The organism is Thomasclavelia cocleata (assembly GCF_900102365.1).
Taxonomy (GTDB): domain Bacteria; phylum Bacillota_I; class Bacilli_A; order Erysipelotrichales; family Coprobacillaceae; genus Thomasclavelia; species Thomasclavelia cocleata.
Genome location: NZ_FOIN01000012.1, coordinates 1 through 57671 on the forward strand (window position 1 = coordinate 1; position 57671 = coordinate 57671).

The window sequence follows — 57671 nt, forward strand, 5'->3', positions numbered from 1 at the left end:
AAACAAAACCAGGGATATAACAGATTACGCCGAAGAGGAGAATCCGGTGTGAAACTGGAAATATATATGATAGCAACAGGACAAAATATCAGGAAATATCACCGCAGGAAAATAGAAAACAGGAAAAAGGCAGAAAAGTTATTGTCAGTATTAAATTAAAGAGCCAATTTTTTTGAAAAAGAGCAGGTTCTTTTTAAGTGCGTCAAAAATCCATAAAAGTTATTCACAATGAAACAACACTTATGGATTTTTTTATATGAAAGGGATTAACAAAAGAAAAAGAGCTGAACGCTCTAAATAATTAATAAAAATTACTTAGTCGTTACAGCCCCTTTTTGTTGTATATTATATTATCCTTTCAATCCCTTTGATTGACGCTCCATATCTTCTACTACAATATCATAAATTTCACCAAGTGATGCACAATATTCCAGCACTTTCCATGGTTCATTAGTATGAAAATGAATTTTAATTAATTCATCATCTCCAACAGCTAATAAACAGTCTCCATTAAAATGTTCAGTGATATAATCATTAATAACATCTTCATCAAGATTTTGACCTTCAATTAATAGTTGAGTATCATATCTAAAATCTAACATCTTATCCTCCTAATTATAACCAGGCTGAGTTAAAAATTTATAAACTCGCTCAATAATTTTTGATTCTAACTTATTATATGATAAAGTTGGATCTTTTAATAAAGGTACCTCAAAAACATCTTTTCGTCCTTGATAATTAATTGTTATTTTAATAATTGATCCTAAAGGATGTTCACGACAATCAATTAGTAAATTCATTGTATCTTCAGTATGATTATGACCAAGATTAAAACCATCTCTAAGAGTAAAATTATCGCATTCATAAATCGTCCAATAAGATGGCATTATATTAGCTAAAGCCTCTTTTAAATTCTTCTCTTTAATAATATAATCTTTTAAAACAGTTTCTATTTCAGCTTTAATTGGAGCAACCTTTTTATCAGCAGTTTCTTTATCACTTGCTTTACAACCTAATCGAACTCTAACTGTTTCTTCAGAAGCATAAAGAGCAATACTAACTTCATCTTGTTGTTCTATTAAATCTGCTAAGACTTCATCAACACGACTTTCTCCAATTCCCATTGTTAGAAAATCATAAGTATAAATAATATCCTGCTTAAATTGACTTAAATAATCTTTTAAAACATGATCAACAACATAAACCATTTCTTTAGGTGGTCCAGGCAAATTTACTATCATCTTTTCATCTTTTGACATTACACATCCATTTGCTGTCCCTACTTCATTTTCTAAGATATAACAATCTTTAGGAAAAAAAGCTTGTTTAAAATTATTTTCTGGAATATCAACCCAGCCAGTTACAAACCGACATTTTTCTTCTACTTTTTTAGCTTCCTCTTCGTTATATAATAATTCTAAACCCAAATATTCTGCCGATAACTCCTTTGTTAAATCATCTTGTGTTGGTCCTAATCCACCAGTTGTAATAACACAATTAGCACCTCGCTTAAAAGCCACATCCAAACACTCTTTAAAGCGATCATGGTTATCCCCGACTGTTGTTTGATAATAAACATTAAATCCTAAATCTTTACACATCTTCTGAATATAAGTTGCATTCGTATTAACTATTTCCCCTAATAACAATTCTGTTCCCACATTAATTATTTCAACATTCATGAAATTATCCTCCTTAATGATTACCTATATTATAGTTAATTTTAAGCATTTTACTAGTCTTTTAATCATTAAAATTAGTTCTTGTAAGCTATTCTTCTAATCCTTTGGACTAATAATTTAATTAAATATCAAAACAAACTATTATCAACTACTTAAAAAACAGTTTTCATACAAGTATCACTCAATTAACAACAAATATAAACTATATGAATTTAAAAAATAAAAAACCTAATCACAAATATTTGAACTAAAAGAAAAATCCACAATAATAAATAATCTTTTAATAACTTTATTTTTACTAAACAATCAATAAAATTATATACTACATCAATGTCAAATAATCAATTAAATTAAAAATCGTTCTTAAAACTTAAAAAATTCCCATACAAATAATAATCTTTATATACCATTAACAGTTACCCCAATAGTATTATCAACATCATTTACATAATCGTATCAAAATTATTAACTAAGATCAAAAGTATAAAAATAAATAACTCCATGTCTTATTAAAAATTAGTTTTTAATAATTATATTACAAAATATCTCATCATATTGATAAACTCAAAAAAGCATTAACAATGAAAATCAGCAATTAAATAAAAAAATTCAGGTAAGATTTTTGTGACTTAATGAACAACCTCAAATTTAGAAAATATAATCCTCTATTTAAAATTGATGTTATCATATTATGATAATAATCATAGAATTTAGGATTTATTACATAATATAACTGAACCAAAAAATAACAATAGTTATCCTTACTGAAAGATATTCACTTTAGTCACAAGTTATTCACAATTTTTTAATACATTATATTGTTATAAAACAAAATAAAGACATTTAAAATTATTACTAAAAATTTATTTAAATATAGTACATGCTGCTATTAAACCAACCCTGATACAGGAAAAGGTGTTGAATGGAAAAAGTTTCAATACATCTTATGTTGTTATTAAACACACTGTCCGCACGGAATATCTATATATGCATTATGTTTCAATACATCTTATGTTGTTATTAAACCAGAGTACAGATATGTTCCTAATCGTGTTAGCGGGTTTCAATACATCTTATGTTGTTATTAAACTTCAATATTGTTCCTGAATTTGTTCGCATGTCTCGGTTTCAATACATCTTATGTTGTTATTAAACTTTTTTGAAAAATACTGGTACTGGTAATGCAATCTAGTTTCAATACATCTTATGTTGTTATTAAACTAATTTCCTATTGTATCTTTGATAGGTACATCGTGTTTCAATACATCTTATGTTGTTATTAAACTTTCTAAGTAACATAGCTAAATCACAAGACTCACGGGTTTCAATACATCTTATGTTGTTATTAAACCCTAGTAAATAAGCCACTTTTCATATTCTATTATACCCCTAAACCTTTATATATCAACACTTTTCTATTTTTTTACCAGGCAATTTTATTTTTTTATATTTTTTAGTAAAATCCCTTTAACTTCTTACTCTCCCAACAGTTTTAAAAATTTCACTGCAAAATACGGCTGGTAAAAATCACTGATTTCTACTCTTTCAAATATAAAAATTATAAATACTAAAAATATTAAATCAATGCTAAAATATTCAAAACTTAATAACCTATTTACCACTAATCAAATCTAAAAATCACTAATATTAAAAAACTATACTTTTTATGAAAAAATTGATTCGCTAATACTTCACATAAAAAAAATCAATAATACTAAAAGCATTATTGATCTTAATACTACTGAATTTTTGATAATCCTAAGACAATAATTCCACCAAATATAACTGCAGCTAATGACGTAACAATCAAGCTTAAATCATAACTAACATTAAATGGAATCAATACAAGTGATGATGCAACAATCAGCCCAAGGATCAAACTTAAAAATCCAGCCTTATGTGTTTTGGTAAAATAAGAACACAGTTTAGCACTAATAATAATTCCAATTGCAATACCAATTGCCATAAACCCAAGTGGGATAATTACATCTAAACTAAAACTAGTAACATTTGCTAAATATGATTTAAATAAATAATACTCCCCTAAAATCAATAACACCATACTGCCACTTACACCTGGCATAATCATTGTTGCTCCTGAAACAGCTCCAATAATAACCATTTTAATAAATAATCCTACACTTAAAACTGGAAATTCAGGATTAACTACCTCTTTACCTTTCCCAGGATTAAAATATTCTAAAGCAAAAATTATTGCTAAACCACAAACAAAAGGTATAACTTCTAATCTTTGTCCTTTCATTTCCCCTTTTAAAAATAAAGGGATACTAAATGCAATTAATCCAATAAACCAATAAATCGTTTGAGTTGGATAATAATTAAATAATACTTCTAATATTTTTGCAAACCCAACAATTCCTACTGCTGCTCCAATTAACACTTGAAAAATAAAAATAATATCATCTTTGCGATTAGAATTTTCACGTTTAAAAATCCCACTAATAGCATCCATCATACGATTGAAGATACCTAGAATAACCATCATAGTACCTCCGCTTACACCTGGAATTACATTTGCAATTCCTACAGCAATACCACCTATTATATTTTTTATCATACTTTATCTCCTTTAAATACCATCATATTATAATAAAATCTCTTGAATATAACAAGAAATTTTATTATCTAAATAACTAAGTTTATATTAACTTCCATAATACTTATTTTTACTACAAATTCATCTACAACAATCATTAAAATATAATATACTATGATATTTTAATGATATTAATAAAATACCTCCCCTCTAACTCTGTTTAAATCATCCCATATCACTATTAATTATTTTTAAATACAGTTTTTAATAACAAAACATCTCATCTACATTAATAATTTTTCTCAAAAAATTATTTAATCATTAACTATATCAATTATAAATACATTTAATTTTCATAAATTTCTAAAAATAGTGATTTAATGTTATATTTTATATACACTTTCTTCATTTCAAAAATCAATAATCATCAAATTAGTACCTCTTTTATTTTTCTGATTTTTGATATTTCTTTCGTAAATAAGCTATCTGTTCCATTCTTTTAATAACTTTAGCCTCTGTACCCTGATTTGTAGGAAAATAATAGCGATGATCTTTAATATTATTAGGTAAACACTGCATATTAGTTATTTTTTCCTCAAAATCATGGGCATATTGATATCCCTTACCATAATTTAATTCTTTCATTAACCTAGTTGGTGCATTGCGTATTTGCAAGGGTACAGGATCAGCAATAGTATTTAAGGCATCATGCTTAGCTTTTTCATAAGCTTTATATAAAGCATTAGATTTAGGAGCTAATGCTAAATAAGTAACACAATGTGCTAGATTAACATTACATTCAGGCATACCATTAAAATGACAAGCCTGATAAGTAGCAACTGCAATTTCTAAAGCACGGCTGTCTGCCATCCCAATATCCTCAGAAGCAAAGCGGATTAAACGACGAGCCACATATAATGGATCTTCACCTGCCTCAATCATTCGTGCCATCCAATATATAGAAGCATCAACATCACTATTGCGCATTGATTTATGTAATGCACTAATAATATTATAATGTTCTTCACCTTTTTTATCATATAATAAAGATTTTTGATTAATACATTGCTCAATTACTTCTTTGTTAATAATGATTTGCTGATCCTTTACTATACCATTCAATATAGCCATCTCTAATGTATTTAAGGCTACTCTTGCATCACCATTAGAAAACCCCGCAATCATGTAAAGTAAATCATCATCAATAACTATGTTTTGTTCTTTAAATCCTTTAGGGCTGATTATAGCACTGTTTAATAAAGCAGCTATATCCTCAGTTGTCAGTGATTTTAGTACAAATACTTTACATCTTGATAATAAAGCTGAATTGATTTCAAATGAAGGATTCTCTGTTGTAGCTCCAATTAAAATTATACTGCCTTGTTCTACATAAGGCAAAAAAGCATCCTGTTGAGCTTTATTAAAACGATGAATTTCATCTACAAAAACAATCGTTTTTTCACCCATATCTTGAACTTCTTGAGCCTTTTTCATTACTGTACGAATATCTTTAATTCCACTAGTAACAGCACTAAAATTGATAAAATTAGCTTTAGTCTGATTAGCAATGATTCTAGCTAATGTTGTTTTACCCACTCCAGGCGGTCCCCAAAAAATCATCGATGGAACAATATCACTATTAATTAATTGATATAAAATCTTACCTGGTCCAATCAAATGTTTTTGACCAACATATTCATCTAGAGTTGTGGGTCTTAAACGATTAGCTAAAGGCTCATTTGACATATTATTAAATAAAGATTGCTGTTTCATTTATCTCACATCCATTTCTAAATAATTATAACTAATAAAAGTAAAAAAGTCAGCTTAAGATTATCTTAAACTGACTTTATTTCTATTCAGATATCCCTTCAAACTGAGAACGATATAAAGAAGCATAGAAACCATCTTTTGCAAGTAATGAATCATGATTACCAAGTTCAACAATATCTCCATCTTTCATTACAATAATCGTATCAGCATCACGAATTGTTGATAAACGATGTGCAATAACAAAACTTGTTCTACCTTCCATCAATTTTTCCATCCCTCGTTGAATTAAAACCTCTGTTCTTGTATCTACTGATGATGTCGCTTCATCAAGAATCAAGATTTTAGGATCTTTCAAAAATGCTCTAGCAATCGTTAATAACTGTTTTTGCCCTTGAGAGATATTCGATGACTCCTCATTAATAATTGTATCATAACCATCTTCTAATGTTTGTATAAAATGATCAGCATAAGCCACCTTACATGCCTCTTTGACCTCTTGATCACTTGCATTCAATTTACCATACATTAGATTCTCTTTAATAGTTCCATTAAATAACCATGTATCTTGTAAAACTATCCCAAATAACGAACGCAAATCTTTACGTCCAAAATCACGTATATCTATACCATCAATATAAATAGAACCACTATTTAATTCATAAAACCTCATTAATAACTTAATAATCGTTGTCTTACCTGCCCCAGTTGGACCTACTATAGCTACTGTTTGTCCTGCATGAACATGTAAATTAAAATCATTAATTATCGTTTGATTCTTTAAATATCCAAATTTAACATCTGCAAATGTTACTGAACCATTTATTTTAGCTACATCCTGACTTCCAACTTTTGGTGTTTCTAATTCTAACTCTTCTTCACCTAAAAATTCAAAAACACGTTCTGCAGCTGCAGCAGTACTTTGTAACATATTCATAGTTTGTGCTAATTGAGTAATTGGTTGATTGAACTGCCGAACATATTGGATAAAAGCTTGAATATCACCAATTGTAATATTACCCCCACCAGCTAAAACACCACCTAACAAACATACTGCTACATATCCTACATTTCCAATAAATATTGTAATTGGTTGCATTAATCCTGAAAAGAACTGTGACTTCCAAGCACTTTCATATAAACTATCATTAAATTCATTAAATTGTTTAACTGATGCTTCTTCACCATTAAATGCTTTAACAACATTATGCCCGCCATACATTTCCTCAATATGACCATTAACATCCCCTAAAGCCTGTTGTTGTCTTGCAAAATACTTTTGTGAACGTTTCATCACTAATCCAATCAATATTATTGAAACAGGTAAAACACAAATAGCAATTAAAGTCATTTGTGGTGAAATAGTTAGCATCATGATAAAGATTCCAACCACCATTACACTTGAAGTAATTACTTGTGACATACTTTGATTCAACGATTGAGCAATAGTATCAATATCATTTGTAACCCGACTTAAAATATCTCCACTAGTATGCCTATCAAAATAACTTAATGGCATTCTATCCATCTTTGTTGAAATGGACGTTCTTAAATCATACGCTACTTTTTGTGAAATAGTAGATGTAATAAACCCTTGAATATAACTAAACACTGCACTCAGTAAATATAAACCAACTAAAATCCAAATAATATATGCAATATATTCAAAATCTATACCTCCACTGCCATTAACCTTTGCCATGATCCCTTCGCCTAATTTATCTGTTGCTTTAGCTAATATCTTTGGTCCCACAATAGCAAAAACAGTCGAAGCTGAAGCAAAAATCAAGACAATTACCAATTTAACATAATAAGGTTTTAAATATTTAAACAACTTTCCTAAAGTACCTTTAAAATCTTTGGCTTTTTCACCACTGCCACGCATTCCATGCATACCACCAGGTCCGAATTTAGGACCATTTCTTTTCTGATTATTACTCATGTCCTAATTCCTCCTTTGATAACTGTGAATAAGCAATCTCTTGATATACCTTACAGTCTTTCATCAACTCATCATGTTTACCCTTACCAACAATTCTACCTTCATCCAAAACAATAATCTGGTCTGCAGACATTATTGAGGCAATTCGTTGTCCCACAATCAAGACAGTATTTTTAGTCTTTTTAATCATTTTATTCAGTTCTTGTCGCAACATAGCATCTGTTTTAAAATCAAGTGCTGAAAAACTATCATCAAAAATAAAAATTTCAGGATTTTTAGCTATTGCTCTAGCAATTGCTAAACGTTGCTTTTGACCACCAGAAACATTCGTACCACCTTGCGATATCTTAGAATCAAGATGTTCTTCTTTATGATCAATAAATTCTTTAGCCTGAGCAACTTTTATAACTTCTTCTAATTGTTCATCAGTAGCATCAGGGGAACCATAAGTTAAATTAGATCTAATAGTACCAGAAAATAATAATCCCTTTTGAGGAACTAATCCAATCTTATCTCTTAAATCATGTTGTTTAACATCACGAATATCGACCCCATCAACCATAATACTTCCTTCACTAACTTCATAAAATCTTGGAATCAAGTTAATTAAGGTACTCTTACCTGAACCAGTAGAACCTATAAATGCTGTTGTTTGTCCTGGTTTAGCAGTAAAACTAATATTTTCTAATACTGCTTCATGAGCACCAGGATATTTAAAAGTAACATCTTTAAATTCAACTAAACCACGTTTATCATTATTAAAAGATTTTGCTACTTTTGGATCAACGATTTTTGGTTCCATAGACAATACTTCATAAATACGTTCTGCTGCTACACTAGCTCTTGGTAACATAATTGCAATCATCGCAATCATTAAAAATGACATAATTATCTGCATCGCATACTGCATAAATGCCATCATTTGACCAATCGCAATATTTCCTAAATCTATCTGTTTTGCTCCATAATATACAATCAATAAACTAACCACATTAAAGATAAACATCATTATTGGCATCATTGATACCATCGTACGATTAACAAACAAATTTACCTTTGTTAAATCAAAATTTGCTTTTTCAAATCTTTTTTCACTATGTTCTTCATTTCCAAATGCACGAATAACTAACATTCCAGATAAATTTTCACGCATTGTTAAATTAAGTCTATCAATCAATGATTGAACTACCTTAAACTTAGGCATAACAATTGCAAATGTAACTCCAATTAATACAAAAATAATAACTAATACCAAGCCAATAATCCAAGTCATTGATGGAGTATTTTGAAATGCCTTAATCAATGCACCAATTCCCATCATTGGTGCAAAACAAACAATTCTAATGAACATAATTACAACCATTTGAACTTGTGTAATATCATTTGTTGTTCTGGTAATTAATGATGCAGTTGAAAACTTATTAAATTCTTCATTTGAAAAACTCTCAACCTTTTTAAAAACATCTCCACGTAATAACCTAGAAATACCTGAACCAATCTTACTAGCTAAAAATCCACAAGCTATTGCACAAACTGTTCCAGCAAGAGCAATTACAAGCATTTTAATTCCAGTTGCTAAGATATAATCATTTTGAACCTGATCTACATCTCTTCCAAGTCTAGTATATTCAGCTTTAACTCCATTTCCTGCAGCAATTTTTAAAGTTGATTCTCCCATTGCTTCCATCTGATTATCAATTTCAGTAAACATTTCAGCTCTCTGTTCTTTTGGCAACATTGCTAAAACATCATAAGGACTCATTCCCGCAGGTAAATTTCCAAATCGTTCTTGATATTCTTTAGAATTTGGATCCATTGTATCAATTGAAGTTATTAATAACATTGGTTTAACCAAAATCTTTTCTAATTTATCCATATCCTTATCATTAACATCCTTTAACAAATAAAGATTTTGACCATCAGCTTTAGAAAATTTATCTAAAATATCTTCATCTACATCATTAGCTTTCACTAATTTATAAGACTTTTCAAATGTTTCCTGATCTTTATTATCCATTAATACTAATAAATGATTATAAGTATCTTCACTTAAAACATCACTTACTGCACTATCAAATCCTCCTGCTTGAATTCCTACAGAAACGATATCTGACATGTAATCAGGCAATGCTAATTCTGTTTGTGACTGTAAAAAAAGCAATCCAATACAAAACAGAATTGGTATCCAAAACTTTTTAAAATAATGTTTTAACTTAAGCATTATTCTTCTCCTTTACATTTTTTAATATTATTCTTCATGATGTCTATTACATCATTAATAATTGCTATCTGTTCTTTAGAAACCCCTTCAAACATAATCAATGTTTTTTCTTTCATTATTCTAATTGCCGTCTCAATAAATACCTCTCCCGTTTCAGTAATATTTAAAATATAATTACGTTTATCATTTTTATCCTGAGTTTTTGTTAAATAACCTAATTTTTCAAGACGTTGCAATCTCACTGATAAAGTTGCTTTAGTTATATTTAATTTTTTAGCTAAAGCATTTTGATTTATGTTTTGATGATTCTGTAATATAAATAATAACCTTGTTTGATCTGGAGAAATATTAAATTTCTCAGTTTTTTCCATCATCATATAATGCATTGTTTTATGCAAAGACTGAAAATTATTAATCATTTTTTCAACATCATCAAAACTTATCTTTTCCATGTTGTACCTCCTTTCATTAGTTAGACAACTAACCATTTATTTAGTACACTAACCATTATAGTTAGTCTACTAACTAGTGTCAACTGTTTTATATAAAAAAAGATGTCCAATGACATCTAATCAATTAAATACTTTTCCAATAATTTTACTACTTCAGCAATTAAATCATCACATGTAGCACGATTAATTTCCTTATCAGTTTTTCTAAGTCCTAATAATTCACCACAAACAACTGATCCATGAGACTCCTCGAACTCTTTACATAATGCAGCAACTTTTTCGTTAACAAACTTCTTTTGCTTTACATCTGCATCACCTTTACCATATTTTAAACCAATAGCCATTGCGCCACCAGTCAATGTTCCACATATCTCACGAGTCATTCCAACTCCGCCTCCAAAACCATATGCTATAGTCATTGCTTTATCCATGTCTAAATCAAATAAATCAACATATGCTCCTAATACTGCTTGAGCACAGTTATATCCAGCATGATGCAGGTCATAAGCTTTTTTCACTCTTTCTTCAATATTCACAATCTTAATCCTACCTCTCTATATTATCTATTATAGTGTAGTAATATTTCTAATTATTGTCAAGAGCAGCTTTAATCAACAATTTACCAATCTTAAAATGCTAACTCAGTATATAAAAGATTATGATCAGAAAATGATGATACTATTGCTCCTTTTTCCTTTACAACAAATTTATCTGAATAAAAAATATCATCTGGAGCAGCAAAATCACGAAATGTCATATATTCTTTTTCACTGTTAATACTATTAATTCCATCTATTTCAAAATCACCATTCATTCCAAAGGAATTAAAGTCACCAGCTAAGATAGCATAATTATTGAAATCTATTTGTTCTTTAACAAAATCCATCTGAGAGATTCGAAAATCATTATTTTCATATGTTAAATGGGTATTATAAATATCAACTTCTTTATTCCCAAAAGCTATCTTAGTTTTTGTTAGTATACGCGGTTCTTTAAATAAACTATTCGGTAAAAGTTTAGAAGAAACTTCAATAACAGGGTATTTACTTAATATTCCTAAACCATAATGTCCATCCAAAATCCACATTGTTGAATAGAAATGATAATACGAATATCCATTAGCTTCTGCCATTTCTTTTAACATATCATAATTATCAGAACGATATGCATTTTTATCTACTTCCTGCAAACAAATTATATCAAGATCAAGTCCATTTATATCATTGTTAAAATCTTCTAATGATTCTTTTCCATAATTTAATGATTTTATATTATAACTGCCAATTCGTAAATTACTAAAACTATCTAATTTAAGATTATTGTTATTTATTAATTTACACTGATATTCACTAGCATAAACACTATAATAAAAGCGTCCTGCAACTGCAAATAATAAGATAACTATACATATTATTAATTTCAACATTTTTTTCATTTTCATCTCACCTTATTTATTGTATTAATGCAAATTATTAACTATATTAAGTTTACATACTAAAGCTAACTTTAAGTCAATACTTTCTTAATAATTCGATAATTTAAGATAGATTTACCATTTTATCACATAAAAATAAAGAAAAGCAACCGCTTTTCTTTATAACTTTATCTAATCTGTCCTTTACCATAAATAATATACTTAGTTGATGTCATTTCCTGCAATCCTATTGGTCCACGAGCATGTAGTTTTTGCGTACTAATACCAACTTCAGCACCAAAACCAAATTCTCCACCATCAGTAAATCTTGTAGACGCATTATGATAAACACAAGCAGAATCTAAAGATTCCATGAAATATTTAGCTGTGTTATTGTTTTCTGTGATAATACTTTCAGAATGTTTAGTAGAATAATTATATATATGCTCGATTGCTTCATCAATATTTTTAACAACCTTAATATTACATATATAATCATCATATTCAGTAGCATAGTTTTGATTATCTGCTTTTTGACCATCAACATATCGCAATGCCTCTTCATCACCATATATCTTAATTTTAGCAAACTCTGATCTTAACTTTGTTAAAAAGGGATTAGCAATATCTTGATGAACTAAAATCGTTTCAATCGCATTGCATACTGATGGACGTGATATTTTAGCATTAACAGCTATTTTTAAAGCCATTTGTAAGTCAGCTTCTTTATCAACATATAAATGACAAATTCCTGCACCAGTTTCAATTACTGGCACAGTTGCATTGTTGACAACATGCTGAATTAATCCTGCACCACCTCGTGGCACCACTACATCAACATATTGATTAGCTGTAATCACTTCAAAAACAACACTACGATCAGTATTTTCAATTAAAGTAACAACATTAGTTGGTAAAATATCTCTAATAGCCATATTAATTACATTAACCAATGCAATATTTGAATGGATTGCTTCTCGTCCTCCTTTTAATACACAAACATTATTAGTTTTAATGCAAATTGATGCAATATCAACAGTTACATTTGGTCGTGATTCATAAATTGTTGCAACTACTCCAATAGGAATTCGCACTTGTTTAATAATTAAACCATTAGGACGTTCAATCTTACGAACAGTTTCTCCGATACAATCTTTTAAATCTGCCACTTTTTCAACATCTTTGGCAATAGCTTCAATTCTTTGTCTAGTTAGCAATAGACGATCTATCATCGCTTCACTAATTCCATTATCTCTAGCATTAGCAATATCTTTTGCATTTTCACCTAAAATATAATCTGTATTTTCTAATAAAGCTTTACTTATCGCATCCAAAGCATCCATTTTAGTATACTTATCAATATTTTGCATCTTCCGACAAGCTAATTTAGCTTGTTTTAATTGTTCTTCAATCATCATTTCTTCACTCCTTCTACTAAGACTAGATTATTTGCATGAACTACTTCATCATAATCTTTATAGTGTAAGACATTTTTAATTTCTCTAGTATTTAAACCTTTGATCAATTTAATCTCATCACTAGAATAATTAACCATTCCCCGAGCTAATAATATATTATTAATATCAATAATATCAACAATCTGTGAAATCAAAAAATTACCCCTTACATCAACAATTCCTTTTGGTAATAAACTAGTATGATTATTTATTAAAGCTAACTTAGCGCCATCATCTACAATAATGCTTCCTTTAGGCATGCTACGATACATAATCCAGTGTTGTCTAGAATTTAACGTTCTTCCTGCCACACCACTAAAATAAGTCCCTACATCTTTACCATCCATCAAATCAACTAACACATTTTGCTGATTACCATTAACAATTGCCATATCACACCCAAAATCATTACAAACTTTAGCAGCTTTGATTTTAGTAATCATTCCACCTGTTCCAACTTTACTTGAAGCATCTTTAGCCATATCTTCAATTTCTTTAGTTATTCCATTTACATTCTTAATCAATTTAGCATTTTCATTTGTATGTGGGTTATCATCGTATAAACCATTAATATCACTAACCAATACCACCATATCAGCATTAACAGCTGGCACTACTAATGAAGCCAATGTATCATTATCACCAACTTTAATTTCTTCAACTGCTAAAGTATCATTCTCATTAATAATTGGTACAACATCATAATCAATAAGCGCCTGCATTGCATTATTAAAATTCATTAAACGTTTACGATCATCAAAATCATCATGATTTAGTAGTATCTGTGCACATCTTAAATTAAATAAACTAAATAATTCCTCATATATCTGCATCAATGAAGCTTGTCCTATTGCTGCCAACGCTTGTTTTTGAGGAATTGTTTGAGGTCGCTTTGCAAGATTCATTATATGAACTCCTGCATTAATTGCTCCACTACTAACTAAAGTAATATTAATTCCTTTGCGTTTAATATATGCAATTTGTTGAATTAAATTCAATATCTTTTCTTTATTAATATTCCCCTCATCATCACATAGTGAAGAAGATCCAATCTTAATAACCAAATTCTTGATATTTTTTAAATCTCGCATCGTATTTTCCCCCTATAATTTCTTTAATTATACAAGTTTTATGCATCTATCTCAATAAAAAAGTACTTAAGTCATAATAACTTAAATACTAAAATATACTAATCATCAACAATCAGTCATTATTTTTATTATTTCTTTATCAGTTTCCTTCATTCCAATTTTACCAAGACGTGCTACATTTTTAATAGTATTTTCAACTCCTTTAACAACAATTCCATCACCATCTTTAAATTCCTGTCCCTCTAAATACATCTGATAACCTAAAATACCAGCATCTACACTTGCAGCAATTTTTGCAGCACAAGAAGATTTAGCCCCATCACAAATAATACCAGATGTAATTGCTAATGAATTTACAATTGTATGAGCAATACACTTATAATCACCACCATATAAATAAGCAATACCGCATCCAGCTGCACACCCTGCGCTTACAGCTCCACAATAAGCTGAAAGTCTACCAATTCCTGTTTTTTGATGGATAGCAATCAAATTAGCTAAAACTAATGCTCGATATAATCCATCATCGCTAACATCTAATTCTCTTGCATACTCAATTATTGGTAAAGAAACTGTCATCCCCTGATTACCACTGCCAGAATTAATTACAACTGGTAGTTCACAACCACTCATTCTAGCATCACTACCAGCCGCTGCTAATGCTTTAGCCCTAGTTACTACATCATTTCCCGTTTTTAATAATACACTGCCAATATTGGCACCATAATTTTTATCTAATCCTTCTCTAGCAATAGCGCTATTATAATCAATTTGTCTCTTAATTATTTCTTTGATATCTGTTATTTCAACTTTTTTAGAAAATTCGTATATATCAGCTATATTTAATTCATGACGATTAGTAACAATATTATCATTATATTTTTTGTCTTCTTTAGAAAATAAAATCTTATTATTTTTTTCAATCAAAACAATATTTGTATGTTGATCAACAATTCTTACAAGAACATATTCATCATCACCATATAATGTAATCTTAATATCTAAGATATGTTCACTCTCTAATGGTTTTACTTCAATAAAATGATTAGATAAATATTCTTTTATCTTAAAAATTTCTTCATCTTTTATATTGGCAATTACCTCTAATGCTTTATTAGCATCACCTGCTACAATTCCTGCTGCAACCGCAGCCTCAATTCCTTTTAAACCATTTGTATTAGGAACAACTACACTTTTAACATTCTTAATTATATTTCCACTTACTTCCACTAAACATCGTTTAGGTTTGACCTGCAATATATCACGAGCTTTACTTGCACAATATGATAATGCAATAGGCTCAGTACATCCTGTTGCTGGCACTAATTCTTCTTTTAAAATCTGAACATAAGTTTGATATTTCTTAAAATCTAACACCATTACCTAATTCCCTTCCATATTTTTTACTATATATTACATTTTACCATAAATGATTTCAAAATTACTCTATTTTTTTATTGTAACCATACATTTATACGTGTTACAATGTATAAAAATAATTAAAGGAGAACTATTATTACAATGAAATTAATTATACCTGAAAACTATGATCCGATTTTAGATCTACGTCAAACCCAGGAAGCAATCAAATATATTCGTGACACATTCCAAAAAGAAATTGGTAGAGCATTACAACTTTCAAGAATATCTGCTCCATTATTTGTCCAAAAAAGCAGTGGTTTAAATGATAATTTAAATGGTGTTGAATCCCCTGTTTCATTTCAAATAAGTGAAATGCCTGGAGAACAAATTGAAGTTGTTCACTCATTAGCAAAATGGAAAAGAATGGCACTTAAAAAATATGGTTTTAAAATGCATGAGGGTTTATATACAAATATGAATGCAATCAGAAAAGATGAAGAAGTTGATAACTTACATTCATATTATGTAGACCAATGGGATTGGGAAAAAATTATATCAAAATCAGAAAGAAATGAGGAAACATTAAAACGTCATGTTTTAAAAATATTTAAAGTAATTAAACATATGGAACATGAAGTTTGGTATAAATATCCTCAAGCTGTAAACCGTTTGCCTGATAAGATTCATTTCTTTACTTCTCAAGAATTAGAAGATCGTTACCCTGAACTAACTCCTAATGAACGTGAAACCGCAATGTGTAAAGAATATGGATGTATCTTCGTCATGGGCGTAGGAAAAAAATTAAAAAGCGGAATCAAGCACGATGGACGTGCTCCAGATTATGATGACTGGGATTTAAATGGAGATATATTATTCTGGTTTGAACCTTTAAAATGTGCTTTAGAAATCTCATCAATGGGAATTAGAGTTGATGAGGATGCTCTAGCAAGTCAATTAGAAGCTGAGAATTGTCTTGATCGTTTACAACTACCATATCACAAACAAATTCTTAATAAAGAGTTGCCATATACAATTGGTGGAGGAATTGGACAATCAAGATTATGTATGTTATTACTTAAAAAAGCTCATGTTGGAGAAGTCCAAGCTAGTATTTGGCCTCAAGAAATGATTGATGAGTGTACTAAACATAACATTCATTTACTATAAAACCAAAGACTCTATTATTTTATCATATAGAGTCTTTTATTAGTTAAATACATGATAATATCACACAGCTGTTCCATGTTAAATCCTTTATTATCTAATAAATTTAATGAAAAAAGTTTATCCTATCAAAATAGAATAAACTTTTTATTATGATTATTTTGTTAAATCAATCTTTGCTAATTTATCAGCTAATCCAATATAAGAAGCTGGTGTCATATCTACTAACGTTTGGCGATCTTGATTAGATAAAATATCCAAACTTTCAGCAAACTTCAAAATATCTTCTTTAGAAATACTCTTTCCTCTTGTTAAAGCCTTTAAAGTATCATAAGCATCTGGTACACCATATTTTCTTAACATAGTTTGTATTGGCTCTGCCAAGACTTCCCACTTCTCATTTAAATCACTAGCTAAATTATCTTTATTAACTACACACTTAGCTAAACCATTCATAGTTTCATTAATTGCTTGTAATGAATATCCAAATGCTAAACCTAAATTTCTTTGACTTGAAGAATCAGATAAATCTCTTTGCATTCTTGATTTAGGAAGTTTATTAGATAAAGCAATACAAATATTATTTGACATATCTATATTAGCTTCACTATTTTCAAAACGAATTGGATTTACTTTATGAGGCATTGTACTACTTCCAACTTCACCTTTAACTGGAATCTGTTTAAAGTATTCCATTGAGATATACAACCACATATCAACATCAAAATCAACTAATACATTATTAAAATGACGAATACCATCTAAAATATGACAAGTATAATCATGACTTTCAATTTGTGTAGTTAATGGATTAAATGTTAATCCTAAATATTCTTCAACAAATTTCTTTGCTAGAGTTTGCCAATCTTCATTAGGGAATGCTGTTAAAATAGCACTATAATTTCCTGTTGCTCCATTAAATTTAGCTTTAATCTTAACTGCTTCAACATTTTCAATACTTGATAAGAAACGATAAGCATACACTTTAAATTCTTTACCAATAGTTGTTGGTGTCGCAGGTTGTCCATGTGTATGAGCAAGCATTGCATTCTCACTATGTTCTTCTGCCCATTTATTAATAATAGCAGCAAATTCTTTAGCTTTTGGTAACCAGACATCTTTTAATCCATATTTTAACATGCAGGCATAAGAAGTATTATTAATATCTTCAGATGTGCATCCAATATGAACAAAACTTTGTAAATATCCAAATCCTAAAGCATCTACTTTTTCATCAATAAAATACTCAACTGCTTTAACATCATGACGAGTTGTATTTTCAATTTCCTTAATTCTTGCAAAAGAATCATAATTAAATTCACTAGCAATACTTGTTAATTTATCCATATTTTGAGAATCAAACTTTGCTAAAACATCACTCTTAACATTTTCAATCAAGAATTTCAACCATTGAATCTCAACAAAAACTCTATATTTAACTAACGCATATTCTGAAAAATATTCTCCTAATGCATCTTTAACACCTGAATAACGACCATCCAATGGACAAAGTGTTAAACATTCAAATTCTTGTTTTTCCATTCTATTTTCCACCTTTAAAATAATCTACACCAGCTTCAAACAATTTTTGATCCATTTCACCATAAACATTTTTAAAGCGGTTTTCACCTTGACGTTCACTATGTCCCATCTTCCCAATAACTCGCCCATCTTTAGAAACAATTCCTTCAATTGCATACATAGAACCATTAGGATTATATGGAGTCTGCATTGTAACTTTACGATTAGGATCCACATATTGAGAGAATACCTGACCATTTTCAAATAATTCTTCAATTACTTCTTTTGGAGCTACAAAACGCCCTTCTCCATGACTTACTGGAATTGTATGAATATCATCAACATTTACATATTTTAACCAAGGAGATTTAACACTACCAATTCGTGTATCAACCATTTGTGATACGTGGCGACCAATTGTATTAAATGTTAAAGTTGGATCATCTTTAGACATTTCTTGAATCTTACCATATGGTAATAACCCTAATTTAACTAGAGCCTGGAATCCATTACAAATACCAATCATTAATCCATCACGATTATCTAATAAATCAGTAATTGCTGCTTTCAATCTTGGATTCTTTAACACTGTAGCAATAAATTTACCAGAACCTTCAGGTTCATCACCAGCACTAAATCCACCAGGTAACATTACAATATTCGCTTGTTTAATTGCAGCTTCTAATTCATCAATAGAATCTTTAAGCATTTGTTCTGTTTTATTTCTAATTAATACCAATTGTACTTTAGCACCAGCTTTTTCAAAAGCACGTTTTGAATCATACTCACAGTTAGTTCCTGGGAATACTGGAATAACGACTAAAGGTGTTTCAACAATTACCTTTGGTTTAATTTGAGATCTTGTTTTACAAGCAGCTACTTTGATTTCATTTGTAGGTGCTTTTTCTCTTGTTGGATAAACATTTTCTAAAGGTGCTTTATTAATTGCATAAGCTTCATCTAATGAAATTGTTTCACCACCATAAGATAATAATTCACTATCATTAGTAGTACCAACAATACGATAATTATCAAAAATACCTAAATCTTTTTCAGATTTAACCTCAATAATAATATTACCATAATCACGTACTACATAACTTTCAAGACTATTTTCATTATTAAAAGCTACACCAACACCATTACCAAAAGCCATTTTACTAACAGCCTCAATAACACCGCCATCTTTTACAGTATAAGCACTATAGATTTTCTTATTTTTCATTAATTCCATAATAGCATCATATTGTTTTTGAAGATGATCAAAATCAAACACATGATATTGATCTTTATTAATAATAATTTCAGCTAAAACATGACCAGTTTCTTTAATTTCTGGAGTCATGATATCATCAACATCTCCACTTGTAATTGCAAAAGAAACTAAAGTTGGTGGTACATGTAAATCTTCAAAAGATCCAGACATACTGTCTTTTCCACCAATTGAAGCTAATTTTAAAGCACTTTGAACACGATAAGCACCTAATAAAGCTGCTGTTGGTTTTCCCCAAGTAATTGGATTATTTAAAAGTTTTTCAAAATATTCTTGGAATGAGAATCTAATTGTATGATAGTTTCCACCCATTGCCACAATCTTAGCCACTGATTCTACAATTGCATATATTGCTCCATGATATGGTGACCATTTTGAAATTAATGGATTATAACCATAAGTCATGATTGAAGCAGTTGTTGTTTCTTTTCCTAGCACTGGAATTAAAGCAGCCATTCCTTCAGTTTCAGTATGATACTTAATTCCACCAAATGGTGATAATACTGTTCCATTACCAATCGAAGAGTCAAATCTTTCAATTAACCCTTTTTGTGAAGCAACACTCAATTTTGATAAAGTTTCTTTTACAGTTTCAACAAAATTAGTTTGTGACTGTTTATCAAAAGGTGTTTTTTCAAAATCTGGTAAAGTGATTTTAACATCTTGATAACGCTTAGCACCTGCAGCATCAAGGAAATCACGAGAAATATTGACAATATCTTCACCCATATGTTTCATCACTAATCTATTTTGATCAGTAACTACTGCAACTTGAACTACTTCTAAGTTTTCCTTAGCACATTCAGCTTTAATAAAATCAGCATCTTTTTCATCAATTACAATAGCCATACGTTCTTGTGATTCTGAAATCGCTAACTCAGTTCCTGTTAATCCTTCATATTTTTTCAAAACTGCATCTAAATCAATTACTAAACCTGGTGCTAATTCACCAACAGCAACACAAACGCCACCAGCTCCAAAGTCATTACAGCGAACAACTTTTTCACTAACTTCTTTATTTCTAAATAGACGTTGAATTTTTCTTTCTTCAACTGGATTACCTTTTTGAACTTCAGCACCAGCTGTTTCAATTGATTTAACATCATGAGATTTAGAAGAACCTGTTGCCCCTCCAATACCATCACGTCCAGTACGACCACCAATCAATAAAACGATATGATCTTTTAAAGGTTCTAGACGTTTTACTTGTTCTTTTGGTGCCGCTGCAACAACTGCTCCTAACTCCATTCTTTTAGCTACATATCCGTCATCATAAATTTCATGAACATAACCTGTAGTTAACCCAATTTGGTTACCATAAGATGAAAAACCATGAGCTGATTCTTGACATAATTTACGTTGAGGCAATTTACCAGCCATTGTTTCTTCTAGTGATTTTCGAGGATCTCCAGCCCCTGTAATTCGCATACTTTGATATACATAAGCACGTCCAGATAATGGGTCACGAATTGCCCCACCTAAACAAGTAGCAGCTCCGCCAAATGGTTCGATTTCAGTTGGATGGTTATGTGTTTCATTTTTAAACATCAATAACCATTGTTCATCTCCATCAGTTGTATGCACTGTAATTTCAACTGAGCAGGCATTAATTTCTTCAGATACTTCTAAATCATCTAAATAACCTGTTTTACGTAACTCTTTCATTGAAATAGTTGCTAAATCCATTAAAGTTAAAGGTCGCTTAGTATCTATTCCATAAACTAAATGTCTACTTGTTTTATAATTTTCAATATCTTTTTCTAAGATTTCTTTAAAAGCTCCACTTTCAATATCTAAATCTGTAATAACTGTTGCAAATGTAGTATGACGACAGTGATCAGACCAGTATGTATCCAATACCTTTAATTCCGTTTCTGTTGGATCTCTTTTTTCTTCATTTTTAAAATAATCTTGAGTTACTTTTAAATCTTCATAATTCATTGCCATGCCATTATCAGCTAAGAACTTTTCAAGACCCGCTTTGTCTAATTCATTGAATCCATTGATCGTAGGCACTGGTTTGATTTCTGGTGCAACATCATTTAAATCAGCTGGTTTTTCTAGACTAGCAAGACGTTGATCAACAGGATTAATTAAAAAGTTTTGAATCTTTGTTAGAACTTCATCCTTATTACCTTTAAAAGTAATTGCAAATACTCGTGCACATTTAACTTTTGCACTAGTATTACCTGTTAAAATAGCAAAACATTGTTCACATGAATCTGCTCTTTGATCATATTGACCAGGAAGAAATTCAATTGCAAAAATTGCTTCTTGATCATTAGTAGGAAATTCTTCTTGATAAACATCATCTACCATTGGTTCAGCTAAAATAGTGTTGATCCCTTGTTTTAGGATATCATCATTGACACCTTGAACATCATAACGATTGATAATTCTTAATGTATCAATTTCTAATCCCAATTGTTCAATTAAATTATGTTTAATTTCGTTTGCTTCTGTTGCATACGCTGCTCTTTTTTCAACATAGATACGCTTTACATCACTCATATTTATCCCCCTATCTAAGTCCGATATCGCTTCGGTAATATTTACCTTCAAAATCAATCTTTTTAGCTACTGTATAAACTTTTTCACGAACCTCATCAAGAGACGCTCCTGTAGCACAAATATTTAAAACACGACCACCACTAGTAACTAATTTATTATCCTTAATTGCTGTCCCTGCATGGAAAATAACACAGTCATCACAGTCATCAATATTTTTTATTTCAATTCCTTTTTGATAATTACCTGGATATCCTCCACTTGAAAGGACTAAACAAGCAACATGATGATCATTCCATTTAACCTTAACATCTTTTAAAGTTTTTGTAGCACAACCTACCATGATATCATATAGATCACTATCTAAGCGAAGCATAATTGATTGTGTTTCTGGATCCCCAAAACGAACATTAAATTCTAATACTTTCGCTTTACCATCTTCAATCATTAAACCAATAAATACAACACCACGATAATCCATATTATCATCTTTCACCCCTTGCATAAAAGGATCAAGAATATCTGTTTTAATTACATCATCCATACCCTCAGGCATAAAGGGATTTGGTGAAACAGTACCCATCCCACCAGTATTAGGACCAATATTTCCATCAAAGATTTGTTTATGATCTTTAGCGCTTACCATTGGAACGATTGTTTCACCATCGGTAAAGCAAAGTAACGAACATTCAAATCCTGTTAAAAACTCTTCTAAAACAACTTTACTTCCAGCACCATCAAGACTTCCATCAATCATCATTTCTTTTAAAGTAGCAGTAGCATCTTCAAGATTGTCAACAATAACAACCCCCTTTCCAGCTGCTAAACCATCAGCCTTAATAACTAATGGATAATCAAATTCATTGATTGCCTCAATTGCTTCATCATAACTATTAACTTCTTTATATTTAGCAGTTGGGATATTATGTCTAATCATAAAATCTTTTGAAAATGCTTTACTGCCTTCTAATGTAGCAGCACGTTTAGTTGGACCAAATGCCATTAGTCCAGCTGCCTCTAAATCATTTGCAAGACCATTACAAAGTGGTACTTCTGGTCCTATAACAGTTAAATCAATTTTATGCTCTTTAGCAAAATTAACAATCATTTCATTATCTTCAACATTACCACTAATACATTCACCAATTTTAGCAATTCCTGGATTTCCTGGAATCGCATAGATTTTATCTACCTTACTGCTTTGATTCAATTTATAAGCAATGGCATGTTCACGACCACCACTACCAATTACAAGTACTTTCATATATTCTAGGCCTTTCTATTAATGTCTAAAATGTCTGTATCCAGTAAATACCATTGGGATACCCTTTTCATTACAGAAATCGATTGAATCTTGATCTCTAACTGATCCCCCTGGTTGAACAATCGCACCAATTCCTGCTTTATATGCTACTTCAGCACAGTCGCTAAATGGGAAGAAAGCATCACTTGCAAGAACTGCACCATTAAAATCTTTATCTTTATTATTAATAATCGCATTTTCTAAAGCCCAGATTCTTGATGTTTGTCCACCACCAACAGCTAATGTAACACCATCTTTAACAATACAAATAGCGTTAGATTTTACGAACTTAACAACTCGCATACCAAATTCCATATCTGTAAGTTGAGCTTCTGTTGGTTTAGTATCTGTTACACAATTCATTTCTTTGATCATTTCAGTATTGATATCTTGTACTAATACTTTACCTTCTAAATATTTAATATCATATTTAGCTTCACGAACATATAAATTTTTAAGTTTTAAGATTCTTAAGTTTTTCTTTTTCTTCAATACTTCTAAAGCATCATCATCAAAATCAGGTGCAGCTACAATTTCTAAGAAAATCTTATGCATTTCTTCAGCAGTTTTTTTATCAATTTTGTAATTTACTGCCACAATTCCTCCAAAAATACTTTGAGGATCAGCTTCATAAGCTTTCATATAAGAATCATAACCATCTTTACCAATAGCAACACCACAAGGTGTTGAATGTTTAATTGCTGCTGTAACGATTTGATCTTTAAATTCACGAACTACAGCAATAGCACCATATAAATCATTAACATTATTAAATGAAATTTCTTTACCATGTAATTGTTCATAATCTAATAAAGTTTCTTGAACAAACGGATCAACATAAGTATTAGCTCTTTGTTGAGAGTTTTCACCATAACGTAAATGCTCAGTTTTCTTTAATGAAATATTTAAAGTATCTGGGAAATCATCTCCTACAACACCTGCAAAATAACGAGAAATCATCGCATCATAAGCACCTGTAGTTGAAAATGCTTTATATGCAAGATTTAATCTAAAATCAAAATCATCAGTTTTATCTTTGATTGCAGTTAAAACACTATCATAATCAGCAGGATCAGTAACAATTAAAACATCTTTAAAATTCTTTGCTGCTGAACGAATCATTGATGGTCCCCCAATATCAATATTTTCAATCATATCTTCCATTGGTTTACCAGCTTTTAAAGCCTTTTCAAATTCATATAAATTAACACAAACAACATCAATTGGTTGAATATCCATCTTTTCAACTGTATCAACATGTTCTTGTAAATCACGACGGAATAATAATCCACCATGAACTTTAGGATGTAAAGTTTTAACTCGACCATCTAAGATTTCTGGAAATCCTGTTACATCATCAATTGCTATACATGGTACATTTTCTGCTTGTAATTTAGCCATTGTTCCTCCAGTTGAAACAATTTCAAAACCTAAATCCACTAAGCCTTTACAAAAATCAACAATACCATCTTTATTAGTAACACTAACTAATGCTCTTTTCATTTTAAATCACCTTAGCCCTTTCATTTTCAACAATAATTTTACCATCACAATATAAAGCAACAGCTTTAGGTAAAATACGATGTTCAATTTCTAATACTCGTTTTTGAATATCTTCAGCATTATCTAAATCATCAATATTACATGTTTCTTGAAGAATAATCGGTCCCCCATCAACTTCCTTACTAACAAAATGAACTGTTGCTCCAGTTACTTTTACTCCTCGTGCCAAAACCTTTTCATGAACATGCATTCCATAATGCCCTGGTCCACAAAATGCTGGAATCAAAGAAGGATGGATATTAATAATTTTATTTGGATAAGCATCAATCAATACATCTGTAAGAATTGCTAAATATCCCGCTAAAACAACTAGATCAACATCTCGTTCTTTTAACATTTTTACAATCAATTCATCATCTTTACGTACCACTGCAGTTTCAATTCCCGCTTTTTTAGCACGTTCAAGCCCATATGCATTTTTACGATTAGAAATAACTAATACAATCTGACCATTGATGCTGTTATTTTCAACGGCATCAATGACTGATTGCAAATCTGTTCCACCACCCGAAACAAAGACTGCAATTTTTAGCATAATTGCACTCCTTTATCTCCTGCTTCAATATTTCCAACAACATAACATTCATCCCCAGCTTCTTTAATAGCCACCATTGCTTTATCAACATCAGCTGGATCTAATGCAATAACCATACCTAGTCCCATATTAAATGTGTTATACATCATTTCCTCTGCAATGTTACCATTTTTAGCAATCAGTTCAAAGATTGCAGGTACTTTATAACTATCTTTTTTTACAATTGCTTTTATTCCTTCTGGTAGCATTCTTGGAATATTTTCATCAAATCCACCACCAGTAATATGACTGCATCCTTTTATTTTCACACCAGCATCTTTAACATTCTTAAGTGCTTTTACATAAATTCTAGTTGGTTCAATCAAAGCTTCACCAAGTGTTTTACCAAGTTCATCATAATATGTATCTAATGTTTCCTTATTCATTTCAAAAACTTTACGTACTAATGAAAATCCATTACTATGAACACCACTTGAAGCGATTCCTACTAAAACATCCCCAGGTTTAATATTCTCACCATTAATAATATCTTTTTTATCAACGACACCAACTGCAAACCCAGCTAAATCATAATCATTTTCAGGCATTAATCCAGGATGTTCAGCTGTTTCACCACCAACTAAAGCACATCCAGATTGTTTACATCCCTCAGCAACACCACTTACAATCGTTGCAATTTTTTCAGGATAATTTTTACCACATGCAATGTAATCAAGGAAGAACAATGGTTCTCCACCTGAACATGTAATATCATTAACACACATAGCAACTGCATCAATTCCAATTGTATCATGTTTATCCATTACAAAAGCAAGTTTTACCTTTGTTCCACATCCATCAGTTCCTGATAAAAGAACAGGTTCCTCCATATCTTTGATTGCACTTAAATCAAATGCTCCAGCAAAACCGCCAAGTCCTCCTAAAACCTCAGGTCTCATTGTTTCTTTTACATGTTTTTTCATTAATTCAACTGACTTGTATCCTGCTTCAATATCTACTCCAGCCTTTTTGTAATCCATCATTTATCTCCTTTATTATTTTTGCATTCTTGCTAATACTGCTTTATAAGTTTCGATTAAATCACCAATATCTTGTCTAAATACATCTTTATCATATTTTTGGTTAGTTTCAACATCCCATAAACGACAAGAATCTGGAGAGATTTCATCAGCTAATAAGATTTCACCATCAGGTGTTTTACCAAATTCAATTTTAAAGTCAACTAATTTTAAGTTTAAGCTTAAGAAAAATTCTTTTAATAATTCATTAATTTTTAAAGTTTCTTGTTTAATAAAATTATATTCTTCTCTTGTACATAATTTTAAAGCTACAGCATGATCTTCATTAATTAATGGATCTCCATAATCATCATTTTTATAACTAATTTCAAAAATTGGTTCTTCTAAAACAACCCCTTCAGGTGCACCTAATCTTTTACAGAAAGATCCTGTAGTAATATTTCTAATAATTACTTCTAATGGAAAAATATCTACTTTTTTAACTAAGATATCACGTTCATTTAATTTTTTAATCATATGAGTTTTAATTCCAGCTTCTTCTAACATATCAAAGATAATACAAGAAATTGTATTGTTTAAAACTCCTTTACCTTCAAATTGATCATGCTTAACTCCATTACCAGCAGTTGCATCATCTTTATAATGAATTAAATATTCATCATCTTTATCAGTTAAATAAACTTGTTTTGCTTTTCCTTCATATAATAATTCAGCCATTTTCTAATTTCTCCTCTTACTTTTATTTATATTTTTCAATAACTTCTTCATTAGCTTTCATTGCTTGAATTTCCATATCTTTTCGATAAGCGACTAATTTTTCTTTAATACTATCATGTTTGATTGCCATGATTTGTAAAGCTAAATAAGCAGCATTTTTACTTCCATTAATTGCTACAGTAGCTACAGGAATTCCTGAAGGCATTTGAACAATTGATAATAACGCATCCATACCATCTAATGTAGCTCCACTAATTGGTACACCAATTACTGGTAGTACTGTTTGAGAAGCAACAACCCCAGGCAAAGCAGCGGCCATTCCTGCTGCTGTAATAATCACTTCTGTTCCATCGGTTTCTGTTTCTTTGATAAATGAACTTAACCCCAAGTGAGCACGATGTGCTGATAAGCATCTAACATTTACTTCAACACCATAGTCTTTCAAAATTTCAATTGCTGGTTCAACTTTACTTAAATCACTAGTAGAACCCATAATAATTGCTACTTTCATAATTTCTTCCTTTCTTTTTAAACCACTAAAAGTGACATGCGTCACTTTTAGAATAAGCCTACTATCTTACCATCTTTATCAATGTCCATATTAACAGCTGCTGGACGTTTTGGTAACCCTGGCATTCTCATAATACTTCCAGAAATAGCTACTAAAAACCCTGCTCCAGCAGATGGGATAAGATCGTTGATCTTAACTGTAAAACCACTAGGACGACCAAGTAGAGTTGGTTGATCAGATAAAGAGTATTGTGTCTTAGCCACGCAGATTGGTAAATTAGCCAATCCTTGTGCTTCATATTTTTTCATCTTTGTTAATACTTTTTTATCAAATACGACCCCATCAGCACCATAAATTTCTTTTGCGATAGTTTCAATTTTTTCTTTGATTGATAAATCTAAATCATATAAAGGTTGATAATTAGCTTCTTTAGTGTCTAAGATTTCTAATAGTTTTTCAGCAAGTTCAATTCCACCATCAGCACCTTTTTCCCATACTTTAGAAATAGCTACATCAACACCCATTTTATTACATGTATCTTTTAATAATTGTAATTCTGCTTCAGTGTCAGTTGGAAAAGCATTGATTGCAACAACTGAAGGTAAGTTATATTTAGCAATATTTTCAATATGCTTTTCTAAATTTTTAATTCCTTTTGCTAAAGCTTCAAGATTTTCTGTTGATAATTCTTTTTTATCTACTCCACCATGCATCTTCAATGCCCTAACAGTTGCAACAATCACAACTGCTTGAGGATCAAGATTTGCTTGACGACATTTAATATCTAAGAATTTTTCAGCCCCTAAATCAGCACCAAATCCAGCTTCAGTAATTGCATAATCTCCTAATTTGATTGCTAGCTTAGTTGCCATAACTGAGTTACATCCATGAGCAATATTAGCAAATGGTCCCCCATGAACAAAAACTGGCGTATGATCTAATGTTTGTACTAAGTTTGGTTTAATTGCATCTTTTAATAACAAGGTAACTGCACCAGTAGCTTCAATATCATTTACAGTAACTGGATTACCATCATAATTATATGCAACAATCATTTTTCCAGCTCGTTCTTTTAAATCTTCAAGACTTGTTGCAAGACATAAAATAGCCATTACCTCACTTGCAACCGTAATATCAAATCCATCTTCACGAGGAACACCATTAAGCTTACCACCAAGTCCACATATAGTATTACGTAAAGCACGATCGTTTAAATCTACAACTCTTTTCCAAACAATATTACGTACATCAATATTTAATGGATTTCCTTGATGAATCGAATTATCAAGCATTGCAGCAATAAGATTATTAGCAGCAGTAATTGCATGAATATCACCAGTAAAATGTAAATTGATATCTTCCATTGGGACTACTTGAGCGTATCCTCCTCCAGCAGCTCCACCTTTAATTCCAAAACATGGACCTAGTGATGGTTCACGCATTGCTACAACTGATTTTTTCCCTAATTTATTTAATGCCTGAGATAATCCAATCATCGTTGTAGTTTTTCCTTCCCCAGCTGGAGTAGGATTGATTGCAGTAACAAGAACCAATTTCCCATCAGGATTATTTTCTAATCTATTAATTGCTTCTAAAGCAATCTTAGCTTTGTACTTACCATATAATTCTAAATCATCATCTTCTAAACCAAGTTTTTGAGCAATTTCACTAATTGGTTTCATCTTTGCACTTTGTGCAATTTCAACATCAGTTAACATAACGCCACCCTTTCAATTATAATTTCTCATATAGATCCTAAGGTCAGTATTTATTCAAATAAAAACATAACTAATTTATACCATATTTCATCATTTTTCTCAACCTGTACCCTTGTTTAAAAAACAATGTAACACTAAACCTTAGAATTAAAAAAGAGCCCACACTTATCCAGACTCTTGCCCAGACGGTCGGCTCTTCCATGATTATACTCCCTGTGGTTAATTCCACTTCCGTCAGTCGTATAACTATTTGCATAATATCATTTATTGATTCAAGATTCAAGCATTTACTATCAAAACAATTTATTTTCGACTTAATTATTTTCAAATCTTACCATCAATATAAAAACTTATATTCAACTATCAAATATTTCTCCTAAAAATAATCAGAAAATAAGATTATATTAATACAAATTTGAGACGAATTAAAAATATGTACATGATAAAATAGTAAATAATCACTACTATTTTAATGAAAGGAGGAAATGAATGTTTTATAAATTCCAGTATACAAAAATTAAAAATGCTAGTATTCCAGATTATAGAATCCTTAATATACAATTAAATTTTACCTATTTATTAAAAAATCAAAGATAATATAAAATTTAATAACTATATTTTTGAATTTTATCTAACACTCTTTGCTTTTCACTACCCTCTAAAATCATTGGCTGATAATTATTTCTTCCTTTAACTGAAGTAATTGAACATGGAATAATTTCATGACTATCATCAATATAATTGCCATCTGTAAAGTTCATTGTAATAGAATATATCATAGAATCTGTATCACTAGGATTACGATTACCCCCAAAACAGAAATTCCCTAAAGAATAAACAATTTGTTTACCATTATATTCTTCAACTCCCTGAACTACATGAGGATGAGAACCCATTACTAAATCAGCACCACTATTAATCGTAAATTTTGCTAATTCACGTTGATCACTATTAGCATAATATTCACGTTCTATTCCCCAATGATAAAATACAACAACTGCATTTGCACCCTGATTATTTCTTAAATCATCTATCGCTGCCTTTATTGCTGCTCTACCCTTTTCATTATTCATTGATAAAGACATTGAACGATATCCTAAAAAACCAATTTTAATTCCCTTAACTTCCTTAATACATGTTGTCTCATAGCCAAAATAACCAATTTCTTTTTCATCAAGTATTTGTTTTGTATCCTTCATACCTTGTGTATAATAATCTTCTGAATGATTATTTGCTAATGATACAAGTTCAATACTGCCATTAGTCAAGATATCCACATATTCTTTTGGACCACTAAAAGGAAATTGTTTTTCAACATGAGATGTTGCACTTGTTAATGGACCTTCAAGATTAACAATTGTTAAATCATCATTTTCAAATATACTCTTAACATTCTTAAAAAAATATGTAGCATCTTTTCCTTGTTTTTCATACTCTTGATTAAATGACCCATCATATGCCTGACTGGCATAATTACCTAATGTACAATCACCTGCAAAACTTAATTTTATACTAGTATGAACTGGTTTTTTCTTTTTTTCAATTTTTTCTTCTTTTATAATTGTCTCTTTTTTCTGATTATTTTCATTAGCTCCCAAACATCCAGATACTAAAAACAACATTATTAAACAAATCAATAATTTTTTCATATCTTAAACCTCCACAACATCAGTATAACATATAATGATATTCTTTAATATTAAATAAAACTTTGTTATAATACGATTTAGGAAGTGAAAATAATGATAAGAGAAATAAAAAATAAAATGGATTTTGATCTTCTTTTGACAGAAAGTGATCCTAATATCAACTTAGTAAGAGATTATTTAGAACATGGTACATTGTATGGTTATTATATTAATAATGAACCAGTTTCATTTATTGCTGTTGAAATCATTAATGGTGAAGTAGAAATTAAAAATATCTTAACTTTAGTTGAATATCGTCGTCATGGTTATGCTAAAGCATTAATTAAATTTATTGAATCAACCTATAATACTTATGATACATTTCTAATTGGAACTGCAAATTCAAGTTTTGAAAATATTACTTTTTATACTCGTTTAGGCTATATTTATAGTCATCGAATTGAAAATTTCTTTTTAGATTATTACCCAAAAGAAATCATAGAAAATGGCATACAGGCAACAGATTTAATATATTTTAAAAAAAGTAAGAATGGATTAAATTAAAAGTTTAATATAATTATTAATATGTAAAATTACTTAAGTTTTTGAAATAAAAAGACTAATCAATATATTGGTTAGTCTCTTTTTTTAGAATTTGATATCTTAATTAAATCAAAACTATCACTTATAAAAAAGCAGTAAATCATTTTACTTTGTTATGTAACCACTTAGAAAATAATTCTAAACCAGCTTTAATATCTTCACTTTTATTAGCAAACCCAAAACGAAGACAATACTCTTGATTAAAACATGCTCCTGGAACAAAAAATACTCCAGTATCTTTTTGTAACTCAACACACAAATCTCTCGACTTAATTGGTAACTTATATCTTAAAAAAGCAATAGTCCCAACCTCAGGAACAACACAGTCAACCAAAGGTTCATTATTTAGCCACTCAATTAAAATTTGCCGATTAGTATTAATAATATTTCTACTTCTTTTTATAATCTTATCATAATTTTCAACTACAATAGCAGCCAAATAATCATTTATATATCCAGTTGAAATAATATGATAATCTCGCCGATCATTTATTATTTTAATAATCTCTTTATCCGCCTTTATCCATCCTACCCTAAGACCAGCAAATGAGGTAACTTTAGACAAACTGCTAGTAGAAATTCCTAAATCATATAAATCACTCACTGATACTTCATCTTGACCTAAGCCTTGATAAACTTCATCACAAAGAATATATAGATTATGTTTTTTAGCTATTGCAATCAATTTTAATAAAAAATCTTTAGAAAATTTTGTACTTGTAGGATTGTTTGGATTAACCAAACAAATCATTCTAGTATTTTCCTTAATTTCTTTTTCAAAATCCTCTAATTTAGGTAACCAATCATTTTCCTCATCTAACTCAACTAAGCTAGTTTCTACTCCAAATGATTCAGGAAAAGAATACATTTGTTGATATGTTGGAGTGATGGTAATTATATGATCCCCTTTTTCCAACAAAGAAATTAATACTAATTCATTAGCATTAATACATCCATGGCTAATAGTGATATTGTCTGCATCACCAGTTTGATATAATTTGGCAATCCCTTTTCGTAAACGAACACTACCAGTTATTGGACCGTAATTTAATTTTGTATCAAATAAATTTTTTATTACAGTTTCTTTTTCCTCTACCATTTCCAATAAATCATTAATACTCATTGAAGCAACACATGTTTCTGCAAGATTATAACGATAATCAACTTCATGTTCAGTCATCCAGGCTTCAACATCAAATAAATCAATTTTCACTAATGCATCACCTTACTCAAAAAGTCTTTAGCACGTTCTGATTTAGGATTAGTGAAAAATTCTTTTGATGAACTATCTTCAACAATTTTTCCACTTTCTAAAAAGACAACCCGATCTCCAACTGTTCTTGCAAATCCCATTTCATGAGTTACTACAACCATCGTCATACCTTCTTGAGCTAATTCTTGCATTACTTCCAATACTTCAATAACCATTTCAGGATCCAAGGCACTTGTAGGTTCATCAAACAACATTACTTCAGGATCCATACACAAAGCCCTAGCGATAGCTACTCTTTGCTTTTGTCCCCCAGACAGTTTATTTGGATATTCATCTTTTTTTTCTAACAATCCTACTCGTTGCAATAAGTTACATGCTTTTTGTTTAGCTGATTCTTCATCTAACCCTAAAACCTGAATTGGAGCTAAAGTTAAATTTTCTAAAACAGTTTTATGAGGAAATAAATTAAAATGTTGGAAAACAAACCCCATTTTCCCACGAAGTTTTTTAAATTCCTGAGAATTATTACTATCTAATAACTGATTATTTATATAAATTTCTCCAGCTTCAGGAATTTCTAAACCATTGATACAGCGAAGAACTGTACTTTTTCCACTTCCACTAGGCCCAATCAAACAAACAATTTCGCCTTTTTCAATCTCTAAGGAAACATCATTTACAGCTTTTAAATCTTTAAATTGTTTTACAATATTCTTAACTTTAATCACTTACAGATAACTTCCTTTCTATCTTTCTTGCAAAATAAGATGTTGTCAACGTCATAAATAAATAAAATACTGCTGCAAACAATAAAGGCGGAATTAAATTAAATGTATTAGCCCCTAAAATTTGAGCAGAATACAACAATTCTGTTGCCCCTAAAACTGAAATCAATGATGAATCTTTAATTAATGTAATAAACTCACTAACAATAGGCGGGATGATTCTTTTAAATGCTTGTGGTAAAATAACTAATTTCATTGTTTGACTATAATTTAATCCTAAAACTTCACAAGCTTCCCATTGTCCCTTATCAACACCCATTATTCCACTACGAATTAGTTCTGTTGAATATGCCCCACTATTAATACTCATTGCAATAGCTCCACAAACATATGGATCAGGAACAAATCTTTCACCTGTAATTGCTCTTACTAATAAAGGAAAAGCAATATATAAAAATAAAATTTGTAATAACATCGGCGTTCCACGAATCAATTCTACATAAATATTACCAATAATTCTTAATATCTTATGTTTAGAGATTTTTGCTGCCGCACCTAAAACACCTAAGATCAAACCAAATATCAAAGCACAGGCAGCTAGTAATAATGACTTACCAGCTCCTTGTAGTAAAAAGATTAAATTGTCAGCAGTAAAAAAATCAATCATTGCCTCCACGATTATGCTCCCCACTTAGTTTTTAATTCTTGATATTTGTCAGATTCAACAAAAATCTTCAATGCTTCATTAATATCATCCATTAAATCCTGATTATTTTTATTAGTAATAATTAAATTTTCTTCCTCTAATAAAGTTTCTTTTAACATTCTATACCCAGCTTCTTTAACATAATTTTTAGCAACAGCTTCATCTAAAATGATCGCATCTATTCCACCAGAATTCAAAGTTTCGATTAAAACCTTAACATCTTTAACTGCCTTTACATTAGCATCTTTAATTTCATTAGCAACACCTTCACCAGTTGAAGCTAATTGTGCTCCAATATTCTTACCTTCTAAATCCTTAGCACTAACAATAGAACTATCATTAGCAACTAAAGCCACTTGTCTAGAATCATTATACTTATCAGACCAAATTACATCTTCCCACTCTTTATGATAAGTAAAACCAGAGATTCCTAAATCAATTTGATCAGCAATTAAACTAGTTGAAATAGTATCAAATGATAATTTTTTAAATTCATATTCATAATCATCACCATTTTCTTTCATAATAGCAAATAATTCTTTTGTCATATCAATATCAAAACCAATCATTTCATCACCTTTTAATGATTCATAAGGTGGATAATCAGGTGAAATTCCAATTAAAATCTTCTTTTTAGAACTACCTCCACATGCAGTCAATGAAACTGCCATCATACATACTAATAATACTTTAATAATTTTTTTCATCTTCTCTTACCTTCCTTTTCTTCCATAAAATAAAAGCCCCTTAGCTAATGCTAAGAGACGAAATTTCCGCGGTACCACTCTCATTGATATAATAACTTATATCCTCTTTTGTCTGTAAAGTAGACTTACTAACCATCCTACTATTAATTCAAACAGTCCTCTTAAAAGTGCGGTTCATTTAATCTTATTTACTGACCTTCCACCATCATCAGCTCGCTTAGAAACATAATTAAACTACTCTCTTTATCGACGAGTTTATTTATATATTTGTATTATATAAAAAATCAATTCATTGTCAACAGTTTTAGCTATTTTATCTTAAGAAATTTATGATTAAATTTATTAATTTGTTCACATACTTTTTTTAATGGTCCATTGAACGATTCTAATTCATTTAATGTTTCATCAAGCATTTCATTTGTTTGATTAATTAATTTAATATTTTCTTGATAACGTTTTGTATTAAAACGTTTCTTCTCGTCACTTCGAAGCAACATCAAACATCCAATAATCAACAATCCAAAAATTCCTATTATCATCACAATCCACTTTATTACTTCCATATCATCACCATCTCTAGTATACCACATTTATTCAATCTATCCCATCAAAAAATCTATTTTAACTTATAATAACAATTATTTTAATAATTCAATAGTTGGACACTTGTAAAACCATAAATATTCTCAAAGTAGTTTAAATGCTGCTTTTTAGTGTCAAGAACTTAAATTTATTTGTTGTATTGTTGGCTTGTATTTTGCAGTATGATGGTTTTAAAGAGGTATTCTATCATGAAATTAAACTTGACCACAAATCCAAAGATATGATCTACTTCATTCAAGGCAGGATCCACAATGGTAAAAAAGTGACCACAAAGAATGTTATTAAAGCACAATTTTCAAATAATAAAATCAACACAAAAACTACAAATTACAATATACTAAATGATATAAGCTGTACTGTTAATATCTGCATAACACTCATACCTGTTTTTAAACACAGTAGCTGTAGATTTTATCACGCTGTTATTCCTTCTTATGTAACAAATATATTATGTAAAGATAAGTTAAATTCTTTTAAATCTAACTTATTTTTACATGATACTTCTAAATATTTTCTTCTTAACTCAGAATTAGACTTCGCATATATTTCAGTAGTTGCAATACTTTAGTGCCCTAAAAAATCTCTTATATAAACAAGATTCACATCATTCTCAAGCAAATGCATAATTATAGAAGATCTTAATATGTGTGAATGAACGTTAAACATAAATATTAACGTATTCTGTTTTTTAACTGCTTCTACATACTTGCCCTTGTAAATTATTTTTTTTAATGGTTAGTAAATAAAAAAAATATCATCTTTTATATTTTTTGAATTAATATGGTTTTTTAGAATATTACTACAATTTTTACTGATTAGCACCAACCTCATTTTATTCTCTTTTTCATACAATCCACAACATTAGTATAATCATTTTCTTTTAAATCAATCATCCCTTGTACCCTACATCCCGATTCATACATTAACAAGAGAATAACCATATCTCTTATCCCATTTTCTCTTTTATACTGAATTCGGTATAAAAGCGATAGAAGAATACATTACACATCTAGGAGGTATCTTGAGCTAACAAAGTATATAATGTGCAGCTATCAGACATATCAATTAGTATTTGAATATTTAAAAGAATTTTATAATAAGTAAGAATCCACTCACATTGTGGGGATTTATCACCAGACATTTATGAAAAGAGATATATTAGAACAAACTAACTAAATTTCTTACATTTAGTTAGTTTGAACTCTTGACATACAACCCCATCAAAAAAGAAGTCGTTTTTGTTTGACTTCTCTTCATCCTGCTTATTTTCCACTTTCCCCATAATTCTTTAAGACTCTTGCAGAAGGATCATTAACATTACATCCTTCCCATTGCTTGTTAGGCATCCAAAAATCTTTAATCCAATGGCTTTTTTGTGGATAAAATTCTTCAAAAATATCTCTATATAATAATGATTCTTTTGTAAACGGTGTGCAATATGGATACTTGACTTTAGCGTATTCTAAATCAGCATCTGTATATTTATTTTCTGCATATTCTTTCAAATAATCCACCATAGAATGTCCTACTGCATCTGAAAAAGCAGCTTTTTCTCTAAATAAAATATTATGGGGTAGATAATCTGTTCCTTCAAATGCATGTCTTAAAAGATATTTTCCCTTATCATAAGTATTCATTTTCTTTTGTGGATCAATTGACATCACATAATTAACAAAATCAATGTCAGCAAAAGGGACTCTTCCTTCTAACGAATTGCCACTAATACATCTATCCGCTCTTAAAACATCATACATATACAACTCTTGAATACGTTTTTCAGATTCTTTTTGGAAAGCTGCAGGACTAGGTGCAAAATCTGTGTATTTATAACCAAATAGTTCGTCTGAAACTTCTCCAGTAAGAATCACTTTTAAATTTGTATTTTCGTGAATATATTTGCATAGAAGATACATACCAATACTTGCTCTAATTGTTGTAATATCCCAAGTTTCTAAAGTTTTAATCACTTCTATTAAAGATGTTAAGATATCTTCTTTATTCATTATTACTTCTGTATGATCTGTTCCTAAATAATCTGCGACTTGTTTTGCATATTTTAAATCAATAGGATCACTTTCCATACCAATCGCAAAAGTACGAATAGGACGATCATACAAATGACTTGCGATAGCACAAACTAAAGAAGAATCTAATCCTCCACTTAACAAATAACCTATAGGTGCATCTGATTGCAGTCTTTTTTCTACTGCTTTTTCTAATTTAAATCTTAAAAAGCGTGCAATTTCTTCTAAACTATCTGTATTCACAGTTTTCACTTCACTTAAATCATTATAACAAACAAATTTTCCATTTTGATAGTAATATCCTGGTGGAAATGGATATATTTCATCACAAACTGGCATTAAAGCTTTTGCTTCAGAAGCAAAAGAAATCTGATGATCTATTTTTGTATATCCATAGAACATAGGTCGAATACCCATAGGATCTCTTGCAGCTACAATTTGACCTTTATCTTTATTATATAATACAAAAGCAAATTCCCCATCTAACATTCTTACCATAACATCTAATTCATATTTTAAATATAAAGGTAGTAGAACTTCACAATCACTTGCACTAAAAAAAGTATAATTACTTGTTAGATTTTCTTTTAATGCAAGATAATTATATATTTCTCCATTACATACTAAAATACAGTTTTGGTATGTAAATGGTTGCATACCATTTAATGATAAATCCATAATTGATAATCGATTAAATCCCCAATACCGATTACCAAACATCACACTATTTGTTTCATCAGGGCCTCTTCTCTCTATATTTTTTAATCCATTTTTAAAGTCTTTATATTTTACTTGGTCACTTCCAATCACTAAAAATCCACACATAAATATTCCCCCATAGTATAATTTTATAATTTGGTGATATCTATCAATGAAACATCCCCATCAATTCTTTTATCTAGGCAGTCAATTAACACTCTAGCAGTATCTAATGATGTATAAATCGGTATTCCTGCTTCTACTGCAAAACGACGTATAATGAATCCATCTGTAATATCATTAATCCTATATGGAATATTGATAATTAAATCGACTGTATCAGTAAGTATCAAATCAAAAATTGTATTTTTCTTTTCATCAATTCGATTTATCAAGTGCACATGTGGTATCTGATTTTCTTTTAAAAATTGATAAGTTCCTTTTGTACAATAAAGAAAATAACCAAAATCCACATATTTTTTTGCGATTGGCAAGAATTCTGCTTTTGCTTCATCTTTAATCGTACAAATAATATTTTTCTTTTTAGACAATTGAATCCCTGTCCCTACAAATGCTTTATACATAGCCTCATCAAAACTCTTAGAAATTCCAAGAACTTCACCTGTCGATTTCATTTCAGGACCCAAGGCAATTTCTGCACCTGTAATTTTTTCAAATGAAAATACTGGCATTTTAATCGCAATTGTCTCTTTTTCAGGTACTAATCCATAACAATATCCTTGTTCTTGAATAGAAATTCCCATTATAACCTTTGTAGCAACATCTACAACAGGAACACCTGTTACTTTTGAAATATATGGAATAGTTCTTGAAGATCTAGGATTAACTTCAATCACATAAACTTCATCTTCATAAACAATAAACTGAATATTAATTAATCCCTTAACATGAAGTGCTTTTGCTAGTCGTTGAGTATAATCCACAATAGTATCTTTAATTTTTGGTTTGATCTTTTGTGGTGGATAAACTGAAATACTATCACCAGAATGAATTCCTGCTCTTTCTACGTGTTCCATGATACCAGGAATCAATACACCAAATTGGTCACATATTGCATCAACCTCTACTTCTTTTCCAGCTAAATACTTATCAATAAGAATAGGATGATCTTGATATTGTTGAGTAATCATTTTCATGTATCTTTTTATATCCGCATCATTTAAAGCAATAACCATTCCTGCTCCGCCTAATACATAAGAGGGTCTGACTAAAACAGGATATTTCAAACGATGCGCAACTTCTAGTGCTTCTTCTGTAGTAAAGACAGTTAATCCACGAGGACGAGCAATATGACATTTTTCTAATATTTCATCAAATCGCTCACGATTTTCTGCAGCATCCACGTCATCTGCATCAGTCCCTAAAATTTTAACACCCATATCTGTTAATGCTTGTGTGAGTTTAATTGCAGTTTGACCTCCAAATTGAACAATAGCTCCATCAGGCTTTTCAATATCAACAATACTTTCCACATCTTCTCTTGTAAGTGGTTCGAAATAAAGTCGATCAGCAATATCATAATCAGTCGATACAGTCTCTGGATTATTATTAATAATGATTGTATAATAACCTGTTTCTTTTAAAGCCCAAACACAATGTACTGAACAATAATCAAACTCAATCCCCTGTCCAATACGAATTGGACCAGAACCTAATACTATAATTTTTTTCTTTTTATCTTGAAAAGCAGCCTCATTTATACCACCATGAACAGAATAATAATAAGGTGTTGTTGCATCGAATTCACCAGCACATGTATCTACTATTTTATAGGAAGCACGTACATTATTATCAATTCTCATTCTATGAATATCTTGTTCACATTGATGAGTTAACTGGGCAATGACACTATCTGGAAATTGTAATCTTTTAGCTTTCTTTAATAAATTAACCGTTAATTTTTCTGTTTTTAAACGATTTTCCATTTCTATTAAAACTTTAATTTTATCAATAAACCAGACATCTATTTTTGTAATTTGATGAATATCTTCTTCACTGATCCCTTTTCTTAAAGCTTCTGCAATTACAAAAATTCTTTGATCATCAACATCCTTCAATTGATTTCTTAGCTGATCTTTATTCATCTCAGCAAGATAATCCAAATGTAAATAATAAATATTTTGTTCTAAAGAACGTAATGCTTTCATTAAAGCTCCTTCAAAGTTATTACAAATTGACATGACTTCACCAGTGGCTTTCATTTGTGTTCCTAAATGATGGGAAGCATTCACAAACTTATCAAAAGGCCATTTAGGTATTTTACATACAACATAATCTAATGTTGGTTCAAATGAAGCATATGTCTTTCCAGTTACTGCATTTTTAATTTCATCAAGTGTATATCCCAAAGCGATCTTCGCTGCTAATTGAGCAATCGGGTATCCTGTTGCTTTACTAGCAAGTGCAGATGAACGAGATACACGTGGATTGACTTCGATAACACAATATTCAAAACTATCAGGATTGAGTGCATATTGAACATTGCACCCTCCTTTAATATTTAATGCTGTAATAATATTAAACGCTGATGTTCTTAACATTTGATAGTCCTTATCAGATAATGTTTGAGAAGGTGCAACAACTATGCTATCTCCAGTATGTACACCAACTGGATCAATATTTTCCATATTACAAACAGTTATACAATTTCCTTTATTATCTCGCATAACTTCATATTCAATTTCTTTCCATCCCGCAATACACCTTTCAATTAAACATTGATTTACTCTTGATAAACGGAGTCCATTTGAACAAATATCATATAGTCCTTCTTCGTCATAAACAATACCACCACCTGTTCCACCTAAAGTATAGGCAGGTCGAACAACAACTGGATAGCCAATTTGACGTGCAAATTCTAAAGCATCATCAACATGATTCACAACAACACTTGCAGCTACAGGTTCACCAATGGATTCCATTAATTTTTTGAATTCTAATCTATCTTCTGCCAACTTGATTGTTTGTGTATCCGTTCCAATCACTCTTACATGATGTTGATCTAAAAATTCTTCATCGTCTAATGCCATCGCTAGATTCAAAGCATTTTGTCCCCCTAGCGTTGGTAAAATACAATCGGGTTTTTCTTTAATAATTAATTCTTTGACAATTTCAATAGTCAGTGGCTCAATATAAACTTTATCTACAATATCACGATCAGTCATAATTGTTGCAGGATTTGAGTTAATTAAAACAACTTCAATTCCTTCTTTTTTGAGTGCTCTACAAGCTTGTGTTCCTGCATAATCAAACTCAGCAGCTTGACCAATAATAATTGGACCTGAGCCAATGACTAATACTTTTTTTATAGTTAAATCTTTTGGCATATTATTTTTCCTCCATCATTTCAACAAACTGATCAAACAAATGATTCGTATCCATTGGACCTGCACAAGCTTCTGGATGAAATTGCACAGTCTTGATTTTTTCATTCAAATATTCAATACCTTCAATAGTGCCATCATTGACATTGATAAACCAGGGTCTTGCTTTTTTAGAATCAATAGATTCTTCGTTAATGACGAAATTATGATTTTGCGTAGAGATATAAACTTGACCTGTATTTAAATCTTTAACTGGATGATTTGCTCCATGATGACCATATTTCAATTTTTTGGTATGAAATTGATGTGCTAAAGCTATTAACTGATGTCCTAAACAGATTGCAAAAATAGGAATTTGACTTTGTATCAACAATTTGATTTCTTCAATCAATGCTTCGTTTTCACTTGGATCACCTGGTCCATTTGATAACATAATGCCATCATAGTTTCCGTCAATAATTTCTTTTGCTTTTGTATCAGCAGGATAGACTGTCACTTCCAAATGACGTTCAACTAAGCTTTGTACAATATTTCGTTTAGCTCCTAAATCTAATAAGGCAACTCTTAACTTTCCCTGACCAACTGTATAAATAGAAGAACACGTTGTTTCTTCAACAACATTATGAATCATGTAAGCCTTAATCCGAGGGAATATTTCTGTTAAATCATCATAATGAGTTGTTGTAATCATCCCATTCATACACCCCTTGCTACGAATAAGTTTTGTCAGATATCTTGTATCAATTCCTTGAATACATGGAATATGATGTTGAATCAAATAATCTTTTAAATCAATATTCTTTCTGAAGTTACTACCTATTCTAGATAATTCATTAACAATAAAACCTGAAATATAGGGTTTAACTGATTCTTGGTCTTCTAATGCAATCCCATAATTACCTATTAATGGGTATGTCATAACAACTGATTGTCCTGCATAGGAAGGATCTGTTAAAACTTCCAAATACCCTGTCATTGATGTATTAAAAACAAACTCACTAATGACCTCTTTTTCTTCACCAATATATTCTCCTTCAAAGATATTTCCATCTTCCAAGATTAAATAACCTTTCATGTTTATCCCTCTCTTCCTTTATTAAAAATATATTATATATATAACTATTTATTATTATTTTACAGTATATTAGTTTAATAAAAAATTATCAATACTTTAAAATAATTTATTATCTTTATTATAAAATACTATTACCAAAGCTTTGGTAACAGTATTTATTTAAAGATTTGAATAGCCCATAAGATCTTTATCAACCACTCTAGCAACTTCTCTTCCCTCTTTAATTGCCCAAACAACTAATGATTGTCCTCTGCGCATATCTCCAGCAACATATATTCCTGGTTGATTTGTTTGATAATTTGTATCTGCAACTGTTCCTCTTGGTGTCAAATGAACACGAAAAGCTTGGGCTATTTTCTCTTGTGTACCTACAAATCCAGCAGCAATTAAAACTAAATTTGCATTAATCACTTTTTCACTTCCATCAACTGGAATCATTTGCATTCTTCCATCAATAATTTTAGGTTCTAATGAGATCAAAACAACTTGTTTGAGATTTCCTTGATCATCTTTTAAAAATTCCTTGACTGTTGTCTTATATATACGAGGATCTTGATGAAACAAAGCAATTGCTTCTTGTTGTCCATAATCGGTTTTTTTAACTCTTGGCCATTCTGGCCATGGATTATTAAGTGCCCTTTTACATGGCAATTCATCCATCATTTCTAACTGAATAACATTTTTACATCCTAATCTTATAGCAGTCGCAACACAATCATTTCCAGTATCGCCACCCCCTATAACAACTACATTTTTATCTTTTGTATTAGCAAATGAAGATTGATAAAGTTGATGACTCAAATATCTTTTTGTTACCTCACTAAGATAATCTACTGCAAAATAAATACCTTTGGCATCTCTACCTGGTACATTGATATCTCTTGGTTTTCTAGAACCACAAGCTAAAATAATGCGGTCATATTGTTTCCTTAAATGATTGACTTGTTTTTTATTTTCAATTCCACTATTGACTTTAAATTCAATACCTTCTGCTTTCATAAGTTGAATACGACGATTGATGATTGATTTATCCAATTTCATATTCGGAATACCATACATCAACAATCCCCCAATACGATCATCTCTTTCAAAGACAGTCACATAGTAACCACGATGATTTAAACAATCAGCTACTGCTAAACCTGAAGGTCCAGAACCAATAACTGCAATTTTTTTATTAATTCTTTGTTTTGGTGGTTGAGGTATCATAAGATTTTGAGCAAAACCATTTTCAATAATAGCTTGTTCATTATCTCTTACAGTAACTGATTCACCATTCAAAGAGCATGTACACGCTGCTTCACATAAAGCAGGGCACACTCTTGATGTAAATTCTGGAAAATTATTTGTTTTTAGTAATCTTTTCAATGCCGCTTGATAATGATGATGGTAAATGAGATCATTCCATTCAGGAATCAAGTTTTTTAAAGGGCATCCTGATACCATTCCTTGTATCATTTGTCCATTTTGACAAAATGGAACTCCACAATCCATACATCTAGCGGCTTGTGCAGATTGTTTTTCCAATGATAATGGTTTATGAAACTCCTTGAAATCTTGTATACGTGTAAGTGGATCTATTATTTTTGATTCTTGTCGCTCAATTTCTAAAAATCCAGTTGGTTTTCCCATTATTATACCCCTTTCTTAAAAGCGTTGAATGCTTCAACTTTTGCTTGTTCTTTTGATAATCCTTGTTGTTCAAAAGAGCTAATTAAATTCATCATTTTTTTATAGTCATGTGGAATAACTTTTTTGAATAATTTTACCTCTACATCAAAATTATCTAATATCTTTTTAGCAATAGCTGATTTTGTATGTTGATAATGTTTATCAACCCATTTTTTAATTTGTTCTTCATCATAACGTTGAGATACATTCGTAAATTCAATCAATTCTTTATTGACATGAGAATAAAATGTCTTATCAGGATCATAAATATAAGCAATTCCTCCTGACATACCAGCCGCGAAATTTCTACCTGTTTTTCCAAGTACAACAACAATACCACCTGTCATATATTCAAGACCATGATCACCAACACCTTCAACAACAGCAATTGCTCCTGAATTTCTGACTGCAAAACGTTCTCCAGCAATTCCATTAATATAGGCCTCACCTGAAGTTGCACCGTATAAAGAAACATTTCCAATAATAATATTATCTTCTGCTTTAATGACTGACCCTTCTGGTGGAACAACAACCAATTTTCCTCCTGATAGTCCTTTACCAAAATAGTCATTACTATCTCCATGTAAAGATAGATTCAGTCCTTTAGGAATAAATGCCCCAAAAGATTGACCCCCACTTCCATAACAATTGACTTTAAAAAAATCTTCTTCTAATGAATTTCCATATCGTCTTGTAATATCAGAACCAAATAATGTTCCAAAAGAACGATCGATATTTGAGACTTGAACATCAATTTCTTGACTTTGTCGCTTTTTAAGTGCATCCAATAATTTATTTTCTAATATTGTACAATCTTTTGTTAAATTTAATTTGAAGTCATACATATTTTTTGAATCAAAACATACATTCGTATTTTTCACATGAAGTATTCTTGTTAAATTAATATTTTCAGCTTTTTTATCTTTTACCTTTAATAAATCAACTCTTCCAACCATTTCTTGAATTGTTCTAAACCCTAGTTGAGCCATGTATTCTCTTAACTCTTGTGCAATAAAACGCATAAAGTTTTCAACATATTCTGGTTTTCCTGTAAATCTTTTTCTTAAAATTGGATTTTGAGTAGCTACACCAACAGGACATGTATCTAAATTACAAACTCTCATCATGACACAACCCATAGTCACTAATGGTGCTGTTGCAAAGCCATATTCTTCAGCCCCTAATAATGTAGCTATTGCCAAATCTCTTCCTGTCATCAATTTACCATCTGTTTCTAAGACAACTCGACTTCGTAAATTATTCATGATCAGTGTCTGATGGGCTTCTGCTAACCCAAGTTCCCAAGGCAAACCTGCATTATAAACAGAACTTCTAGGTGCAGCACCAGTTCCGCCATCATGACCAGAAATTAAAATAACACCTGCCCCTGCTTTTGCAACACCTGCCGCAATAGTTCCTACTCCTGCTTCAGAAACTAATTTCACTGATATACGTGAATCTCTATTTGCGTTTTTCAAATCATAAATCAACTGTGCTAAATCTTCTATTGAGTAAATATCATGATGAGGTGGGGGCGAAATTAAGCCAACACCAGGTGTTGAATGTCTTGTTTTAGCAATCCAGGGATAAACTTTTCCACCTGGTAAATGACCACCTTCACCTGGTTTAGCACCTTGAGCCATTTTAATTTGAATTTCACGAGCTGAACATAAATATTCACTTGTTACTCCAAAACGACCAGAGGCAACCTGTTTGATTGCCGAACATTTTGAATCACCATTTGGAAGTACATGAAATCTTTCTTCATCTTCTCCACCTTCACCACTATTTGATTGACCATGAAGACGATTCATGGCTATAGCCATTGTTTCATGCGCTTCTTTTGAAATAGAGCCATAAGACATTGCACCTGTTTTAAATCTTCGAACAATATTGTCCACACTTTCTACTTCATTAATTGAAATAGGCGTTACTTCTTTAAACGTCATAAGACCTCTAAGATGAATTTGTTCACTTTCTTCATCAATCATTTTTGTATATTCTTTAAAAATATGATAATCACCTAATCGTGTTGCTAATTGTAACTTATGAATAGTTGCTGGATTATAAAGATGTTCTTCTTTACAAGAGCGTCTTTTATGATCACCTGCTGAATCTAAAATAATATCAACATCTAATCCTAATGGATCATAAACTTTATTATGTCTGTATTCCACATCTTCTTCAATATCTTTGATTGTTTTTCCTTCAATTCGTGTGATTGTTTTAGGAAAATATTTATCAACCAAGCGAGAAGATAAACCAATGACTTCAAAATTTTGAGAGCCACGATATGATTGAATTGTAGAGATACCCATTTTTGAAGCGATTTTTACAATACCATGTAAAATACCATTATTATAATCATCAACAGCTGCATAATAATCTTTATCTAATAATCCTTCTTCAATTAAATGATAAATTGTATCTTGCGCTAAATAACCATTAATTGCACTTGCGCCATATCCTAATAAAGTTGCATAATGATGCACCTCTCTAGGTTCAGCTACTTCAAGAATCAAAGCTAAACTATTCCGCTTTTTTGTACGAACCAAATATGAGTTAACAGCACCAATTGCTAACAAAGAAGGAATTGGTAAATGTGTATCATCAACTCCCCTGTCTGATAAAATGACAATATTACATCCTGTATGATAAGCCTGATCAACTTCTACAAACACACGCTCAATTGCTTTTTCTAATGATGTATTTTTAATATAAGTAATATCTACTGTACCTACTTTAAAACGTTCATCTTTTAGTTCTTTTATCTTTAGTAAATCAGTATTACTTAAAACAGGATGATCAATTTTAATCAATTGACAATTTTTCGATGTATCTTCCAACATATTTCCATCTTTGCCAATACATATACTTGTAGAGGTAATCATTTCTTCTCTAATAGCATCAATTGGGGGATTTGTAACCTGTGCAAATAATTGTTTAAAGTAGTTAAAAAGTGGTGGATGATTTTTTGATAACACGGCAAGTGGTGCATCATTTCCCATCGCAATTATATTTTCACTACCTGTTAATGCTAAATTTTTAATATAATTTGTATCTTCATAACTATAACCATGAATCATTTGTAATTTTGTGAGTTCTTCATTTTTATAACGATTGACACATGTATTAGGAATTTTGATATCAGCTAATTTTAATAGATTTGTTTCTAACCATTCTCCATATGGTTGTTTTGTCGCATACTTTAATTTAAGATCATCATTATTAATTAATTCCCCTTTTTTCGTATCAACCAATAACATTTTCCCTGGTCTTAATCTTTCTTTAAGAATGATATCTTTTGCTGGAATATCTAAAGCACCTACTTCTGAAGATAATACAAGATAATGATCTTTTGTAATATAATATCTAGATGGTCTTAATCCATTTCGATCAAGAATGGCTCCCATAACATCACCATCACTAAATAAAATAGATGCTGGTCCATCCCATGGCTCCATAAGCGTTGCATTATATTGATAAAAATCTCTTTTAACTTGTGACATATTTTTATCATTTTCATAAGGTTCTGGAATACATAACATAACTGCTCTAGGTAATTCCATACCAGACATGACTAAAAATTCTAATGTATTATCTAACATAGCAGAATCAGAGCCAGTTTCATCTACAACAGGATAGACTTTTTTTGTATCAATTTTTGTCGTATACATATTTTCTTCACGACACAACATATTATTAGCATTTCCTTTAATCGTGTTAATTTCACCATTATGAACAATAAAACGATTAGGATGTGCTCTTTGCCAAGATGGCATTGTATTTGTAGAAAAACGTGAATGAACTAATGCAATAGCTGATTGGTAATCTGTATCCTGTAAGTCTTTATAAAATGAGCGTAATTGATGAACAAGGAACATTCCTTTATAAACAATCGTACGACTAGATAAAGAACAAACATATGTATCTTTAAATTGACTATGTTCAAACATTCTTCTTGCCTGATATAATTTGCGATCAAAATCTAACCCTTTTTTAATCTTGTCATTTTTTTCAATAAACGCTTGTGTAATATATGGCATTGCATCCAAAGCAAATTGACCAAGTACAGAAGGATTAACAGGAACTTCTCTCCATCCAATAAATCTCATACCTTCTTTTCTAATAATCGTTTCAAACATTTTTTGAATGCGAGCACGATACTTTTCATCTTGAGGCATAAAAAACATACCTACACCAAAGCAACCTTTTTCAGGAAGCTCAAATTGTGTGACAACTTTTTTTAAGTATTGATAAGGAATTTGTGTTAAAATTCCAACACCATCCCCAATTTCACCTGTTGCATCTTTCCCTGCACGATGTTCTAACTGTTGAACAATTTTCAATGCATCATTGACAGTTTTATAGGTTTGAATCCCTTTAATATTAACAACTGCGCCAATTCCACAGTTATCATGTTCAAGAGAAGGATTATATAAATTATTCTCTTCCATACATTTTCCTCCAATTATTTTTCTTCTTTATTTGCATGTTCGAACGAATCATATAATTTTGTCACATATTGACCATCGAAACATGACATACATAGATCATTACAATGTGTTTTATCAATTGATTCTTTTAAACCCTCTTTTGATAAGAAAGCTAATGAATCAGCTTGCAAATAATTACATAATTGTTGTATATCCATCTTATGTGAAATAAGTTCCTCTAATGTGGAGGTATCTACTCCGTAAAAACATGGATATTTAATAGCAGGAGAAGCAATACGAACATGAACTTCTTTTGCTCCTGCTTCTTTGAGTTGACAAATGATTCGTCTAGAAGTTGTTCCTCTTACAATCGAATCATCAATAATAATGACTCTTTTTCCTACTACAATTTCTTTGATAATTGATAACTTTAATTTGACACTCTGTTCCCTTAATGTTTGAGTAGGTTGGATAAAAGTACGACCTACATATTTATTTTTTATCAATCCCATTTCATAAGGAATATGACTTGCTTTAGCATAGCCCATCGCTGCAGACAGAGAAGAATCAGGAACCCCAATGACAATATCACCTTCTACAGGTGCTTCTTGATATAATATTTCACCTGCTCTTTTTCTTGCACTATGAACATTAATACCATTTATTGTACTATCTGGTCTTGAAAAATAAACATATTCCATTGCACACATTTTATTTTGCAGATTAGTTTCCCTATATTTTTTTGTTTGAATTTGTTGATTTTTAATACAAATGACTTCTCCAGGTTCTATATTTCGAATAAAATCAGCCCCAATAACATCAAAGGCACATGTTTCTGATGCTAGAACATAACTCCCATTTGATAATTGTCCTAAACTTAACGGTCTTAATCCATAACAATCCCTTGCTCCATAAATACGATCTTCAATCATAATCACAAAGGCAAATGCACCATCTAATTGCCTTAATGCTTGGCATATGCGATCAACAAAACATCCTTTAGCTCTTTTAATTAAATGACCTAAAACCTCGGTATCTGATGTCGATGCAAAAATACTACCATCTTTTTCAAGTTGTTTTTTTAATTCATTAGCATTGACAATATTCCCATTATGAGCAATCGCCATCGATCCGCTCATTGTACGAAATAAAAATGGTTGTACATTCATTATTCCACTACCACCAGCTGTTGAATAACGTACATGCCCGATTGCCATGTTTCCTTTTAATTTAGCTAATTGATCTTCTGTAAAGACATCAAAAACTAGCCCTTCTCCTTTATGTACAATCATCTTATGATGATTAACAACACAGATTCCTGCAGCTTCTTGTCCTCTATGTTGTAAACTGTGTAATCCATAATAACAATAGCTTACAGCATCATCAACACTTTCTATCGCAAAAACACCACACTCTTCATGAATTTCATCTATCATAATCATTTGTCCTTTCTGTTTTAAAAAAAGTAGGGGATATAAATCCCCTGTAAAGATTAAATACCAAATAATAAATCCACATAAGTAGGCATTGGCCAACAAGAACTATCAGTTATATTTTCAAGAGTATCTACTGTTTCTCTTAAACTTTGCATTGTTTCAAGGACATCATCTCTCCACATCATAGCAATATCCAATACATCTAAATCACTATCCTGTGCTATTTTGATATTTTCTTCTAATGTATCCATTTTTTCTTTCATTTCTTTAACTAAAGCTGTTAATTGATTTGTTTCTTCCTTCATAAATGTACTATCTAATCCAGCATCTTGCATCTTTGTTAATTCAGAAGCTTTCTTAGCTAAATAGCCACATACAGCTGGATAAATTTGTGTTTTTGCCATTTTTAACGCTGTTAATCCTTCTACTTGAATTGTTTTTGAATAGTTTTCTAGTAAAATATCATAACGAGAATCTAATTCAGTTCTAGAATAAACACCTAAACGATCTAACATTTGAATAAATTTTTCATTCTTCAAACATCTTAAAGCATCTACAGTATTTTTATTGTTAGGTAAACCTTTTCTAGCTGCCTCTTCTTCCCATTCAACAGAATATCCATCTCCATTAAAGATAATACGTTGATGTTCACTAATGAATTCTCTAACAACTTCATCAAATGTCTTACCCTTTTCTAATTCTTCAGCCATTTCAATCATCTCTTGTGCTAAGATAGCATTTAAAATTGTATTTGGTCCAGCAACAGATTGTGAGGAACCAACTGCACGGAATTCGAATTTATTTCCTGTAAATGCAAATGGTGAAGTTCTATTTCTGTCTGTATTATCTTTTGAAAAAGTAGGTACAACTTCAACACCTGTACTAAATCTTTCTTTTTCTTTTTCTTTTGTATCTTCTCCAGTAACAATCATATCTACTAAATTATCTAGTGTTTTTCCTAAAAACATAGAGATGATTGCTGGAGGAGCTTCATTAGCACCTAAACGATGATCGTTGCCAGCAGTAGCAACTGACATTCTTAATAATTCAGCGTATTCATCTACACCTTTTATTGTACAAGCCAAAGCAACTAAGAAAGGTTTATTTTCTCTAGGATTTTTTCCAGGATTAAATAAATTAATCCCTGTATTTGTCATAACAGACCAGTTATTATGTTTACCAGATCCATTAATACCTGCAAATGGTTTTTCGTGAAGCAAACAACGTAATCCATGTTTTTTAGCGATATCTTGTGCTAACGTCATAAGTAAATGATTGTTATCTGTTGTTATATTGACTTTAGAATAAACACAAGCTACCTCATGTTGAGCTGGTGCCACTTCATTGTGTTTTGTTTTAGAAGGAATGCCATATTTCCATAATTCACGATCCAAATCAGCCATAAATGCTGCTACTTTACGTTTGATAGACCCAAAATAATGATCTTCAAGTTCTTGTCCTTTTGGTGCCATTGCACCAAAAAGTGTTCTACCAGCTAATTTTAAGTCCATTCTTTGTTGATAGTAACGATCATCAACTAGGAAATATTCTTGTTCTGCTCCTACAGAAGCTGTAATACTTGTGACATCAGGTTCACCAATTAACGGCATTAATCTTTTTGCTGCATGACTTAAAGCATCACAAGATCTTAATAATGGTGTTTTCTTATCTAATGCTTCACCAGTATATGAACAGAATAATGTTGGAATATATAATGTTCCATCTTTAACAAAAGCAGGAGATGTACAATCCCAAGCTGTATATCCTCTTGCCTCAAATGTTGCACGTAATCCACCACTTGGAAAAGATGATGCATCAGGTTCTCCTTTTCTTAAAGTTTTTCCACTGAATTCAAGTACTGCACGTGTTCCATCTGGTTCTAAAAAAGCATCATGCTTTTCAGCTGTCAACCCTGTCATTGGTGTAAACCAATGAGTAAAGTGTGTTGCCCCATGTTCAATAGCCCAAATCTTCATTGCATTTGCAATCACTGTTGCACACTCTTTTGATAACTCTTCACCTTTTTCCAAAGATTCATGAAAAGCCTTATAAATAGATTTAGGAATCCTTTCTTTCATTACTTCATCAGTAAATGCATTGCTTCCATAATCGTCGATTAGTTGATTTAATTCCATATCATCGTCCCCCTTTAACAACCTTAATTTTATGTATGTATTATATAACAAAAAATATTCTCGTGTCAATAAAATATTATTATAATAATTAAATATTTTCAGAAAGCTTTCATTTAAATTCTTAACAATACCTGCATATTTATATCTATACACATGAAATCAATAAAAAACGAATTATCACCTTTTATCAATCCAAATAAAAAATATGATGAAAAATTATCTCTTTTATTATTTCACACTGCTTTTCTGTTTGAACTGTAAATTATTTTACCTGTTTTGTTGATTTTCAAATATACTAATATGCGGTTTTATATGTATCATATTTTTAATGACTGAATAGGGTAGAGAAATAAATTCTAGATTTATTGCCCCTCCCATTGAACTTATCACAACTTTTTGATTATCCCGAATTCGAGATAATTGAACCGTACGTACGGGTCTCGTATACGGCTCTACATTTATATCGCTATCACAAACTCTTAAGGTAGTAATCGTGGGGTTTGACTAAACCTGGTCTGTCCCCTTTCTTTATGCCTAAAACTTTTGGTGATATTGTAAAATTAACGACATTCATCGCACTTCTTCTATACCACCCTAACCTTGTATTCGCACACTTGTAAATATCTTCTTCACTAAACCTGCATCGACATGCTTTGTTTAGCTTCATTAGATTTATATATATCGTCTTTGATTTCTTCCATTGTTTGATTATGATACATCTTATCTTATGGTGTAACCATTGTCCAAATTCATCTGGGAACTGTTTAATACTTCCTGTTCTAAAATAGATTACTGTCCATTCCATAATACGCTGTTATTTCCATATGTTCTATCCCCTAATAAATAATTTCTGTTCTTCTTGTTTTTCCTTTTTCTATTTTATCTGTTTTTTCAGCATTACTTTTCTTTTTTTGACCAATGTTATAGATATATAGATTATCAAGCCATTGAGAATATTCAAGAGGTGACAGGAATCTGTATATTTCATATCATATAGGACAAAAATATTAAATGAATATATCATATAAATGTGTTTTCATCATAAAGATGAACCAGAAGAAGTATATGTAAACGTAGAAAACTAGCACATACTCTTTTATTTGTCCTTTTGTAATTTTAGTTGAATATTATATTATGATTATCTCAATTATAAAAAAACAGGTATAAGTTTTATGGAGTTATTAATGGCACAGTTTATACCTTTTAGTATATTATAATTTGCAGTTTTTGTGTTAATTTTATTATTTAAAAATTGCAGTTTAATAATATGCCACATTTATTTAATCTATCCCATCAAAAAAATCTATTTTAGCTTATAATAACAATTATTTTAATAATCCTATCTTCTTAAATATTTGATTAAAGCACATTAAAAGCGTTCATAATAATTTTGAAGGAGTGATAAGATTATGCCATATATTAGTGATATATATGCAAGACAAGTATTAGATTCAAGAGGATTTCCTACTATTCAAGTTGAAGTTACAACTGAAAGTGGTTTTCATGGTAGTGCCATTGTGCCTAGTGGTGCTTCAACAGGTAAATATGAAGCACTGGAATTACGTGATAATGATGAAATGCGTTATCAAGGAAAAAGTGTTTTTAAAGCCGTCAATAATGTCAATGAAACCATCAATAAGCTTTTAAAACAAAAATGTGTTTTAGCTCAACGTGAAATAGATTTAGCAATGATTCGCTATGACAATACGGAAAATAAATCTAAATTAGGTGCTAATGCAATGTTAGCAGTATCCTTAGCAGTAGCTAATTGTGCCGCCAATTATTTAGATATTCCTTTATATCGTTATCTAGGAGGTTGTAACGCAAAAATTTTACCAACCCCAATGATTAACATTGTAAACGGTGGTAGTCACGCTACTAACTCCCTAGATTTCCAAGAATTTATGATTATGCCTATCAGTGCCAATTCGTTTTATCAAGCGATGGAAATGGCAACTAATGTTTTCCACACTTTAAAATCTATTCTTAAAAAGAATGGTCTAGCAACATCAGTTGGTGATGAAGGTGGCTTTGCACCTAACTTAGAAAATAATGATGATGCTTTAGACCTAATCATCAAAGCAATTAAAGAATGTAATTTAGAACCAGGTAAAGATATTGCCATTGCCTTAGATGTCGCTGCAAGTGAATTATACCATGATGGTATCTATACAATAAATAGCCATGATTATACTAGTGATGAATTAATTAAATATTATGAACACTTAGTTAACAATTATCCTATTATATCAATTGAAGATGGGTTAGATCAAGAAGACTATGAGGGATGGAAAAAACTTACAATTAAATTAGGAAATAAAATCCAATTAGTTGGTGATGATTTATTTGTTACAAATACTAAAAGATTACAAGCTGGTATAAATGAACATTATAGTAATAGTATTTTAATCAAATTAAATCAGATTGGTACACTAAGTGAAACTATGGATTGTATTGAATTAGCACTCAAAAATAATATTGCCCCTATTATTTCACACCGTTCAGGTGAAAGTGAAGATACATTTATTGCTGATTTAGCAGTAGCTTTAAATGTTGGACAAATTAAAACTGGTTCAATGTCAAGAAGTGAACGAATCTGTAAATATAATCGTCTTTTAAAGATTGAAGATGATCTAGTTGGAAGTTCTTGTTACCAAGGTAAAATAAACAATAAATAATGAAAAAATGGTTTAACACAACTTGTTAAACCGTTTTTATTTACCTTTAATGAAAATATGTTAAACTTAATTGATTTTTAAAACAAAATTTGGCATAATTATGAAAGCAGCCAAATACAAAATATAACAAAAATATTTTGTTTCTCTATATTCACTTTTAATAAAGTCATTTATTATATTGACATTATTGAAGGAGGAATAAAGAATGTTTTCAATTGCAGTTTGTGATAATGATAGATTAGATTTATCACTAATATTGCAGAGTGTAGAATCCTGGATTAAGCAACATAAAAATATTGATTGGAAAGTAACCCAATTTTTACAAGCTGATGAACTAATAGATACAATCAATAAAGGAAAGCATTTTGATCTCTATTTATTAGATATCATGATGCCAGAAACTAATGGTATCGAACTTGGCCGAATAATCCGTAAGAAATATTATGATATTCCAATCATCTATATTACTTCATATCCAGAATTTGCTTTAGATGCCTATGGAATTCATGCCCTTAGATATATAACAAAACCAATAAATAACAAAGAACTATGGTCAGCCCTTGATTTTGCATATATATTTTTCTGCAACAGACCTATTAGTACGATTTTGATAAAAGGGATTAATTCTGTTACTAGTGTAGTTATTGATGATATTATGTATATAGAAAATAATGTTCGCAATACTGTTTATACTTTAAACAACAATAAACAGATTATAAGCATACGTCGTAATGGTTCATTTGAAGAATCTCTTGGACCACTTTTAAAAGTTCCTTATTTCATTCAAACACATAAATCATTCTTCATTAACTTAAAATATGTCAGTGCATTACATTCTAATACAATTACAATGGATGATAATAAAAAAATTCCTATCAGTAGAAAACATCTTTCCACTGTTAGAGCTAAATATTTAAACTTTATTACTAAAAGAGGACAATTAGTATGACACAAAATGAATTTATGTTTCTAAAATGTCGAATTTCAATGGTCTTCTTATTGCTTTTTATATATATTTTTTTACCTTTACGTTATAAAAAAAGTACAACTGTGATTATTTTAGTACTTAGTTTCATTATAAGTGGTGTAGTTGAATATTTTCAATTCATTATTTTAATCAAAAATAAATATTCATTAATAGCAACAATTTTAAGCATTATAATTGTTCAAGGAACTAACTTATTATTATCATATTATCGAGACTTTAGAGCATTATTTATAGGAATAACTGCTGTTGCGTATATTCTAGTTGGAAATATAGTTTCTTTAATTATTTGGATATATAATCCTAATTATTTTTATACGCTTATAATTCAAAGTGCTATTAATATCTTACTTTTAATTTTTACAATACTTTTTTTAAAAAAACGATATCATTTTGAATTAGAGAACCACAAAAATGGATGGCTCTCATTATGTTTGATCCCTTCTCTTTTTTATACTACAGTTTACTCACTAGTTGTATGGCCTGGAGATATTAAAAATACACCAAAAAATAGTTTAGCAATTATCTTTTCACTATCTATCACCATTGTTTCATATATAATTTTAGGAAAGTTATTCTATCAACAGCGAAAAAATGATATTCTTGAAAGGAATAATGAATTTTTAGAAACATATTCGTCTAGTTTACGTCGTGAAATAGAGTTGACTAGAACAGCAGAAGAAAAATATGCAATCCTAAGGCATGATATTAGACACACTAATAATTTAATTATATCTTATTTAAAAGCTAATCAAATTGATCAAATATATAAGTTGTTAGATGAAGTGAATCATACTCTGGATGAAACTAAACCTAAAATATATTGTGAGAATGTTGTCTTAAACAGTATTATTTCTAGTTCAATCTTAAAAGCAAAAGAAAATCAGATTGATTTTAACATCACTGTCGATGTACCCAAAAACTTAGATAAAATCAATGAATTTGAATTAGCCACTGTATTATCAAACCTTTTAGAGAATGCAATTAATGCCACAATAAAACTCCCTATTCATGAAAGTAAAATTTGGCTTAAACTTTATCCAATAAAAAATCAGTTATTACTAGATATATCTAATACATTTAATGGAAATTGCAAAATTTCTCCTATCACTGGTCTTCCAATCTCTAAAAATGGTGCAGGACATGGTTATGGTTTACGAAGTGTAAAAGCATATGCTAAAAAGTGGGATGCTGTATTTGAATATTCTATTGAAGCAAATACT

General features: G+C 30.3%; 39 protein-coding genes, 1 CRISPR repeat array, 1 riboswitch and 1 other annotated feature (1 of these 42 running past the window's edge). Of the genes, 5 read left to right on the forward strand and 34 right to left on the reverse strand.

The window, feature by feature from the left end:
- Positions 1-350: 350 nt before the first annotated feature.
- The 12 genes from BMW96_RS06350 to BMW96_RS06405 form a co-directional block, all read right to left on the reverse strand.
- On the reverse strand, positions 351-602 hold the full coding sequence (locus BMW96_RS06350) for a kinase to dihydroxyacetone kinase (protein WP_092353636.1): 252 nt from the start codon (positions 600-602) through the stop codon (positions 351-353).
- 9 nt (positions 603-611) lie between these two features.
- Positions 612-1682 carry a competence/damage-inducible protein A gene (locus BMW96_RS06355; RefSeq protein WP_092353638.1) on the reverse strand — a complete coding sequence of 357 codons (1071 nt, stop codon included), beginning with the start codon at positions 1680-1682 and terminating at the stop codon, positions 612-614.
- Positions 1683-2613: 931 nt separating this feature from the next.
- Positions 2614-3033: direct repeats of the CRISPR family, unit length 30 nt; unit sequence GTTTCAATACATCTTATGTTGTTATTAAAC.
- 387 nt (positions 3034-3420) lie between these two features.
- A complete protein-coding gene (locus tag BMW96_RS06360) occupies positions 3421-4260 on the reverse strand; it encodes a DUF368 domain-containing protein (protein WP_092353640.1) in 840 nt (279 codons plus the stop codon).
- A 423-nt stretch (positions 4261-4683) separates the two neighbouring features.
- Positions 4684-6012, reverse strand: a complete 1329-nt coding sequence (locus BMW96_RS06365; protein ID WP_092353642.1) for a replication-associated recombination protein A — start codon at positions 6010-6012, stop codon at positions 4684-4686.
- 82 nt (positions 6013-6094) lie between these two features.
- Entirely contained in the window at positions 6095-7951 is a 1857-nt protein-coding gene (locus tag BMW96_RS06370) for an ABC transporter ATP-binding protein (RefSeq protein WP_092353644.1), read from the reverse strand.
- On the reverse strand, positions 7944-10172 hold the full coding sequence (locus tag BMW96_RS06375; protein WP_092353646.1) for an ABC transporter ATP-binding protein: 2229 nt from the start codon (positions 10170-10172) through the stop codon (positions 7944-7946). Before BMW96_RS06375 ends, BMW96_RS06370 begins: the two co-directional genes overlap by 8 nt.
- A complete protein-coding gene (locus BMW96_RS06380) occupies positions 10172-10624 on the reverse strand; it encodes a MarR family winged helix-turn-helix transcriptional regulator (RefSeq protein ID WP_092353648.1) in 453 nt (150 codons plus the stop codon). The genes BMW96_RS06375 and BMW96_RS06380 overlap by 1 nt, the downstream gene beginning before the upstream one ends.
- 116 nt (positions 10625-10740) lie before the next feature.
- Positions 10741-11160, reverse strand: coding sequence for a C-GCAxxG-C-C family protein (locus tag BMW96_RS06385; protein ID WP_092353650.1), 420 nt, complete (start codon positions 11158-11160; stop codon positions 10741-10743).
- A gap of 92 nt (positions 11161-11252) precedes the next feature.
- Positions 11253-12059: an endonuclease/exonuclease/phosphatase family protein gene (locus BMW96_RS06390; protein WP_092353652.1), complete on the reverse strand. Its 807-nt coding sequence runs from the start codon at positions 12057-12059 to the stop codon at positions 11253-11255.
- 167 nt (positions 12060-12226) lie between these two features.
- Positions 12227-13456 (reverse strand): glutamate-5-semialdehyde dehydrogenase, encoded by a 1230-nt coding sequence (locus BMW96_RS06395; RefSeq protein WP_244881270.1) that lies wholly within the window; start codon positions 13454-13456, stop codon positions 12227-12229.
- Positions 13453-14586: a glutamate 5-kinase gene (proB, locus tag BMW96_RS06400; RefSeq protein ID WP_092353654.1), complete on the reverse strand. Its 1134-nt coding sequence runs from the start codon at positions 14584-14586 to the stop codon at positions 13453-13455. The genes BMW96_RS06395 and proB overlap by 4 nt, the downstream gene beginning before the upstream one ends.
- 105 nt (positions 14587-14691) lie before the next feature.
- A complete protein-coding gene (locus BMW96_RS06405) occupies positions 14692-15966 on the reverse strand; it encodes an L-cysteine desulfidase family protein (protein WP_092353656.1) in 1275 nt (424 codons plus the stop codon).
- A gap of 141 nt (positions 15967-16107) precedes the next feature.
- On the opposite strand from BMW96_RS06405, the gene asnA reads away from it, so the two are divergent.
- Positions 16108-17115: an aspartate--ammonia ligase gene (gene asnA, locus BMW96_RS06410; RefSeq protein WP_092353658.1), complete on the forward strand. Its 1008-nt coding sequence runs from the start codon at positions 16108-16110 to the stop codon at positions 17113-17115.
- Between the two features lie 153 nt (positions 17116-17268).
- Here asnA and purB read toward each other — a convergent pair whose 3' ends face one another.
- The 10 genes from purB to BMW96_RS06460 form a co-directional block, all read right to left on the reverse strand.
- Positions 17269-18654 (reverse strand): adenylosuccinate lyase, encoded by a 1386-nt coding sequence (gene purB / locus BMW96_RS06415; protein WP_092353660.1) that lies wholly within the window; start codon positions 18652-18654, stop codon positions 17269-17271.
- 1 nt (position 18655) lies between these two features.
- Positions 18656-22417, reverse strand: coding sequence for a phosphoribosylformylglycinamidine synthase (locus BMW96_RS06420; protein ID WP_092353662.1), 3762 nt, complete (start codon positions 22415-22417; stop codon positions 18656-18658).
- Positions 22418-22427: 10 nt separating this feature from the next.
- Positions 22428-23678: a phosphoribosylamine--glycine ligase gene (gene purD, locus BMW96_RS06425; protein WP_092353664.1), complete on the reverse strand. Its 1251-nt coding sequence runs from the start codon at positions 23676-23678 to the stop codon at positions 22428-22430.
- 18 nt (positions 23679-23696) lie between these two features.
- On the reverse strand, positions 23697-25220 hold the full coding sequence (gene purH, locus BMW96_RS06430; protein WP_092353666.1) for a bifunctional phosphoribosylaminoimidazolecarboxamide formyltransferase/IMP cyclohydrolase: 1524 nt from the start codon (positions 25218-25220) through the stop codon (positions 23697-23699).
- A gap of 1 nt (position 25221) precedes the next feature.
- A complete protein-coding gene (gene purN, locus BMW96_RS06435; protein WP_092353668.1) occupies positions 25222-25815 on the reverse strand; it encodes a phosphoribosylglycinamide formyltransferase in 594 nt (197 codons plus the stop codon).
- The gene (purM, locus tag BMW96_RS06440) at positions 25809-26834 is read right to left on the reverse strand and encodes a phosphoribosylformylglycinamidine cyclo-ligase (RefSeq protein WP_092353670.1); all 1026 of its coding nucleotides are present in this window, start codon (positions 26832-26834) and stop codon (positions 25809-25811) included. Before purM ends, purN begins: the two co-directional genes overlap by 7 nt.
- Before the next feature lie 15 nt (positions 26835-26849).
- Complete coding sequence (gene purC, locus BMW96_RS06445) at positions 26850-27551, reverse strand: phosphoribosylaminoimidazolesuccinocarboxamide synthase (RefSeq protein ID WP_092353672.1); 702 nt, start codon at positions 27549-27551, stop codon at positions 26850-26852.
- A 22-nt stretch (positions 27552-27573) separates the two neighbouring features.
- Complete coding sequence (gene purE / locus BMW96_RS06450) at positions 27574-28062, reverse strand: 5-(carboxyamino)imidazole ribonucleotide mutase (protein ID WP_092353674.1); 489 nt, start codon at positions 28060-28062, stop codon at positions 27574-27576.
- Positions 28063-28109: 47 nt separating this feature from the next.
- Complete coding sequence (locus BMW96_RS06455; RefSeq protein WP_092353676.1) at positions 28110-29780, reverse strand: formate--tetrahydrofolate ligase; 1671 nt, start codon at positions 29778-29780, stop codon at positions 28110-28112.
- Positions 29781-29952: 172 nt separating this feature from the next.
- Positions 29953-30032: riboswitch (ZMP/ZTP riboswitch) on the reverse strand.
- 353 nt (positions 30033-30385) lie between these two features.
- Positions 30386-31429 carry a CapA family protein gene (locus tag BMW96_RS06460; protein ID WP_092353678.1) on the reverse strand — a complete coding sequence of 348 codons (1044 nt, stop codon included), beginning with the start codon at positions 31427-31429 and terminating at the stop codon, positions 30386-30388.
- Positions 31430-31522: 93 nt separating this feature from the next.
- On the opposite strand from BMW96_RS06460, the gene BMW96_RS06465 reads away from it, so the two are divergent.
- Complete coding sequence (locus tag BMW96_RS06465; RefSeq protein ID WP_092353680.1) at positions 31523-31972, forward strand: GNAT family N-acetyltransferase; 450 nt, start codon at positions 31523-31525, stop codon at positions 31970-31972.
- A gap of 139 nt (positions 31973-32111) precedes the next feature.
- Here the strand turns inward: BMW96_RS06465 and BMW96_RS06470 are convergent, their stop codons facing one another.
- From BMW96_RS06470 to BMW96_RS06530, 12 genes are all read right to left on the reverse strand, one after another.
- Positions 32112-33224, reverse strand: a complete 1113-nt coding sequence (locus tag BMW96_RS06470; RefSeq protein WP_092353682.1) for an aminotransferase class I/II-fold pyridoxal phosphate-dependent enzyme — start codon at positions 33222-33224, stop codon at positions 32112-32114.
- A complete protein-coding gene (locus BMW96_RS06475; RefSeq protein ID WP_092353685.1) occupies positions 33224-33952 on the reverse strand; it encodes an amino acid ABC transporter ATP-binding protein in 729 nt (242 codons plus the stop codon). The genes BMW96_RS06470 and BMW96_RS06475 overlap by 1 nt, the downstream gene beginning before the upstream one ends.
- On the reverse strand, positions 33945-34616 hold the full coding sequence (locus tag BMW96_RS06480) for an amino acid ABC transporter permease (protein WP_180320328.1): 672 nt from the start codon (positions 34614-34616) through the stop codon (positions 33945-33947). The genes BMW96_RS06475 and BMW96_RS06480 overlap by 8 nt, the downstream gene beginning before the upstream one ends.
- A gap of 11 nt (positions 34617-34627) precedes the next feature.
- Positions 34628-35362 carry a transporter substrate-binding domain-containing protein gene (locus BMW96_RS06485; protein WP_092353689.1) on the reverse strand — a complete coding sequence of 245 codons (735 nt, stop codon included), beginning with the start codon at positions 35360-35362 and terminating at the stop codon, positions 34628-34630.
- A 50-nt stretch (positions 35363-35412) separates the two neighbouring features.
- Positions 35413-35621, reverse strand: a binding site (T-box leader).
- A 49-nt stretch (positions 35622-35670) separates the two neighbouring features.
- Complete coding sequence (locus BMW96_RS06490) at positions 35671-35952, reverse strand: hypothetical protein (protein WP_244881272.1); 282 nt, start codon at positions 35950-35952, stop codon at positions 35671-35673.
- A gap of 1275 nt (positions 35953-37227) precedes the next feature.
- The gene (asnB, locus tag BMW96_RS06500; protein ID WP_092353694.1) at positions 37228-38814 is read right to left on the reverse strand and encodes an asparagine synthase B; all 1587 of its coding nucleotides are present in this window, start codon (positions 38812-38814) and stop codon (positions 37228-37230) included.
- A 23-nt stretch (positions 38815-38837) separates the two neighbouring features.
- A complete protein-coding gene (gene carB / locus BMW96_RS06505; protein WP_092353696.1) occupies positions 38838-42035 on the reverse strand; it encodes a carbamoyl-phosphate synthase large subunit in 3198 nt (1065 codons plus the stop codon).
- Between the two features lies 1 nt (position 42036).
- Positions 42037-43107, reverse strand: coding sequence for a carbamoyl phosphate synthase small subunit (locus BMW96_RS06510; RefSeq protein ID WP_092353698.1), 1071 nt, complete (start codon positions 43105-43107; stop codon positions 42037-42039).
- Positions 43108-43266: 159 nt separating this feature from the next.
- Positions 43267-44739, reverse strand: a complete 1473-nt coding sequence (locus tag BMW96_RS06515; protein WP_092353700.1) for a glutamate synthase subunit beta — start codon at positions 44737-44739, stop codon at positions 43267-43269.
- A 2-nt stretch (positions 44740-44741) separates the two neighbouring features.
- On the reverse strand, positions 44742-49235 hold the full coding sequence (gltB, locus tag BMW96_RS06520; protein ID WP_092353702.1) for a glutamate synthase large subunit: 4494 nt from the start codon (positions 49233-49235) through the stop codon (positions 44742-44744).
- 14 nt (positions 49236-49249) lie between these two features.
- Complete coding sequence (gene purF / locus BMW96_RS06525) at positions 49250-50650, reverse strand: amidophosphoribosyltransferase (RefSeq protein ID WP_418361234.1); 1401 nt, start codon at positions 50648-50650, stop codon at positions 49250-49252.
- 56 nt (positions 50651-50706) lie between these two features.
- Positions 50707-52785 carry a glutamine synthetase III family protein gene (locus BMW96_RS06530; protein WP_092353706.1) on the reverse strand — a complete coding sequence of 693 codons (2079 nt, stop codon included), beginning with the start codon at positions 52783-52785 and terminating at the stop codon, positions 50707-50709.
- A 1409-nt stretch (positions 52786-54194) separates the two neighbouring features.
- On the opposite strand from BMW96_RS06530, the gene eno reads away from it, so the two are divergent.
- The 3 genes from eno to BMW96_RS06550 form a co-directional block, all read left to right on the forward strand.
- Positions 54195-55463: a phosphopyruvate hydratase gene (eno, locus tag BMW96_RS06540; protein ID WP_092353708.1), complete on the forward strand. Its 1269-nt coding sequence runs from the start codon at positions 54195-54197 to the stop codon at positions 55461-55463.
- A 205-nt stretch (positions 55464-55668) separates the two neighbouring features.
- Positions 55669-56412: a LytR/AlgR family response regulator transcription factor gene (locus BMW96_RS06545; protein WP_092353710.1), complete on the forward strand. Its 744-nt coding sequence runs from the start codon at positions 55669-55671 to the stop codon at positions 56410-56412.
- Positions 56409-57671 carry the 5' portion of a sensor histidine kinase gene (locus tag BMW96_RS06550; protein ID WP_092353712.1) on the forward strand. Its footprint extends 33 nt past the window's final position, so 1263 of the gene's 1296 nt are visible here — the first part of the coding sequence; the start codon lies at positions 56409-56411; its stop codon lies off the right edge, out of view. The genes BMW96_RS06545 and BMW96_RS06550 overlap by 4 nt, the downstream gene beginning before the upstream one ends.

Bases quoted from the DNA above. Each gene is read 5' to 3' on its own strand.
- BMW96_RS06355 (WP_092353638.1), bottom strand. From the start codon at position 1,682: ATGAATGTTGAAATAATTAATGTGGGAACAGAATTGTTATTAGGGGAA.
- purM (WP_092353670.1), bottom strand. From the start codon at position 26,834: ATGGATTACAAAAAGGCTGGAGTAGATATTGAAGCAGGATACAAGTCA.
- asnA (WP_092353658.1), top strand. From the start codon at position 16,108: ATGAAATTAATTATACCTGAAAACTATGATCCGATTTTAGATCTACGT.
- BMW96_RS06485 (WP_092353689.1), bottom strand. From the start codon at position 35,362: ATGAAAAAAATTATTAAAGTATTATTAGTATGTATGATGGCAGTTTCA.
- BMW96_RS06390 (WP_092353652.1), bottom strand. From the start codon at position 12,059: ATGAAAAAAATGTTGAAATTAATAATATGTATAGTTATCTTATTATTT.
- BMW96_RS06545 (WP_092353710.1), top strand. From the start codon at position 55,669: ATGTTTTCAATTGCAGTTTGTGATAATGATAGATTAGATTTATCACTA.
- BMW96_RS06480 (WP_180320328.1), bottom strand. From the start codon at position 34,616: ATGATTGATTTTTTTACTGCTGACAATTTAATCTTTTTACTACAAGGA.
- BMW96_RS06460 (WP_092353678.1), bottom strand. From the start codon at position 31,429: ATGAAAAAATTATTGATTTGTTTAATAATGTTGTTTTTAGTATCTGGA.
- purE (WP_092353674.1), bottom strand. From the start codon at position 28,062: ATGAAAGTAGCAATTATTATGGGTTCTACTAGTGATTTAAGTAAAGTT.
- BMW96_RS06360 (WP_092353640.1), bottom strand. From the start codon at position 4,260: ATGATAAAAAATATAATAGGTGGTATTGCTGTAGGAATTGCAAATGTA.
- eno (WP_092353708.1), top strand. From the start codon at position 54,195: ATGCCATATATTAGTGATATATATGCAAGACAAGTATTAGATTCAAGA.
- BMW96_RS06455 (WP_092353676.1), bottom strand. From the start codon at position 29,780: ATGTTAACTGATGTTGAAATTGCACAAAGTGCAAAGATGAAACCAATT.
- BMW96_RS06465 (WP_092353680.1), top strand. From the start codon at position 31,523: ATGATAAGAGAAATAAAAAATAAAATGGATTTTGATCTTCTTTTGACA.
- BMW96_RS06490 (WP_244881272.1), bottom strand. From the start codon at position 35,952: ATGTGGTATACTAGAGATGGTGATGATATGGAAGTAATAAAGTGGATT.
- BMW96_RS06365 (WP_092353642.1), bottom strand. From the start codon at position 6,012: ATGAAACAGCAATCTTTATTTAATAATATGTCAAATGAGCCTTTAGCT.
- asnB (WP_092353694.1), bottom strand. From the start codon at position 38,814: ATGTGTGGATTTTTAGTGATTGGAAGTGACCAAGTAAAATATAAAGAC.
- purF (WP_418361234.1), bottom strand. From the start codon at position 50,650: ATGATAGATGAAATTCATGAAGAGTGTGGTGTTTTTGCGATAGAAAGT.
- purB (WP_092353660.1), bottom strand. From the start codon at position 18,654: ATGGAAAAACAAGAATTTGAATGTTTAACACTTTGTCCATTGGATGGT.
- BMW96_RS06530 (WP_092353706.1), bottom strand. From the start codon at position 52,785: ATGGAATTAAATCAACTAATCGACGATTATGGAAGCAATGCATTTACT.
- BMW96_RS06370 (WP_092353644.1), bottom strand. From the start codon at position 7,951: ATGAGTAATAATCAGAAAAGAAATGGTCCTAAATTCGGACCTGGTGGT.
- BMW96_RS06405 (WP_092353656.1), bottom strand. From the start codon at position 15,966: ATGGTGTTAGATTTTAAGAAATATCAAACTTATGTTCAGATTTTAAAA.
- BMW96_RS06380 (WP_092353648.1), bottom strand. From the start codon at position 10,624: ATGGAAAAGATAAGTTTTGATGATGTTGAAAAAATGATTAATAATTTT.
- BMW96_RS06420 (WP_092353662.1), bottom strand. From the start codon at position 22,417: ATGAGTGATGTAAAGCGTATCTATGTTGAAAAAAGAGCAGCGTATGCA.
- BMW96_RS06350 (WP_092353636.1), bottom strand. From the start codon at position 602: ATGTTAGATTTTAGATATGATACTCAACTATTAATTGAAGGTCAAAAT.
- purC (WP_092353672.1), bottom strand. From the start codon at position 27,551: ATGGCTGAATTATTATATGAAGGAAAAGCAAAACAAGTTTATTTAACT.
- gltB (WP_092353702.1), bottom strand. From the start codon at position 49,235: ATGGAAGAGAATAATTTATATAATCCTTCTCTTGAACATGATAACTGT.
- purN (WP_092353668.1), bottom strand. From the start codon at position 25,815: ATGCTAAAAATTGCAGTCTTTGTTTCGGGTGGTGGAACAGATTTGCAA.
- carB (WP_092353696.1), bottom strand. From the start codon at position 42,035: ATGCCAAAAGATTTAACTATAAAAAAAGTATTAGTCATTGGCTCAGGT.
- purD (WP_092353664.1), bottom strand. From the start codon at position 23,678: ATGAAAGTACTTGTAATTGGTAGTGGTGGTCGTGAACATGCCATTGCT.
- proB (WP_092353654.1), bottom strand. From the start codon at position 14,586: ATGCGAGATTTAAAAAATATCAAGAATTTGGTTATTAAGATTGGATCT.
- purH (WP_092353666.1), bottom strand. From the start codon at position 25,220: ATGAAAAGAGCATTAGTTAGTGTTACTAATAAAGATGGTATTGTTGAT.
- BMW96_RS06395 (WP_244881270.1), bottom strand. From the start codon at position 13,456: ATGATGATTGAAGAACAATTAAAACAAGCTAAATTAGCTTGTCGGAAG.
- BMW96_RS06515 (WP_092353700.1), bottom strand. From the start codon at position 44,739: ATGGGAAAACCAACTGGATTTTTAGAAATTGAGCGACAAGAATCAAAA.
- BMW96_RS06510 (WP_092353698.1), bottom strand. From the start codon at position 43,107: ATGAAAGGTTATTTAATCTTGGAAGATGGAAATATCTTTGAAGGAGAA.
- BMW96_RS06375 (WP_092353646.1), bottom strand. From the start codon at position 10,172: ATGCTTAAGTTAAAACATTATTTTAAAAAGTTTTGGATACCAATTCTG.